Raw genomic sequence first — 51417 nt, forward strand, 5'->3', positions numbered from 1 at the left:
CGCGGCGCGTGTACGGGTGGCGTTTATCTCAGCCGGAAAGGCGCAGCGCATCCCGAAGTCGCTGCGGCTCGCTATGGAAGGGCATAGATAAATCTGTCGCCTCATTCACGCTTTTGCCTTCCAGCGCCCCAATGAAATCAAGTCATTGAGCTTCTGTTGCGACATAGTCAAAACCAGTGTTCCCTACCTGCCGGCGCCGCCCAAAGGCAGCCATCGCTATCAGATGAGCGTCACGGCCCTTGGCTCAGGGAATGCAAATCTCGGAACAGCTACGTTCACTAGAAAATTCCCCGAGTAGTTCGAGCCCAAGATAGTGCAACAATCCTTGTGGGGTGCGGATCATCCAGTCCGACGGTCCACCAGCTCTATAGCTTGCTGACCACCGGGCGCAAACGCCGTGGTCGAGCCGATCCATTCCAACGCGATGCCGGTGGTCCTAACGGCTGCGGAGGAGCGTGTGGACGCGCCGTGGGATGAAGCCAAAGTTTACTCGCCCAGATGGCAGCACACGGCCCCAATCCGGTCCGTCAAGCCAGAACGTCGGGAAAAGACTTTCCGAAGAAGGGTAACTTGTTTCCAAAAACAAGAACGGAGTGCGGACGAAAGCCGAACCGGAGTGGTCGAGCTGATCCATCCCGAGGCGATGCAGGTGATTGTATAAGCGAGGAACGCGGCGTCTGGAGGCGCGGACTTGGGACGATGCGAAGATGCTAGCGTCCGCTCGCGGAGCGACAAGGAAGACGTCAACCGACCATAGGGGTTTAGTGAGCAACTGCAAAAACGATTGTCACTGTCGCCGAGAGCACCAGCGGTAATCTAAACTCATTCGCACAGCCTGATTTCAGCACCTTAGGAGATTGCCGTGCCGAAGAACGACACAGCCGTGTTCGACGCAATGCGTCCTGATCCGGGGCCGACTGGGCACGCGCGCGGCGATAAGACGCGACGGCCTAGATCTCGATGCTCGCTCGCTCGCTTACTGTCCCCACGAGTGGATCAATGCCGCCGGCTATGTTGACCTCGAGTTGGTGCGCAAATTCCTGCTGATGTTCGCGCTCCGACGTCATGGCGAACCAAAGCCGACGCGCAAGCGTTCCGCCTGTCACCGAAACGGCGATCCGGCGGCTCCTAAGCCGAGCAGCCAAACGGCGACGCCCGAACCCGCCGCTGCTTCAAGAGGGGGATCGATATGCGAGTAAAGGCATCCGCCAAGGACGGATCGCTGCGCGTCCAGGCGACGGCCGGCATGCACGTCGTAACGCTCGGGATCAACATGGATGAGAAGGATATCGAAGTGTTTCTGGACATGCGCCAAAACCCAACCCATTATAGCGACCCAGAACGCAGGCAACCTTCGATGCACGGTAAAAATGGTAAAACATGTCATGGCCTGAGCCTGATCAATTCCAACCATTACTACCTGTGCTTGCAAAAGAAATATGACGTCGGAAATTTTTTGGCTGTAGACACGACAGTGACCCGGCCCGGGCAGCGGCGGCTGAGGAAAAGCGACTCTCGTGAACGGGGCGTGCTGCCGAGGTTTGGTTACGGAGACGGAGATCCGTCCGTTGCCAGGACAGAGAGCCAATCACCATTGAATGCGCTGGGCCGGACTCTCTGCGGGGCTCGCAAATCGCCACGTTCTCCTTGATGTCAGTTCTGTCGGGCCGAGCGCACCGAGCGGCCTCTTCGATGGACTGATCTGGCCGAAGGCCGGCTAAGAAGCCTCGACCGCCTATGGCGCAACAGCGGCGTCACAACTTTCATCCCCTGCCGCCTGCGCCGTCATTCCTCGCCAAACAAGAAAGGTCCTCCTTTGCTGTCGAGCCCCTGCGGGGTGCGGCGTCGATCGCTCCGGCCTGTCGATCACCACCGAGGCCGCAAGGTGCGGCTCGGAAAACAGAGATCAAGGAGAACTACCATGGCGACCATCGGCACCTTCAAGAAGACCGGCAACAACGAGCTCAACGGCGAAAACGTCACCCTCTCGCTTCAAGCCAGGAATGTCCGGATCGTCCCCGAAACCAGCCGCTCGGGCGACAACGCTCCCAGCCACCGGATCTATGTCGGCCGAGATCGAGATCGGCGCCGCCTGGTCCAAGCGCTCCAACGAGGGCCGCGATTATCTGGGTCTCAAGCTCGACGATCCGAGCTTCACCGCTCCGATCTTTGCCAACCTCTTCGCCGACGAGGAAGGAAGGGCTTCAGCCTGATCTGGTCCCGCCCCAGCCGTCGCAATGGCGACTGACCCGATCCACAATGCCTCGCCCGGCTGGTCCGGGCGGGGCATTACCTTGCTCAGGAGCCGGCCGCGATGCGTCGCATGGTGTCGCCGCAATTTGAGCAGACGGGGATCTCGCTTTGAGGAAGGGAGTTGACGGCAGAGGGCGATTTCGTGCTCCTCATCCGGGCATTCCTGAACGCCCGGGTACTGGAGGACGGTCTGATTAGACCGGTGGAAGAGGGACCCCTCAGGGTGAGCCGCTCTCGCCCTTCCTCGGTAATTTCGTGCTCGACGATCTCGACAAGGAGTTGACTCGTCGTGGCCATCGGTTCTGCCGCTTTGCGGGCGACTGCAACATCTGTGTTCGCAGTCATCGCGCCGGCGAGCGGGTCATGGCCTCAATCACCCGGTTCTTGACCGACAAGCCGCAGCTAAAGGTCAACGAGGCCAAGAGCACGGTGGCACGACCGGAAGGGCGCAAGTTCCTCGGGTTCAGTATTTCGAACGCGACGGGAGCGAACGACGCATTGCGCCGAAATCGCTCGCTAAGTTCAAAGACCAAGTGCGGGACTTTGCGTTCTGCCATACTGCTGGCATGCTCACAAACCTGGAAGCCTGGATTCGCTGGAGACTGCGAATGTATCTCTGGCGACAATGGCAGAGCCGGCACAAGCGATTCATGGAGCTTCGCCGCTTCGGCATCGCGAAGTTCGCCGCATCGATTGCCGCCGGTTCGCCGGCGGGGCTCTGGCGAATGTCCGGGCGCCGGCGGTCCAGCACGCCCTGCGCAACCACTTCTTTGACGCTCGCGGTCTCTCCCGAATACTGGTTTCTGGGCCAGCTTAACTCAGTCGAACCGCCGCGGTACGGACCCGTGTATGCCAAGTGGTGCGGGAAGGGTGGCGTCGCGAGACGTCTCCCTATCCCGACCAATCAAAGCACAAATTACGGGCTAACCCGTCGGGGCTCTTGCGGCAGCATCGCACCACGACTATGCGAGCTTCGTAGGACGGACGCACTGCTTCCCTCAAGGAGCTTTAGTCGCGAGCCACCGAGGGCGCGTCGTCGTGCTTGAGGTGTCGCTTTCGGATATTGTAACTCACCAGCCAAATCACGCCGACCGCGATCGGCACGAAGACTGCGGTTAGGAAAGAGGGCGGTACTCCCAGTCCGGCATCGTGCGCGCCCTCGGCAAGATAGCTAAAAAGGCTGACCACGTAATATCCAATCGCCCCGACCGACAATCCTTCGACCGCGCACTGCAGCCGAAGTTGCTGCCTCGTGCGTTCGTTTATAGCCTGCAACAGGTCATGATTCTGTTGTTCGATTTCGACGTCGACACGGGTTCGCAACAGATCGGCGGCACGCGCGAGCTTGTCCGACAGAGTCGCCTGACGATCCTCCAAGGTCGCGCAGGTTCGCATCGCCGGCGTCATGCGGCGCGCCAGAAACGACGACCAGGTCGGATAGCCCGAGACATCATTGCCTTCAATGATGGACAGTCGCGATTGGACCAGCTCGTGATAGGCCCTGCTGGCGCCGAAGCGAAACAGGCTACCGGTCGCGCCTCTTTCGAAGGAGGCGGCCAACGCCGTCAGCTCGGCAAGCAGATGGTTGTTGAATTGCAGCCCCTCACCGTTTTGCATTTTTTCGAGCGCCTCAACAAGACGGCGGTCGATGCGATCAACAGACGGTGCCAGCTCAAGGGCCGCCGACAGGCCAAGCAGCGCCAACGGACGGTAGGTCTCGATTTCCAGGAGCCGTTGCACCAGCGCTCCGAGATCGTGCGACGTCAATCCGAGGTCGCAGACGAGGATTTTCGTGAAGCCTTTTTCGTCCACGCGGAAGTCTGAGGCGGCAACGCCTGCACCGCACTTTGTGGCAACCATGGCCAGGCTATTCTTGTCAAAAATCTGTTCGGCGCGCCTGGTCGGCGAGGCGCTCTGCTCCACTTCTAACCTGATCGCGACCAGCAATTGTCCCGTCTGCCGCAACGCGCGGATCAGCGATCGGACGGTATCATCAACTTTTTCGAATTGGTGAGCGGCAGGACCATTTGCGTTCGTCCAGATCCAGGTGAATGTTGTAAATTCCGAATGCTGCTCCCAGCGTAGCATAGCGGGCCCGATGACAATCTGATGATGTTTCGCCGATTGCTCAGGCGGCAGAAGATTGCGCTCCAGGCAGAAATCGATAAAACGGCAGCGATCGCTTGCGGCCGCCTCGCCTTGCGCAAGAAAAGCGAAGTGGATCACGCTGAATGGCGAAACAAGGCGCGTGAAAGGGCGCGCGTGCACTTCGCCGAGCACGGCGTCGCGTTGCGGATGTGGCTTGAAGGTTCGCAGATCCAGTTCATCGATCATGTATTGACGCCTCGCTTCAGAGTGAGCAAGCAACCGTCAGCCTTGACGCGGGAGGCATTGGCGGTGCTGAAAAATGGGTACGCGCGGCAAGGCGCCGATCAAGTCATCTCGACGATCGATACCGAGGCCGCCTTCAGCTCGGGAAAGAGGTCTTGCGGGAGCAGGATCAGGCCGAGCAGATTGAGGCGGAACAGCCTCATCCAGCTTTCGACTGACGCCGTCAACGACGTCTGCCGGGTACGGTCCGGTATCTATGGCGAAATGCCGGCATTGTGGATCAATGCGTGTAGCGGTGCGCCAGCAAGCCGTTCCGCGACCTCGGCAGTGGCGTGCGGCACCGTCCGACGAACGCCTAGATCGACGTGGACATGGTTGTCTGTCTCCGCATCCAACGGACATCGCCCGCCACCGAAGGGTTGCCACGTGCAAGTGAAGATACGCCGGCCCTCTTCTGAAAGCAGGTTTCCGGTGGCATGACCGATGCCGCGCGAGGCCGTGGCAAGCAGGAGCGTCTTCCGTTCTCCCAGCGGGGTGCAGACAGGCGACCTCCGGTGCGGCAACCGCATTGTCGATTGATAGATCGAGGCCCAAACACGACTCCCATCCTGTTGCCGCCGCCAAACTTCCTGGCGCGGAGAGCCGCTGCAGGATTTGGGCCAGCACTGTAGAAGGGGCACGCTCGCGTTTTTTTGGCGCAATGTGGCTTTCGAAGATAGTCGGAGGCGGGTCTCAGACATGACGCGTGTTTGTATTCTGACAGAATGCGCACGTGGCGCAGCCCACAGGAAATTGCCCGTTTCGGCAAGATGATCGCTCGCCCGGCCGCTGCCATTGTCTGAGCGGCCACGCTGTGGTCGGATTTGTCGATGCAGAGCCCGGAGAGTGACCGCGCCCGGACCCGCGGTGCAAGGCTTGGCGATGGGCTGATAACGTCACATCGAGTGAGGTTGGCTGGATCACGCACCCAGAGCGCTCGCCGTCCTCGTCTTTGAAGCGACACTCAGAGTAGTGCGAGCTATCGCTGAAAGTGGGTGACGGCGGGAATCGGGAAGGCGGCATATCGTGGGGGTGCTTGACGCCTCCACTTCTCCAAAGGAGCGATATGCCGTGTCCAAAGATAACATGGTCAAGCTGATTCAGCCAGCAAACGCCGACGATCAACTCACCGAAATCTTGCGCAATGGCGCGTGCGCTGTTGGCCCAGGCGGTCGAGGTCGAGGTCGCGGACTTTCTCGGCAAGCCTGCCGATTTGAAGACTGCGGACGGCCATCAGCTCGTCGTGCGCCACGGTCACCTGCCGGAACGCGAGGTGATAACTGGTATTGGTCCGGTCACCGTCCGCCAGCCGCGTGTAGGCGATCGTGAGGCGGCCGCCGCCGAACCCGACCACATCCGGTTCTCTCCGTCGATCCTGCCGCCCTACATGCGCCGCTCGAAATCGATCGAGACGCTGCTGCCGATCCTTTACCTGAAGGGGGATCTCCACCGGCGACTTCTCCGAGGCTCTGGCGGCGCTGCTCGGCAAGGATGCTGCCGGGTTGTCGGCATCCGCCATCGGCCGGCTGAAGGACGGTTGGCTCGACGAACACACCGCGTGGCAGAGGCGCGATCTGTCGGCGAAGCGCTACGTCCCCATCTGGGCCGAGAACGTCAGTCGGCCGCTGCTCAGACCAGTGGTCGAGGGGCGGGGCGGCCCGCCGCGCATGGTCATGACGCACTTGAGCACGGCGGTTTGTTCGCTCCGTGGCGGAGACACGGTGCGCTTTGCCGTTCTCCTGCTCGTCGGCCTGCTGGCGATTGGTGGTACTGAAAGCGGAGAATTGACGCGGTAAAGGTAGATGCGTTCGTCCATCGGCAACATCAAAGGACGCAGTCTCGCCCGTTGCTTCAACCAGGCGACGAAGCGAAGGCCGAATGAAGTGGACCCCATCCGTGGGGCCACGGGGACCAATCGCTTAGTTGGATTCTCGGCCGCTCCGATCTCCTGATATCACGCTGCGAACAGCACTGTCTGCCGCTGTTGTTGCGCCTGTGATGGGGGCGCTGAACCAGATCGTCTGTGCGCTACGGTTTTTCTACGGCGTCACGCTCGGCGAGGCGAAGTCGCGGGACTGCGGATCGAAGACATCGACAGCGCCCGCGGCATCATCCAGGTGCGCCAACGGCAAGGGTGCGAAGGATCGCAACGTGATGCTGCCGCCCCAGCTGCTCGGCATCCTGCGCACCTACTGGCGGCTCGTCCGGCCGCGGCTTTATCTGTTCCCTGATCGTGACGAAGATCATCCGATCGATCAGACCGTGTTGCACGCCGCCTTGGGCGGCGGAAGGCTGCGGGCCTGACGATGGCTGCCCGGCCGGAAGTTCTAACAACCGGTATGAATGGCAGGATTTCGCGTAATACGACTGCTTGCCGAACAACCCGCACTGTGCGGCAATGCCAACCGTGGCCTGCGAAGCGGAGATCAAGGCGCTTGCCGATGGGACGACGTCGGTGCTCGGGCAGGCGACGGCAATCCTCGATCAGGCATCTAGGATGGCACCATGGACGTCTACCACGCTGGCCGAGGGCATGCCCATGGCACTTTCGTACGAGGTGGCAATCGGCCATGAGTGACGCGCATGGTCTCACGCGAGACGCCGTCCTTGCGGGAACGCCTTCGAACGAATCGCCCGCGCTTAATCGGCCACGCTCGCGATCATTTTCCGATCGCTGACGGACAATCCCGTCACTGGGAGCGGCCACCTTCGGCTTGATCGAAACGGCAGGAATCGCTCTGCCGGCGACATGATCCGAATGCTCGTTGTGGCCCGGGCCAGCGCGACGTACTAATCCTTCATCGTCATCGAATCCTCTGCGATGATGATCGCGCGTTCGAACTCTGGGTCCTTCACCGGCAGCTTGCTGCCGATGCTTCGGTTGCCGAGGCGACGTCCCGCATGCCACATCCGATTGTGAACTTCGCACATTGAGATACTCAGCGTGGCAAGTTGACCTATAGCCTTTAATTGAAGGCCAGATGCGCATCGCATAGAACATTTCACGACGATACAAGTAGATGCCGGGCCTCTCATGGAGAGCTTGCAGGAGGGCGAGAATGCTCGCTTGCGAACCGCTGGAGATCACGGCGTCGGTGAGTGGGAAAAGCGAACTGAACTTGGCCTGTCCCAGGCGACGACCCTGCTGGCGCGCTCCGAGCGCTTTCAGGAGCTCCGGCCTTTCGAGGCCGGTCAGGCATTGTGACGCGAAGTCCACGACTACTTTGCTCGTGCCAACCCGGTCGTGCGATCGATCGTCTTGGCGGCGGCATAGAGGGTCTCGCAACTGATTGCATCGCGGCTGCCAAAACCCTGCTTGGCGAGTTTTTGCGCCAGTGCCGAACGCCAATTCTCGCTTGTGCTGCCGCCAGCCCGGAATAGGCCAGGCTGAAGTGATAGAGGCGATCATCGAGCGACACGCCCAGATGCTGTGGATTGCGCCGACGCCGGGCTCGATGGATGAGCTGCGCCGGGCGGGGACCCACGGGCTCGACAGCGCGGCCGGACCCAAGCTGATCGAGCAGAAAGACGGCGCATCACAAGGATCAAACGCTGCTAATCGTCACGGTTGCAATGCTAAAGTCTCGTCGAGGTGACTGGGGGGCAACATGGTTAAGGCATTTCGCAATACGGTCATGGCACTTACGTTTGTAGGAGTCGCCGGCTGCAACATGTTTTGGGATTTCATGAATGACTATCTCGTCTGCGGCCTTGCACTGGCGGCTTCAGTCACAGCCGGCCTTTGCGTTGAGCGCGTCTTCATCGAGCGGTCCCGTCGCGAGATGATCCGCCTCCACGGCGCGGACTGGCATTCGGCGGAGAACCGACGCCTCGACTCATAAACGTCACCCGTCGCGCGCTCGTCATTTTCATCATCCGATTGTTCGCATTCGACCCGAGGGACCTGCCCCGATGATCAAACCGGCCCATCCATTCCGGCTCGCTCGCATCGAGCGCCTGCGAGAGCTGCTTGAAGGAGACTACGGAATGGCAGTTGATCCGAATGCGGGCGTGGGCACACGAAGCTGGTGAGACCCTATCCGCGGCTGGTCGATTGCCAGGTTTGGTACTCGGTCGTGATCCAGGAGGGTGCGAGCTGGGTCCTTCGTTGCGAGCCATGCGAGCGCTACGGCGCGCAACCGGCCGATACGCCCGAGTAGCATCACGATCTGGAAGGGCGACGACCATAAGCTGACCCCCGGGGGGATGCCGAAAGCGAACGCGCCGGTTCCATTGGTCGTTACCGCTTTTACGATGTTGCCGATAGGGATATCGTCGTAGTCGGTCACCATCGCCGCCACCGAGGTAGTCAAGACGGGCAATCCGAACCAAGTATGGCGTAGTCGCGCCGTCCCATCACCGTCTTTCGGTCGCAACCGTCGAGAGCCTTCCGCACCTGTGTGGCCGGCAGATAGGTCGGCAGAGTTGCGAGCTTCCATCGCCGCATCGATGGAACGCAATCCGCCAACGGGCGCGCGTTCAGCCCCCGATGATGGAGGTAACGGAGAAAGGCGCGCAACCAGCACATCGCCTTGCCTGTTCCCGGGCTCCAATCCTGGGCGTGGCGCTCAATGTAGCGGATCACGTCCGCTTGGTTGATCTTGCACAGGGCGGTGGCGCCGCCGGAGCACACCTCGTGCAAAAACCTGCGAATAACCGGGAGATGGCGGACGATCGACTCGGGGCCAAGCCGCGCTCTGATCGCAGGTAGGCATCGAACTCCTTGAAGATCCGTTCGTGCGGGGTGAGAGGCGGTAGCACCAACGGCGCGATCGCGCCTTCCTCGCGCAGCACCGACAACCATCGCTTGAGCTTGAGCGCTGCCCGGTCACCGGGTTGGATAGACTGCCTCCCGCCTCGATGTCGGAGGTACCGCTCAACGACCTGCTCATCGAGATCGACCAGCTTGTAGCGACGGCCCGCGATCCAACTCAGGAGCCCGCCCACTACGTTGAAGCAACGCCACGCGCCGTGCCGAACGAGCCTCTCTTCGACGAGACGAGCGGCGTAGCACTCGACGAGTTGTCCATGCGGCCCGCTTCTGAGACGCCGGTACAGCCGGCTTCTGCCCAAGTACTCTTCAACTTCGATCTTCCTGTTCTCCGCTGTTGAAAGCGGAGGCACAGAACGAACTATGCCGAACCGACCAAACGCCGGTCAGCCAGAAATCTCGGGAAAACGACCCGACTCGGCATAGTTCGGCGGGCGGCATAATCTGCCAAGATGAACGACGTCGACCCTCAGGCCTGGCTCGCCGATGTACTCGCTCGCATCGCCACCCACTCCGCCCACAGGCTCGATGAGCTGCTGCCCTGGAACTGGAAGACTGCGCAACAGCAAGGCCTTGCGGCGCAGGCGGCTTGATGGGCCACGTCAACAAAGTCAGCCGCGTGTTCACTCTCAGCCATGTCGCTGAGATGCTCGGTGAAGACGAGGAATGGCTATTCGAGGTCGCCGAAGAAATGGACACCGAGGATGGCCAACTATGGGTCGTCGGCGTCGGTGAAGACGGGGTGAGGGCGTTCACCGATGACGGGATCGAGAACCTCAAAGAGCTGATCGCAATCCACAAGGACACCCCAGCATCATCGAAAAATGCCGCCAAGCGCTCGCTGCGATGATGAAGCCGAAGACCGAAGAGTCCGACGAGATCTAACCGCTAACCGGATAGATCAGCGCGCTTGCGGCCTACAGTGCATGGTTACGGATCAGCAGAACGCGGGCGACGATGATCCGCAGCAGCTCGAGCGGCTGAATGACGTCTAGAATGGGATGGGCTCCCGCCGTCCCAGAGTTGCTTGGGGACCGGTGTGCCGCGCCGGTCCCCATTGTTATGGGGGAGGGCTGAGAGGGAGAGCCGGGCCGGGAAGGGTTTGAGCCGTCGGGTCTTAAGGAGAGCGCCTGATGGTTCGACCCGTTCCTGCTCTCCGAAAGAAATCCTGCCATGACCGAATCTCTCGCCGGCGGCGCTGCCGCCGCAGCGCCCTCGATGCGCGCCGCTGCAAGTCTCACCTCCGCCGCCATCAAGGCCGCGCGACGGCTCGCGATTGATCTCGAGCGCGGCCGTCGCATCGATACCGCCGTCCTGCGTAGCGCCATGGAAGCTGCCTTCGGCGCTTCCGACGCCTCTGGCGTCTGGAATGGAAGACCGCCTATGATGTCTGCGAGGCGCCGACCGTTCTGTTCCTTCGCAAGTTCGGCTCCGTGTCAAGGCCGGCTCGACGGCCGGCATGCTGCCGATGCTCGCGAGAATCGCGCGCTGTCTGCCGACCCACACGCGCCGATCCGAGGACAGCCAAGCCCTTCAACAGTTCTCGACGCCGATCCCGCTTGGGCTTGCCGCGTGCACCGCGGCCGGCGTCACGCCGTCCGACCGGGTTTTGGAGCCCTCCGCAGGGACCGGCTTGCTCGCCATCTTTGCCGAGCTCGCCGGCGAAATGCGTTCTCGATAGTTCGGCAGCAAAGAACCTGACGGTGCTTTCCAACCGTACGGAAAAACTCGTTCATGCTGCTGCATTAGACTCGCAAGCGAAGTCCCTGCTGGGCCGAGAAAGGCGCAGCGCTTGCGGATTGTTCTGAAAGGTGTTGTACATTCCTTCCACCCCTGTCCTTATGCTTCATCAACGCTCTGGGTCGATCGAATGTAGTCGGACCACAGCGCGGCGTAAGATGAGCAGTTTCCCAACAATTGATTGTGAGAACCAGCACCCTCCAAGCGTCCTTCCTGCAACACCAGAATGCTATCAGCTGACCGCGTTAGAGCCATGTTATGCGAAATGAGGATAAGCAGTCGGTCTCGAGACCACTCGATCAGGGTCTTCTCCAATGAAGCAACCGCCTCCGGATCCAAGAAAGTACTTGGTTCATCCATAATTACAATCGACGGGTCTTTGATAAAAGCACGCGCTAGCGCAATCCGCTGACGCTGTCCGCCCGAGAGATCCTCTCCTTGGGTCTCTAATACCGTACTTAAACCAAGTGGGAGTGCGTCTACAAACTCAAGCGCTCCGGCTCTCCTGAGGGCCGCTCTTAACTCATCGTCTCCTCGCTTACCCGAAACATCGACATTTTGTCGCACTGTACCTCGAAACAAGAACGTATCTTGGGTCACGATTCCAATTGTGGATCGCCAGTGTCGGGGCCGAAACGACCGCAGATCGGCGCCGCCAACTAGAATGCGTCCATCGTAGTTTCGTTCAAGACCCAGTAAGATATGCATAAGCGTCGACTTTCCCGAACCATTTTTCCCGACGATCGCGACTGTTCCTCGATCTGGAAACTTGCATGAAATATCGCTGATCGCGGCTGGCCGCGTTGATGTGTATGTCAGCGTCACGCCAATTAACTCGATCTCAGAAAGCTTGTGGGGGCGTTCCACGGGAAGTATCTCAGGGTTCTCCTTCTGTTCAGCCCAAAGATCCCGCAACTGCCGAACGGTCAGATTCGCTTCTTGGAATCGTTGAACAATGCGTGTTGCGGCCATGATTGGGCTCATGACCCGGCCGGCAAGCATTTGTAACGCCATTAGTTGTCCCACTGACAATGCTTCATTCGCAATGCGCCAGCAGCCAAAACCAAGAATTGCGAGCGTGAGGATCGTTCCACGCAGCTCAGCACCCATTGCAGCCCGCTGATAATAAAGTGACAGATATTCATTTCCTCTAAGTAGGTCCTCTATTGCATCCCTCCAGCGGTGATACTGAATGCTTTCAAGACCATGAGCCTTAACGGCCGAAAACGCGGTGACCGTCTCAGACAGTATGTCATAACAGCGACTGCCATTCCGAAAGTCTGCTTCAACCCCCGCCTTGGCGTGCTTTGACCGCCGTCTCAAAAATGCGGCATTAACAACAGCGAAGACCAACACTACCAATGCAATAACTGGATCGTAGTACAGCATAACGACCAACGAAAGTGCAGCCGCCCCCAAACCAAAGACAAATCCTGGAACGCCCTGCACAACAAAGTATCTCAGTGCATCAAGCTGTTGAAGGCGGTACTGCAGATGTCCCGGCGCACAATCACGCCCATCAGATCGTCGGCGAATCATCTGACAAAACGCCGATCGAGATAGTCGCCGATCGACGAACGTGCACAGTTTTGCAACCAGACTGTCACGTTTAGCGGCGCACACAGTTTCTCCAAAAAATCCGAGCCCGGCAACTATAAGTAACCAAGCAAGGTCGATTGTTGTTCGCGAATTAGCCCCATCTATCGCCTTCTGCGTGGCTATCGGAGGAACGAGAGCGATCAAATATTCCGCAATCATCAGCAGAAGAACGTAAAGGAGCGCACGCTTGCGAACAGCAACGATGCTCCATAGGCGCCACCATCCAAACGAGCGAACCTTATTCATGGTGCATGTATGCGCCTGCGCCCTTGGGTCGTCTGCTATGAACTCTGGTAGTAGACCCAAAGCCAATCTATCAGTGATTATTTGCGAGAGGGTCTGACGCGCAGTTCTGCGCAGATAGGCCTGCACGGTCGGTGCAATATGCAGCACATTCGAAGCGCTAGCGACCACCAGAACGTCTGAGAACCGCCGTAATTCGGCCGAAAGCCAATGGCGGGCGCAAGACTCTCCCGCATAAGTCGCCGCCATGTTCACGACCTGCAAACGCACGACCACAACCACTGCGGCCTTCGCGGCGCAGGGAGGCGTGCGCGCGTAGTCGTCGGCTAAAACGCAATCAGCTCTACCGAAGCCCCGCGCTTGATGGTCAGGCTTTTTGTTGTCTGGATCTCAATGCAATGGAGGAGAATGTGAGTAACGATCCCGTCGTCGCGATTGTCGGCGTCACCGGTGCGGTGGGCGCCGAATTCATCGCCACCATGGACAAGCGCGGCTTTCGCGTCGGCAAGCTCAAGGCGCTGGCCAGCGCCCGCTCGGCCGGCAAGACGGCAAGGATGTGGTCATCGAGGAACTGATCGAACGTAAGCGTAGCTCTGCGGCCCTTTTGATTGGTGCTTGGCGCCTATTTTGAGCACGTGACGCGGCGCCGCGGCTTCCAAATTTCGGACAAAGCGTTGACGGCGGCCTCGAGCGCCTTGCTGTCGATGACGTTGGGATCGAAGTGTTCGGGCCGCCAGAGGCGCATGTGTTCGTGCTCCGGATGGGTGGGGTCGCGGATGGCATCGAGGTATTCGGCATAGCCGGGCGCACCGCCGACGTCCTCCGGAGGACAACGACCGGCGGCCTCGAGCAAGAAGGGCAGACCCTCTGTCGTCGTGTTGTCGAACCATTTTTCGAGCTTGATCACATGATCCCAGCTGTCGCCGAAGTCGTAGAGATAATGGATCGTCTTGGCGCCGGTCTCGTGAACGATATCGCTGAGCCGCGCCTTGCGGGCATCGATGGGCTGGGGACCAAAATCACCATCGGGATCGGGGATACCCCAACGTCCTTCGCCAGCCAGGAACTCGAAGAGGTGGCTATTCGTCCAGCCAAACGCCGCCTGAAGCGTCAGATGCAGCCGATCAAGGCGCAGCGTGAGCGGCACGACGAGGCATCGCGTCACCTCCGGTTTCACGTCCTTGAGGGTCACCTTGATCCGGACGGCGGTCGTGTTGAGGCTCATGCCGCCAGCCTCGGGTCGTGTGCATGCATCGTGTAGGTCGACGACCACGGAAGCAGTTCGTCCAGTCGCGCCGCAGGCCAGCCATTGACGAGCTTAGAGAGCACGTCGGAGAGCCAGTGCTCGGCGCTGACGCTGTTGAGCTTACAGGTCTCGATCAACGAAGCTAGTACTGCCCAACTCTCGGCACCCTCGTCGCAACCGGCAAAAAGGGAGTTCTTGGCGTTGAGCTTGATCGGCCGCATCGCACGCTCGACCGCATTCGTATCCATCTCGATGCGCCCGTCATCAAGGTAGAGCGTCAGGCCGTCCCAATGACGCAGCGCATAACGCAACGCCTTCGCCGTGTCGCTCTTCTGCGCAAGGTGATCAAGTTTTGCCTCAAACCACTGCTTCAAGGCTGCAGCCAGAGGCCGGGCATGCGCTTGTCGGCCCGCGCGACGCTCGGCATCAGATCGGCCGCGGAGTGCTTTCTCGACCGCATAGAGTTGGGCGATGCGCTCGAGGGCCTCGCGGGCAACCGGAGCCGGCGCCGGCGAAGCCTCGCGTTCGATCTTCACAAACTGGCGCCGTAGATGCGACCAGCAGAAGGCGAGCGTGCCCGACAGCGCGTCCGCACGCGTCTCTCGGGTCATGGTCTTGTAAGCCTCATAGCCATCGCAGTGGATGATGCCACGATAGCCCTCAAGCAGCCTCAAGCCATGAACGGCGCCGCGGCCCGGTGCATAGGCATAGATCACCCCAGGCGGATCAGGACCGGCCCAGGGCCTGTCATCGCGGGAGAGCGCCCAGAAGTAGCCGGTTTTGGTCCTGCCGCGCCCCGGATCCAGCACCGGCGCCGGAGTCTCATCCACACAAAGCTTCGGGGACACGAGCAGCAGCTCGCGCAGACGATGCCACAACGGCTTCAGTTCCTGGGCGGCATAGCCGACCCAGAAGGCGAGCGTGGAACGATCGATGGCAATTCCGTGGGTCGCCAGCATCTGCGCCTGACGATAGAGCGGCAAATGCCAATGATACTTGGCGTCAATTACATGCGCGACGAGCCGCTCGGTGGGCAGTCCACCCTTGATCAATCGCTCGGGCGCGGCGTGCTGGAGGACCACGCCATGACAGGCGCGGCAGGCCAGCTTGGGCCGGCGGGTTACGATCACCCGGTACTGCACCGGAACGACGTCGAGCCTTTGGCTCTCATCGCTGCCAATCTCAACGAGATCGCCTTTGCAGGACGGGCAGCAGGTTGCAGTCGGCATCAGCGTTTCGACGATGCGTGGCAAATGCTCCGGCAGCTTGCCACGATTGGCCCCGCGCTCGGCAGCTCTCTTCTCGCGTGTTTTGGGATTGGCGCGGTCCTCGGCTGCTTCGAGAGCCGCAACGGCCTGATCGATATCCTCCAGAACAAGCTGGAGCTGATCAGCGTCGAGCTTTTCCGACGATCGACCGAACTGCGCATCTTTTGCAAGCTTGAGCAACCGCTCGAGTCTGGCGCAGCGCTCCAGCAGAGCCGCGGCAAAGGCACGCAACTCGGCTGGGTCGCTCGGCAGTTGATCAGGCAAATCACTCATTGGCCCGAGTCTGCCATGCTTCGCGCCTCGATGCAGCGAAGATTTTATCTCCTACGCAAGCGCTTTCGGCTGCGGGATTCGAGGCGCATGCATGCGTGTCCAATCCATGCCGGCCAGAAGCGCTGACAACTGCGCGGCGTTCATTCGCATGACGCCGTCAACAACCGGCGGCCACTTGAAGGCGCTGCCCTCAAGCCGCTTCCAATACAGCACAAGGCCACTGCCATCCCAGACGACGATCTTCACCCGATCAGCGCGCTTTGCACGGAAGACCACCGCCACGCCCTTCATCGGATCGTGGCCCAGCGTCTCCTTCGCCAACAGCGCCAAGCCATCCGCGCCCTTCCTAAAGTCTACAGGTCGGGTTGCAACGTAAATCATGAGGCCAGCGGGAGCCGTCAGCATGAACGTGTCCGGCGCAACGCCACAAACACATCACTCAGCACGGCAAGCCCAGGCGTTCCCCGCACCTCCACCCGGGCCCCAAGGAACTCAACCGTAACAATGGCAGCTTCTGACGATCCGGACGGCGCGGCAGCCGCCGATGGCGACGTTTCCGACACCAAAGGCACGAATGTTACTGTATCCGCCGAAGCCGGCAGCACCAGTTGGCCTGAACGCGCCCGGCGCCGCCAGTCATGCACCTGCTGGGGCCGGCAGCCATGGCGACGCGCGATATCTGTTACAATCGCGCCTGGCTCGAAGCTTTCCGCAACTATCTGGGCCTTCAAATCATCCGGCCACTGCTTTCGGCCAACTCCAGCATACACTTCGATACGCGGAGACAGCGGTCGTCTTATGTCGTCCGAATGGTCGTCCATTGTGAGCACCCTTGCAGAAGATGATTCTTCTAGCGGTGCTCCCAACATCGCGCACAGACAATCTAAAGGGCCTCAGCACCACGCTTACGATCGAACACGCCTTCGACGGCGTTGACATCGCCCTGTTCTCCGCCGGCGGCGGCATGTCGAAGAAGTACGCGCCAATCGCGGTCAAGGCCGGCGCGGTCGTGGTCGACAACTCCTCCGCCTTCCGGATGGACCCGAACGTGCCGCTGGTGATTCCCGAAATCAACGCGAACCGCATCCGCGATCACAAGGGCATTATCGCCCGAACTGCACCGCGATCACCGCGCTGGTGCCGCTTCGCACGCGGGATTTCCGGCATCTGGCGCGCTGGAACGTATCGGAAGCCGTGTCTCGTCTACCCATCGGAAATAGGTTTCCGTACGGCAGCGCGTGGCGACCGAGTTTTCCGCATATTTTTGCGCCACCAGGCGTTTAGCTTAGGGGGGGCTACTACAAGATTCGGTAGATGGCCAAAGCCAACTTGAGGCCCTAGGGTCCGGCCGTCTTCCCCGCCGATCATCATCGACGAACAGAAATGAACGCAAGCGCACGTGAAGCCGCTGCCCGCGGCGCCTGCCGGTCACCTTCCGCCCTTCCATCGCTTAGAGAGTGAAGTGCCACCATGTCCGAACAACCCTTGCCGACGCTGCCGATGTGGCGCGTCGATCACATCGAGCCCTCGCCCGAGATGTTGGCGCTACGCGCCAACGGTCCGATCCACCGCGTGCGCTTCCCATCCGGGCACGAAGGCTGGTGGGTGACAGGCTACGACGAGGCCAAGGCGGTGCTGTCCGACGCGGCGTTCCGGCCCGCGGGAATGCCGCCAGCGGCATTCACCCCGGATTCGGTGATTCTCGGTTCGCCGGGGTGGCTGGTCTCGCACGAGGGGGGCGAGCATGCCCGGTTACGCACGATCGTGGCGCCGGCCTTCAGCGACCGCAGGGTGAAGCTGCTCGCGCAGCAGGTCGAGGCGATCGCCGCGCAGTTGTTCGAGACGCTGGCGGCTCAGCCCCAGGCCGCCGACCTGCGGCGCCACCTCTCCTTTCCGCTTCCGGCCATGGTCATCAGCGCGCTGATGGGCGTGCTCTACGAGGATCACGCCTTTTTCGCCGGGCTGTCCGACGAGGTGATGACGCACCAGCATGAAAGCGGCCCGCGCAGCGCGTCGCGCCTGGCCTGGGAAGAACTGCGCGCCTACATTCGCGGCGAGATGCGGGACAAGCGCCAGGATCCGGGCGACAACCTGCTGACGGATCTGCTCGCGGCGGTCGACCAGGGCAAGGCAACCGAGGAACAGGCGATCGGCCTGGCGGCGGGCATGCTGGTGGCGGGGCACGAGAGCACCGTCGCGCAGATCGAATTCGGCCTGCTGGCCATGTTCCGCCATCCGCAACAGCGCGAACGCCTGGTCGGCGATCCATCCTTGGTGGACAAGGCGGTGGAGGAAATTCTGCGGATGTACCCGCCGGGCGCGGGCTGGGACGGCATCATGCGCTATCCGAGGACCGACGTGACCATCGCGGGCGTGCATATTCCCGCGGAGAGCAAGGTGCTGGTCGGCCTGCCGGCGACGTCGTTCGATCCGCGCCATTTCAAAGACGCGGAAATCTTCGACATCGGACGCGATGAAAAGCCGCACCTGGCGTTCTCCTACGGGCCGCACTACTGCATCGGCTTGGCGCTGGCCAGGCTGGAACTCAAGGTGGTGTTCGGTTCGATCTTCCAGCGCTTTCCCGCGCTGCGCCTGGCCGTGGCGCCCGAAGAACTGAAGTTGCGCAAGGAGATCATCACTGGCGGGTTCGAGGAGTTCCCGGTGCTCTGGTGATGCGCGGACGCCGCCGGGAATCGCGATCTTCTCCGCATTTGCTGGCGCCTGGCGCGCGCCGGTCAGATCAGCCAGCCAATAGGTAGCCAAGATGGACGTGCAAGAAACCACGGCAGGCCGGGACGCCTTCGCCGAACTGGCGTCGCCAGCGTGTGTCCACGACCCGTATCCGTTCATGCGGTGGTTGCGCGAGCACGATCCGGTGCATCGCGCGGCCTCGGGCCTCTTTCTGTTGAGCCGCCACGTCGACATCTACTGGGCGCTCAAGGCCACGGGCGATGCGTTTCGGGGACCTGCGCCGGGCGAACTGGCGCGCTATTTCCCGCGTGCGGCGACCAGCCTGTCGCTCAATCTGATGGCGTCCACGATAGCGATGAAGGACCCACCGACGCATACGCGTCTGCGCCGGCTGATCTCTCGCGATTTCACCATCCGCCAGATCGACAACCTGCGGCCGAGCATCGCGCGCATCGTCGCAGCGCGCCTGGACGGCATGGCGCCCGCGCTGGAGCGCGGGGAGGCGGTGGACCTCCATCGGGAATTCGCGCTGGCCTTGCCCATGCTGGTCTTCGCCGAACTGTTCGGCCTGCCCCAGGACGACATGTTCGGGCTCGCCGCCGGCATCGGCGCCATTGTGGAAGGCCTGAGCCCGCACGCCAGCGATCCCCAGCTCGCCGCGGCGGACGCGGGCAGCGCCAGGGTGCAGGCCTACTTCGGCGACCTCATACAGCGCAAGCGCACCGATCCCCGCCACGACATCGTCTCGATGCTGGTCGGCGCACACGACGACGATGCCGACACGCTGTCGGATGCGGAGTTGATCGGCATGCTGTGGGGCATGCTGCTGGGCGGCTTCACCACCACTGCTGCGACCATCGACCATGCGGTCCTGGCGATGCTGGCGTATCCCGAACAGCGGCACTGGCTGCAGGGAGACGCTGCGGGGGTGAAGGCATTCGTCGAAGAAGTCCTGCGCTGCGACGCGCCCGTCCTGTTCAGCGCCACTCCGCGTATCACCCAGCGCGACATCGAACTGGGCGGCGTGGTGATCCCGAAGAACGCGGACGTGCGCGTGTTGATCGCGGCCGGCAATCGCGACCCGGACGCCTTCGCCGATCCCGACCGCTTCGATCCCGCGCGGTTCTACGGCACCAATCCTGGCATGTCGACCGACGGGAAGATCATGCTGAGCTTCGGCCACGGCATCCACTTCTGCCCCGGTGCGCAACTGGCCCGGATCCAGTTGGCCGAGAGCCTGCCGCGGATCCAGGGGCGCTTCCCCACGCTGGCATTGGCCGAGCAGCCGAGCCGGGAGCCCTCCGCGTTCCTTAGGACGTTCCGCACGCTGCCGGTGCGGCTGCATGCGTAAGGGGGGGCCTGAGATGCGCGTCGTGGTCGACCAGGATCTGTGCGGAACCACCGGGCAGTGCGTGCTGACGCTGCCGGGCACCTTTCGCCAGCGCGAACCGGACGGCGTGGCCGAAGTGTGCGTGGCGACGGTCCCGCAGGCGCTGCACGCCGCCGTGCGACTCGCGGCCAGCCAGTGCCCTGTCGCCGCCATTCGGGTCATCGAAAGCGACGCTGGCGATGACGAGCGCGCCAGCGCCGACGCTGCGCCTTCTGCGGCGGAGGACGAGCGGCATGCCGCGAAAGACCAACTCAAACACGAGGACACGATGGGACGGTTTGAAGGCAAGGTGGCCGTGGTGACCGGCGCCGGCGCCGGCGTCGGCAAGGCATGCGCCCTCGCCATCGCGCGCGAGGGCGGCAGAGTGGTGGTGGCCGACATTGATCGCTCGGCGGCCATCGCCTGTACCGCGCAGATCGCGGCCGAAGCGGGCCACGCGCTGGCCCTGGCCATGGACATCGCCGATGCGCAGGCGGTGGCAGCGCTGTTTGAGACGGCGGAGCGGCACTTCGGTGGGGTCGACCTGCTGGTGAACAACGCGAGCGCCATGCATCTGACCCCGCGCGACCGCGCGACCACGCGATCCTCGACCTGGACCTGGCGGTCTGGGATCAGACCATGGCGACCAATCTGCGCGGCACGCTGCTCTGCTGTCGGCAGGCCATCCCACGGATGATCGCCCGCGGCGGTGGCGCGATCGTCAACATGTCGTCGTGCCAGGGGCTCAGCGGTGATACCGCGCAGACGTCCTACGCCGCGTCGAAGGCGGCGATGAACATGCTGTCGGCCTCGCTCGCCACCCAGTACGGTCATGCGCAGATCCGCTGCAACGCGGTTGCGCCGGGTCTCATCATGACCGAGCGTCTCCTGGCTAAGCTGGACGAGTGCATGCAACTTCATCTGCGCCGGCACCAGCTCCTGCCGCGCGTCGGCCGCCCCGAGGACGTGGCCGCGCTGGTGGCGTTTCTGCTCTCCGACGATGCTGCGTTCATCACCGGCCAGGTCGTGTGCATCGACGGCGGCATGATGGCGCATGTGCCGACGTACGCCGACGGTGGCAACAGCCGCGCCGCGCGGCCTGCCGGCGACACCGCCGAAGCGGCCGCGGCGCCGCGCTGCTGATGATCATGCTGCTCAACCCGCTGAACCGTCGGCACCGGCTGCGGTGCGACATCCCGGTCGTGCCCGGCGCTTTCCCCTTGGTCGGGCATCTTCCCGCCATCGTCCGCGACCTGCCGCGCCTGCTGCGGCGCGCGGAACGGACGCTGGGCAGCCACTTCTGGCTGGATTTCGGCCCTGCCGGACACCTGATGACCTGCGTGGATCCGGACGCGTTCGCACTGCTCCGGCACAAGGACGTGTCCTCGGCGCTGATCGAAGACATCGCGCCCGAATTGTTTGGCGGAACGTTGGTCACCCAGGACGGCGGCGCGCACCGGCAGGCGCGCGATGCGATCAAGGCGGCGTTCCTGCCCAAGGGGCTGACCCAGGCCGGCATCGGCGACCTGTTCGCGCCCGTCATCCGGGCGCGGGTGCAGGCGTGGCGCGACCGCGGCGAGGTAACCATCCTGCGCGAAACCGGCGACCTGATGCTCAAGCTCATCTTCAGCCTCATGGGAATCCCCGCGCAGGACCTGCCGGGATGGCATCGCAGGTACCGGCAACTGCTGCAGTTGATCGTCGCGCCCCCGGTCGACCTGCCCGGACTGCCCTTGCGGCGCGGCCGCGCCGCCCGCGACTGGATCGACGCGCAGTTGCGCCAGTTCGTCCGCGACGCGCGCGCGCATGCCGCGCGCACCGGGTTGATCAACAATATGGTGAGCGCCTTCGATCGCAGCGACGATGCGCTCTCCGACGACGTCCTGGTCGCCAATATCCGCTTGCTGCTACTTGGCGGTCACGACACCACCGCCTCGACGATGGCCTGGATGGTGATCGAGCTGGCGCGGCAGCCTGTGCTGTGGGACGCCTTGGTCGAGGAGGCGCAACGCGTGGGCGCGGTGCCGACCCGGCACGCGGACCTGGCGCAGTGTCCGGTCGCCGAGGCGCTGTTCCGCGAGACGCTGCGCGTGCATCCGGCGACCACGGTCCTGCCGCGTCGCGCGCTGCAGGAATTGCAACTCGGCCAACGGCGCATTCCCGCGGGCACCCATCTGTGCATCCCGCTGCTGCATTTCTCGACCTCAGCGCTGCTGCACGAGGCGCCTGATCAGTTCCGGCTGGCGCGGTGGCTGCAACGCACGGAGCCAATCCGGCCGGTGGACATGCTGCAGTTCGGTACCGGCCCACACGTCTGCATCGGCTACCACCTGGTATGGCTGGAACTGGTGCAATTCTGCATCGCCTTGGCGCTGACCATGCACAAGGCCGGGGTGCGGCCGCGGTTGCTGAGCGGTGTCGAAAAAGGCCGGCGCTATTACCCGACCGCACATCCGTCCATGACAATCCGCATCGGATTCTCATGAGCTGGCATCGCATGCCCCGTGTGGCGAGGCAGCGGCGCCGGCGACTTGCGGCATTGCTGCACTCGGCGCGCGCGCTCGATGCGACGCCGGCAACACCTGCTCGCCGGTCGCCGCGGCCGTCTCCTGTCAGGTACAAGGACATGAACAGGATGCAGACCCGTTCCACGCTACACGACGACCGAACTGGCGTTCCCGCGCTCGGCGGATTGGGCGCGCAGGCGCGCGGCGCATCCGGCAGGCTGCTGCCGGAGATCTGGATGCAGGACGGCGCAAAGCGGGTCGAACAGGCACTGGCGCGTCTTCTCTGCGCCGAAGACGACGGTGAGACCGAGCTGATGGCGGCGATGCGCTACGCCACCTTGCATGGCGGGAAGCGCACCCGCGCCTTGCTCTGTCTGGCTGCCGGCGCACTGGCCGACACGCCGGCGCACATGCTCGACGACGTCGGCGCCGCCATCGAGATGATGCACGCCTGTACCCTGGTCCACGACGACCTGCCCGCGATGGACGACGACGTGCTTCGCCGCGGCCTTCCGACCGTGCACGTCAAGTTCGGCGAAGCGACTGCGATCCTGGTCGGCGATGCGCTGCAGGCGCACGCCTTCCTGACCCTGGCGAGCCTGGATGCGCAGGGCGACAGCCGTATCGCGCTCGTGCGCGAACTGGCGCAGGCGGTGTCTGCCGAGGGTGCCGCAGGCGGGCAGGCCATGGATCTGTCGCTGGTTGGAAAGCACGTCGAGCTGGACAGGATCGTGGCGATGCACCGGATGAAGAGCGGAGCGCTAGTGCGCGCGTCCGTTCGCATGGGCGCGCTGTGCACCATCGCGGAGGATACCACGCACGCTGCGCTGTACTGTGCGCTCGATCGCTACAGCGCCTGTTTCGGCCTGGCGTTGCAGGTGGTCGACGACATTCTCGACGCGACAGCGGATACCGCGACGCTGGGCAAGACCCCCGGCAAGGACGCGGCGGCGCAGAAGCCGACCTGCGCGTCGATCATGGGGCTGCAGGCAGCGCGCCAGTTCGCGCTGGATCTGTTGCGCGACGCCGGGGAGGCCATCGCCCCGCTGGGGCCGCGTGCGGAACGGTTGGCGCAGATGCTGCAGCGGGCCAACGCGTATCTGTTCAAGCACGCACCATGCGCATGAGCGCGCCCGTCCCCATGGAGTCGCCCCTCTGCCGCGCTGCGATCGGCCGGCGGCAGCGGTGCATGCTGCACTGTGTCCGAGTCCGCGGCGCACGCGGCGCGCTGCGCGCAAGCCTATGCGGCGGACCGGCGCCAGCATCGGGGCGCGTCGCCGCGCCGGAGCAGGGCGGCGGTCCGGCGCTGCCCATGCGCCGGGCCGCGATGGGCCTGCGGCGACGTGCGCGGCGTCTGCCCGATCCTGGTTCTCGTCAGCCGTCTGCAGAAGGAACATCCCGCGTGAACGCGCTGTCCGAACAGATACTTTCCGAATTGCGCCACCTGCTGAGCGAGATGAGCGACGGCGGCAGCGTCGGCCCGTCCGTCTACGACACGGCGCGAGCTCTGCAGTTCCACGGCAACGTCACCGGTCGGCAGGACGCATACGCGTGGCTCATCGCGCAGCAGCAGGCCGATGGCGGATGGGGAAGCGCGGACTTCCCGCTGTTCCGCCATGCGCCCACGTGGGCGGCGTTGCTAGCATTGCAGCGTGCCGATCCTCTTCCCGGCGCTGCCGACGCAGTCCAGGCTGCAACCCGGTTCCTCGAGCGCCAGCCCGATCCCTACGCCCATGCGGTGCCGGAAGACGCGCCGATCGGCGCGGAGCTGATCCTGCCGCAGTTTTGCGGCGAGGCCGCATCCTTGCTGGGCGGCGTGGCGTTTCCGCGCCACCCGGCGCTGTTGCCGTTGCGGCAAGCGTGTCTGGTCAAGCTGGGGGCGGTGGCGACGTTGCCGAGCGGCCATCCGTTGCTGCACTCCTGGGAAGCCTGGGGGACGTCGCCGACCACCGCATGCCCGGATGACGACGGCAGCATCGGCATCAGTCCGGCGGCCACCGCCGCGTGGCGTGCGCACGCCCTGACACAGGGGAGCACGCCGCAGGTCGGGCGCGCCGATGCGTATCTGCAGGCGGCATCGCGGGCGACGCGTAGCGGCATCGAAGGTGTCGTTCCCAACGTCTGGCCGATCAATGTGTTCGAGCCATGCTGGTCGCTGTACACCCTGCATCTGGCCGGGCTGTTCGCGCATCCCGCGCTCGCCGAGGCGGTGCGCGTGATCGTCGCGCAGCTCGACGCCCGCCTGGGCGTGCGCGGTCTGGGCCCGGCCTTGCACTTCGCGGCCGATGCGGACGACACCGCCGTTGCGTTGTGCGTCCTGCGCCTTGCAGGCCGCGACCCGGCGGTCGATGCGTTGCGCCATTTCGAAATCGGGGAGCTGTTCGTCACCTTCCCCGGCGAGCGCAATGCCTCGGTGTCGACCAACATCCATGCCCTGCATGCGTTGCGACTGTTGGGAAAGCCCGCCGCCGGCACCAGCGCCTACGTCGAGGCCAATCGCAACCCGCACGGTCTATGGGACAACGAAAAATGGCACGTTTCGTGGCTGTATCCCACCGCGCATGCGGTCGCTGCGCTGACGCAAGGCAAGCCCCAGTGGCGCGACGAGCGCGCGCTGGCGGCGCTGCTGCAGGCGCAGCGCGACGACGGCGGCTGGGGCGCCGGTCGCGCGTCCACATTCGAGGAAACCGCCTATGCGCTGTTCGCGTTGCACGTGATGGACGGGAGCGAAGAGCCGACAGGGTGCCGGCGCATCGCGCAGGCGGTGGCGCGTGCGCTGGAGTGGATGCTCGCCCGCCATGCGGCGCATGCATTGCCGCAGACGCCGCTGTGGATCGGCAAGGAACTGTATTGCCCCACCCGGGTCGTGCGCGTGGCCGAACTCGCCGGGTTGTGGCTGGCGCTTCGTTGGGGGCGGCGCGTCCTGGCCGAGGGAGCAGGAGCGGCGCCATGATCCAGACCGAACGCGCGCTGCAGCAGGTGCTGAAGTGGGGGCGTTCCCTGACCGGGTTCGCCGACGAGCATGCCGTGGAAGCGGTCAGGGGCGGCCAGTACATCCTGCAGCGCATCCACCCGAGCCTGCGCGACACCAGCGCCCGCACCGGCCGCGATCCGCAGGACGAAACGCTGATCGTGGCGTTCTATCGCGAACTGGCGCTGCTGTTCTGGCTCGACGATTGCAACGACCTTGGCCTGATCGCGCCGGAGCAGCTCGCCGCGGTGGAGCAGGCGCTGGGGCAGGGCGTGCCGTGCGCGCTCCCCGGATTCGAGGGCTGCGCTGTGCTGCGCGCTTCGCTGGCCGCGCTCGCCTACGATCGTCGCGACTATGCTCAGCTTCTCGACGATACCCGGTGCTACTGCGCGGCGCTGCGCGCCGGACACGCGCAGGCGGCAGGGGCGGAACGCTGGTCCTACGCCGAGTACCTGCACAACGGCATCGATTCGATCGCCTACGCGAACGTGTTCTGTTGCCTGTCGTTGCTGTGGGGGCTGGACATGGCGAACTTGCGCGCGCGTCCGGCGTTTCGCCAGGTCCTGCGGCTCATCTCCGCGATAGGGCGCCTGCAGAACGATCTGCATGGACGCGACAAGGACAGGTCGGCCGGCGAGGCCGACAACGCGGCGATCCTGCTGCTGCAGCGCTATCCGGCAATGCCTGTGGTGGAGTTCCTCAACGACGAGCTGGCTGGCCATACGCGCATGCTGCACCGGGTGATGGCGGAAGAACGCTTTCCCGCGCCGTGGGGACCGTTGATCGAGGCCATGGCGGCCATCCGCGCGCAGTACTACCAGACCTCGACCAGGCGCTACCGCACCGACGCTGCGGGGGGAGACCAGCGTGCGCCGGCCTGAACGCGCGCGCGAGGCGGCGGCGTGCGCGCGCTGGCGTCGGTCCGATCCGACGCAACGCCGTCGCCCGATCCGACGGATGGAGCGAGCATGAGCGACACCGCCCTGAGCCGGCGCAAGGACGACCATCTGGACATCGTGCTGGATCGGCGAACGGCGCCGGCCTGCGCGCCTCACTGCTGGGCAAGACGCGCGCCGCTGCTGATCAGCTCCATGACGGCGGCATGCCACGCGCCGAGGCCATCAACCGGCATCTGAGCGAGGCAGCGCAAGCCTTGGGGATCGCCATGTGCGTGGGTTCGCAGCGCGTGAGCCTGCCATCCCGCAACTCCCAGGGGCTGACGCGCGCGCTGCGCCGCCTGGCCCCAGACATTCCCTTGCTGGCCAATATCGGCGCCGCGCAACTGCGCGAGGCCGACGGCCTGGACCTGGCGCGCCGGGTGGTGGATGCGCTGGAGGCCGATGGACTCATCGTCCATCTCAATCCGCTGCAGGAAGCGGTACAGCCGGAGGGCGACCGCGACTGGCGCGGCGTCCTGGCGCAGATCGCTCGCGCCGCGCGCAGCGTGGGCGTGCCGATCGTGGCCAAGGAAGTGGGGTCGGGCCTCTCCGCTAAGCTGAGCTCCGGCGACAAGATGACATCCGCCATCCTGCTTTCATGCGCTTGGCAGAACGACTACTGCTTTCCCGGACAACGCCGTCTTGCCGAAGATCTAGGGCTTGAGGAGCGAAGTGTCCGTCGAAACCTCAAGGCCCTAGAAGCAAATGGGCTGCTCACGATCCAGAGACGAGGCCTCGGCAAAACGAACATCTATGAACTGAATCTCACGGTGACTTCCGATGTCCGGTCCAGACCGGACAAAAATGTCCGGTCCAGAAAGCTACGATAGGTCCGCTCTGGCGCAGATAAAAGTCCGCTCCTCTATTAATGAGACCCAATGAATGAGACCCATATTAAGAATACGCAGTAGGGGAATGCATTTTTAAAATGAAGGGGAAGCTCCAAGGGGCGGCGCGCATAGCTCTATGCTAGGTTTGATCGAGTCTCCCAAACTCCAAATTCGGGGAAAGCGCGCATGACGCCGGAACAGTTCCAAGCACTATACCCTCACGTAATCGGTTGGATTCATCAAACACTACAAGCACATTCGAACGAAGTAAGGATCGTAAGTTCGCTTGGATTCCCGAGACTGTCGCAATACTTCAGCGGAAATCTCTTATCGTCGACCAAGGTTGCCGTCGTCGAACGGGTTCCGATGCCGCCACTATCATCTTTAGGATTCAGCCAGTTCGCCGAATTCGAAAACGGCGATTACGACGGTATTACGTACCTGGACACATTCTTCGTAAAGCGTCGCTCTGCGTCGAGTGAGCGGCTTCACTTTCATGAATTAGTCCATGTTGTACAGTGGCGATTGCTTGGTCCTGAAAGGTTTCTCGCGACGTACGCCGATGGATTGGAGAAACATGGGTATCGCCAAAGTCCGCTAGAGGCCATGGCTCACACCGCCGAGGACGTATTTTGTCAGTCCAACGAGAACTTTAATGCCGAGAAGCTAGTTGCGGACGAGCTGGATCGAATGTCAGGGGGCGTTTAGCGAAACGCGTGCACGATCGGGGACACCGCCGCAATGGCACCGTCAATCTCTTCGTCTGCCTCGATGTGAACAGGCCCTGGCGCAAGGTCAAGGTCACCGAGCGGCCGAAGACTACGCCCAATGCATGCGCGAACTCGTCGATGTCCATTATCCCGATGCCGCGTGCATCCGCGTCGTGCAGGACATCCTGTCGACCCACTCGGCCGGCGCCCTCTATGAGGATTTCCCGCCCGCCGAGGCCAAACGCATTCTGCGCCGCTTCGAGTTCCACTACACCCCCAAACACGCCAGCTGGCTCAACATGGTGGAGATCGAGATCGGCGTCCTGCGCGGCCAATGCCTGGACCGCCGTATCGATGATTCCGGCCGCCTCATCAGCGAAATTGCCGCTTGGGAGCAGCAACGCAACGGCGCCGGTGCACGCATCAAATGGATGTTCACAACCGAAAAAGCCCGCGCCAAAATGAGCCGCGCCTATCCCATCACGCCCAAAGAGTCATAATCACTGTGCCGAGGTACTAGCCGCGCATCCGTTTACAGCGATGGATAAGCGCGGGAACCGATGCTATTTAAGTCAGTAGCGCCAATGGTTGGGCTACCGCGACCGCCCGTTCTCAGGTTTTCGCTTTGACCAGCCGCCGATGTTGAGGCAGCAGGGAAAGACTGTGCTAAACGGCGACCACCCGCTCGTCCTCCCGGTGACATGCCTACCAGCAGACTCGCGAAATCTCAAGCAGAACGTCTACATGGCTTGAGCAACTGCTGATCGTCATTTCCGCAGAACGCATTGCGGGAGATCAGAATAACGAACTTGGAAAAGCGCAAGCAAAAAAAGACCCCGGCTTTTTTCTGCCGGGGATCTCACTTCAGAGAAAGTTGGATCAGAAGTCCATGCCGCCCATGCCGCCGCCCGGAGGCATCGGGGGCGCGCCGGTGTTCTTCTTCGGCAACTCGGCGACCATTGCCTCGGTAGTAATCAGCAGCGCCGCCACGGAGGCAGCGTTCTGGATCGCGGTGCGCACGACCTTGGTCGGGTCGATAATGCCCTTGGTGACCAGGTTGACGTACTCGCCGGTCTGGGAGTCGAAGCCGTAGGCGTAGGTCTTGTTCTCCAGGATCTTGCCGACGATCACCGAGCCGTCTTCACCGGCGTTGATCGCGATCTGGCGAGCGGGAGCCGACAGCGCCTTGCGCACGATCTCGACGCCGGTCTTCTGGTCGTCGTTCTTGGTGCGCAGGCCCTTGAGCTGCTCGGAGGCACGGAGCAGGGCGACGCCGCCGCCCGGGACGATGCCTTCTTCCACAGCCGCGCGGGTCGCATGCATCGCGTCATCAACGCGATCCTTGCGCTCCTTCACCTCGACCTCGGTCGCGCCGCCGACGCGGATCACCGCGACGCCGCCCGCGAGCTTGGCAAGACGCTCCTGGAGCTTCTCACGGTCGTAGTCCGAGGTGGTCTCCTCGATCTGCGCCTTGATCTGGGCCACGCGCGCCTCGATGTCGGCCTTTTTGCCGGCGCCGTTGACGATCGTGGTGTTCTCCTTGTCGATCATCACCTTCTTGGCGCGACCGAGCATGTTGAGCGTGACGTTCTCGAGCTTGATGCCGAGATCTTCCGAGATCGCCTGGCCACCGGTCAGGATCGCGATGTCCTGCAGCATAGCCTTGCGGCGATCGCCGAAGCCCGGAGCCTTGACGGCGGCGACCTTCAGGCCGCCACGGAGGCGGTTCACGACCAGGGTCGCGAGCGCTTCACCTTCGACGTCCTCGGCGACGATCACCAGCGGCTTGCCGGTCTGCACCACGGCCTCGAGCAGCGGCAGCAGCTCGTTCAGCGAGGAGAGCTTCTTCTCGTTGATGAGGATGTAGGCGTCGTCCATCTCAACGCGCATCTTGTCGGCGTTGGTGACGAAGTAGGGCGAGATGTAGCCGCGGTCGAACTGCATGCCCTCGACGACGTCGAGCTCGGTCTCGAGCGACTTGGCTTCTTCAACCGTGATGACGCCCTCGTTGCCGACCTTCTTCATGGCGTCGGAGAGGAACTTGCCGATTTCGGCATCGCCGTTGGCGGAGATGGTGCCGACCTGGGCGATCTCGTCGTTCGAGGTGACCTTCTTGGAGTTCTTGACGAGGTCGGCGACCACGGCTTCCACGGCCAGGTCGATACCACGCTTCAGGTCCATCGGGTTCATGCCGGCGGCAACCGACTTGGCGCCTTCACGAACGATCGCAGCCGCGAGAACGGTCGCGGTGGTGGTGCCGTCGCCGGCGGCGTCGGCCGACTTGGAGGCGACTTCGCGCACCATTTGCGCGCCCATGTTCTCGAACTTGTCTTCGAGCTCGATCTCCTTGGCGACGGTGACGCCGTCCTTGGTGATGCGGGGAGCGCCGAACGACTTGTCGAGCACGACGTTGCGGCCCTTCGGACCGAGCGTCACCTTGACCGCGTTGTTGAGAATTTCGACGCCGCGCAGTATGCGGTCGCGGGCGTCTACGCCGAACTTGACTTCTTTGGCTGACATGTGGGTTTTCCTGAATATTTTACTTGGTCTCACCCTTGGCGACGCCCAGCAGGCGCTCCTCAGGATGAGCGGTTCGAGCGATGGTTTAAGCGGCCTTCTTCTTGGCGGACGCGTCGGTGAGAACGCCCAGGATGTCGCTCTCCTTCATGATCAACAGCTCCTGGCCGTCGATCTTGACCTCGGTGCCTGACCACTTGCCGAACAGGATGCGGTCGCCGACTAGCACGTCGATCGGGATCAGCTTGCCGCTCTCGTCGCGGCCACCGGGGCCGACGGCGATGACTTCACCTTGGGAAGGCTTTTCCTTGGCAGTGTCCGGAATGATAATGCCGCCAGCGGTCTTTTCTTCTGCGTCGATGCGCTTGACCACGACGCGGTCGTGAAGCGGACGGAATTCCATGCAGATCTCCTAAGCATTTACACTACTTGCTGATTTGACGGTTGCTAGCAATCGTTGCCTGCGAGTGCCAACGCGGGCGCAGCTGAAATAGGACTGAATTCTGGGGGAACAAGGGTTTGTAGCCCAGAAAATCGGCTGGTCGCGCGGGATCTCTGTGGGGCTTACCCAGATCACCTCTTCGAGTTTGCCGCCGAGCACCCGACCTTCTTCTGGGTGAGTTTGTACGTCTCTCGACCTAATGTCGCCGACCAGTTCAATTCCTCTGCCGCGTTGACCTTAAATTCGAGATGAGACGATCGATTCCATGAAACCTGCGATGCTGGAGCAGGCTGAATGGGTGGAACGGACGGGCAGTTGGCGGATTCCTCGTTTGCGGTCGGCAAAACGAGGAGCTGTATCATGGCTGGATGGCGGCGAGCGGTCGAGTTGGCGATGACCGACGAAGAGATCGCAACATTGGCGGCTCTTTCGCGGTCGAGAACTGAACTCGCGAGCCGGGTGTCGCGGGCGCAGATGCTGCTGGCGTATCGCGAGAACCCTTCGTTTTGCGCAGTGGGCCAAAGACTTGGAGTCCATCATCAGACGGTGCAGCGCTGTGTCGAGCGAGCGCTGGCCGATGGCCCGCTGGCCGCCCTTGACGATCGCCCGCGCCCCGGCAAGGAACCAACCATCACGCCTGAGGCCAAAGCCTGGTTGGTGTCGTTGGCGTGTGACAAAGCGAAGGACCACGGCTATCCACATGAGTTGTGGACGACGCGGCTGTTGGCGCGCCATGCGCGCGAACACGGGCCGGCGGCAGGGCATGCATGCTTGACCAATTTGGTCCAGGGAACGGTGTGCAAGATCCTCGGCAAGGAGGAAATCAAGCCGCACAAGGTGCGCTACTATCTTGAAAATCGCGATGCTGAGTTCGAACGGAAGATGGCCGAGGTCCTGTGCGTCTATCATGAAGTCGCAGTCCTGAAAAAAGCCCCTGCCAAGTCGAAGAGACGGGGAAAGCCGGTGGCGATCGTGTCGTGCGACGAAAAGCTGGGAATCCAGGCCATCGCAACGACGGCGCCGGATTTGCCGCCCGAACCCGGCATCCACGCCGGCTTTGCGCGCGACCACGAGTACAAGCGGCACGGCACGCTCAGCCTGTTGGCCGGGTTTGATCTGCTCACCGGCAAGGTCCACGCTCTCGTCAGAGACCGTCACCGCAGCCGCGAATTCATAGAACTCCTCAGACTTCTCGATGCCGCTTATCCGAGGAGCACCACGATCAAGTTGATCCTCGACAATCATTCCGCGCACATCTCGAGAGAAACCAGAGCCTGGCTCGCCACCCGACCAAGCGGGCGTTTCGAGTTCACCTTCACGCCCAAGCACGGCTCGTGGCTCAACCTCATCGAGGGCTTCTTCTCCAAGTTCGCTCGTTCGGTCCTGCGCCACATCCGGGTCGCCCCAAAACATGAGCTCAAGGAGCGCATCATGGCCGGTATCGACGATGTCAATCGCCACCCCGTCATCCACACATGGTCTTATAAGCTCGCCGAGGCCGCCTGATATGATTCGAACCAAGAAAACGCTGGTCTAGTTATATGAAATAGCTATCGATTTCCGGCGTGAAGGGCGGCGGGCAACCCTTCACACCCGTCACGCTCACGCGGGAATGACGTAATCGTCAGACGGACGTGATGGCTCATCCCCGTGGCGCCGTGACACATTGGGAACGTTTTTGAGCCTAACGCTGAGGTAGCGCATGCCGGTGCGGTGCTTCTCCTTGGAGAAGCCCTTTTGCGACATGACCAGTGCGAAGTTTTTCTCTCCCCACGCACGAACTGCATTGTCTTTGGCCCAAGCAGCAAACCCATCATACATCCTTCGCGGCGTTTCAGAGCCTATCATCCACGATGCGCAACTCTGTTACTTCTTGAATGATCCATTCGGCTGCTGGGCTTGGACGCGCCTGACGCTTGCCAGTTTCGGGGTCTTTGATGAACCGCTGTCGATTCCAAACGATCCGGCCGATATCGTTGTTCAAGATCCCGTTGCAACGCTTGGTGTTGCCACTGATGGTACTGAAGCCCCAATCGCCGCCGCCGGGCGCCGCGATGCCGTCCCTATTTAGCTCAACAGAGATCCGCTTCGCCGACTTGCCAACGACATAGTCGCGAAAGATACGGCGAACCACCTCAGCTTCCTCAGAATTAATCATGCGATACGCCACGTATTGGCTGACCGCTTTCATTGAATTGCTTCACAACACCATAGCCACAGGAGTTGCCACCACCAGATTTGCCAAGCGCAACGCGTCCGGCGCTGGCCTCGGCGCGTTTTGTCGGCGAGGTCCTTGAGGAAGACGGCGTTCATCGTGCCCTGGAGGCCGACATGCAGGTGCGTAACCTCACCCTCGGATAGAGTGACATCTTTACGTTGGCATAGGCCATGCGCTTGAACACGCCAGCGATGTCTTCCTGAGAGAGACGATCCATCGCCTCCGCCAGCACCACTTGAAACCGCCCGCGCAAGGCGTCGGTAATAAGCGCTTGGACGCCGGCACGCAGAAGCGACGCACCGGAAATCGCGTGGTCGGAATATTGCTCAACGACTCGCCAACCCTGATTCTCGGCATAGGCACGGCAGACGCGAAATTGGTCCGCGATCGACGCGTCGCGCTGGTTATCACTGGAGTAGCGGGCGTAAAGCGCAACCTTCATGAGATGGTCTCCGGTAGAGTCAGGAGCGCTTCGACTCCTTGTTGGCTTGATCGTACCAGCGCCGTGCCGCATGGCGAGCCAGCAGACGCACGAATTCGACGAGACGTGGATCGGGCGCGTTGCCGCTCTGCGGCGCAAGCGTCAACTCCGGTTCGTTGCACCTGGCGATGTCTTTGCGCTTTTGAACGCCAAAGTCTTGCATCGTAATGCCATTGACCGTCGGTCGCACCGGGATAATCCCCAGCATCATCAGCTTTACGATAGGCAACAATAATAAAAACTCGATGCCAGGCCCCGGATACAGCGGGCGTGTTCGATCGGACGGCTTCTGGTCCTCACGTGCCGAATCGCATTTTCGCGTCTTGCGAAAACTTGCGAGCTTCGGCTTGATTGGAAACTAACTGCGTCATCAGATCATGCCAAATTTGGGACATAGGCAGTGCGGCAACTCGGTCGGATTTATTACTCATTTAGATAGTTGTCGCACGTTGATCATGCGTGCTGTTGCTTGGACTGTGATTTCGAAGTGGTCCGTCTGCATGATATCTACGATGTTGCGCGGTCTATGCGCTACGACGTTGATACCGGTGCGACGCCGTAGGCTGTCGTAAAGCAGCCCCGCGCCACCTGACGCGCGAATATCCTCGCCAAGCTTCTGCGAAGCATCATAACGTTCGCTCGCATACACGTCGGGGCGTGCTAGTTGCTGCCCTGTGATGTCGAGATAATCCCCGAGCAGCGTGGCGGTGTATGCCCTGTAGGTCCGGCTCATCGTGGCCACGTTGCGAGCAGCCGCTTCGCGACGCAGGTGATGACCGACCTCGGCAGCCGCCGTGCGAATATCATCGGCCGCATACCAGGCGCCAAGCTCCGGTCCGTTGAACCTCAGTCCGCCGGGAGCGACGTGGAGAAAGGCTGCCATGACGATGCTGGAGTTGGGTTCACCATATACCCATTCGCTCGGCGGTAGCCGATCGATACGTTCGGCCACCAGACGGTCGTTCGTCCAACCGACGAGCTCCATCACCGCTGAAAGATCGGCCGCCGTCGCGACCGTATCGAACAGCCCGATGGGAGGAAATTGTGAGGGGATTAGGCGATGGGCGGGCTGCGGCGAGGGTGCGAAAACATCCGTCACCGGAAGACGATCTCCTTGTCGTCGTAAGGCGTGAAGGCCTCGTCTATCGTGTTCGGCTGCATGTAGAGGCCGCCACGTGCGCCGTCGAGGAAACGACGCACCGAGAGCAACCCATCTTGAGAGCCATTGGTGATGAGGTCGAGCGGCGGATGTCCACCGAAGACGACCTCGTTATGTGGACTCCGCAGCCAGTCAACGCCGAGCCGCTCCTGGGGAAAGAGGATCCCCAGCGCTTGGTGGATACCGAATACCGCTGAAATGCGCGTGAGAACGTCCACATCAAGGGTGAAAGCGCCGTGCTCCCGCGCCTGCTTGCACCAGTTATGGTAAGTAGACCGGGACGGATACCCCAGGACCAGGAGGCGCTGATCTTCCGTCAATCCCCACAGATCCGCGATAGCGAGGAAGGTCCGTAAAGCTGGGGCGCTGAGCCGCCTTCGGTTGGCCGGAGCAAATCGTGTCTTATCAAGACGCTGAGGGCCTTTTACCGCCTCGAGTGGGTTCGGCTTACGTTTATTTAACATAGGCTGTTCCTCTGTCAAAATTGGATATAGTCCAAATCCGGACAATTGCAAGCCGTTTGGGTTCCAGCTTGGCCATGATTGGTCCATGGTCAGCCTGAGCCTGCCGTAAAACGCCGCCGTTCTCGACCAACAAGTTGGCAATTCGCTCGAAAACTACTTTTAATTGAGTCGAGTACGAGTGGCTCATCGAGAACAACAACGATGGAGATGAAATCTTCATTTTCGGCTTCAGCCGCGGCGCATTTACAGCGAGAGCGCTAGCTGGATTGATTGCCATCGATGGCATCCTGAAAGCAGGCTCACCTATCGGCGTCTCCGAACTGTTTGACCGCTACAAGAAGGGAAACGAGGAAAGCATCTGGAAGCTGAAGGAGATCGAGGCGTCGGGAGACGCCAGCAAGCTGACTGATCAGGAAAAGTGGCTGCTTAAATATTCCAAGGCAGCAACCCGGCCTGCTGCGCAGAATCAACACACCAGCGGGAAGTCGTTCTCCATGATTCGTGCAGGGAAAATGCATTCTCGAAAACCTAACGAAGATAAGCTGCGCTCCAACGAATGAAAAGGCACGCCCTGCAGCAGGGCTGTGATGCAGGATGCGCTCAGCGTCTGCCGGGTCGGCGTAGATCCTTGATGTGAGTTGTGGGGCTGCGGGAGGGCGGACCGTCGCTGCCCTTGTCAAAAGGCTATTCTGGTTGCGGAAGCAGAAGCGCTGGCGCCACTGCTCCTGTCCGGCACCACCGGGTACTCAAGTCGAATTCTGGCGCCTGTCGCGCCAAGCCGTTGGAGGAAGAAGATTGACAGACTTTTTTGAGATTGATTTTTTAGATGTTGAAGCGAAGAGCAGCGGTGATGCCATTTGCATCCGCTATGAGTTGAACGGTCAGACGTTCATTCACGTGGTCGACGGAGGTTATCAGTCGACTGGCGAGAAGGTCATCAATTTCCTGAACAAGTACTATGGGAGTCCGAAACGGATCGACCATGTTGTTGCGACCCACAATGACGGCGACCACGCCGGAGGTCTCCAGCGAGTCCTGGAAGACTGTGAGATCGGCGTGCTCTGGATGCTGCGACCTTGGGTCTTTGCCGCTGAGCTTCTTCCTCGATTCAAGCGCTTCACAACAGCCGATGGACTGGAGAAGGCGCTAAGGGAAGCTTACTCGAATCTAGCCGCTCTCGAAGAGATCGCCTTACGAAAGAATATCCCTATCTATGCGCCGTTTCAGGGTAGCACGATTGGCGCTTTCCGGGTGATGGCTCCGACACGTTCGCGCTTTCTGGATCTGATTGTCTCCTCGGATAAGACCCCCCAGGAGAAAGGGCTGCTCGAAATGGCACGCGACGCGGTTGTTCGTGTGGCCAAAGAGGCGGCCGCGCTTGCCAAAGCCGCTTGGGGCGACGAATATTTTCCGGCGGGCGAGACGAGCAACGAAAATGAGATGAGCGTCGTTCAGTATGCCTATCTCAATGGATGCAAAATCCTGCTCACCGCCGATACCGGACGCACCGGGCTCAAAGAAGTCATCGATTATGCGCCGTTGGCCGGACTGACCTTGCCTGGCATCGATCGATTTCAGGTTCCTCACCACGGTGGACGCCACAACGTTTCGACCGACTTGCTGGATCAACTATTGGGTGAAAAGAAGGCGGCACAGGGCGGGAAGACGACCTTCACCGCCGTGATAAGCGCGGCCGAGGCCGATGAGGATCATCCCCGCAAATCCGTTGTCCGCGCTATGCACCATCGTGGTGCACATGTCATCTCAACCGAAGGATCCAACAAGCGGACCTCCAAGAATGCTCCGCAGCGCGATGACTACAGCGCCGCAGATTGTCTGCCGTATCCGGACGAACAGGAAGACTGAGACCTTGTTGCGTTCACCTGAGAGAGCGGCGGAGCCAGTCCGGTCGCGCTGGTGTTCGTTTCTGTCGAAGACAGCGAGCACGTTTCTCGCTTGTTCTGCGCCGTTTCCAGAACAAGTCGACCCAAATGAGCACAAACGATGATTAAAAAAGAGTCGAAGGAGAAATTGAAGGAGCAAAACACTTCCCCATTGATGACGATCCTCGTTGTCAATTTCGCAATCTTCGCCCTTGCGCTCAAGACGGACCAGTTCCTAGCGGCCGAATACGAGGAACTGCTCAAGCATTGGCAGGCGCTCATACCTGCTGGACTGGGAGCCGTGCTTATCAGCGTGATCAACGGTGTGCTCGATGTTCAAACCAAGGCCAGACTGGTGTTTTGGCGTTGGCACGATCCTTTGCCCGGATGTCGGGCGTTCTCTTACTATCTTCATCGCGATCCGCGGATCGACGTTACGACGCTGAAGACGAAAGTCGGACCGTTTCCAGCAACTCCGACCGAGCAGAATGCTCTTTGGTACAGGCTTTACAAGTCGGTAGAGGAGGATCCGCGCGTCCTACACGTTCATCGCCTTTTTCTGCTGACGCGCGATTATGCCGGCATCGCTTTCATGCTTCTGATCGTCTTTGGCGGAACCGGTGTTGTTGCGATGCAGACTTACAAGACAGCGCTACTCTATCTGACAGCTCTCCTGGCCCAGTTTGTAGCGAGCGGAATGGCTGCAAGGAATTATGGCATTCGTTTTGTAGATACCGTGCTTGCTCTAAAAGCGGCAAGCTGAATCTCAGAAGTGATTGCACAGACAACGTCCCCCGACCTCCGAAAGCGCTTCTTGAAGCGATTGGTCGACGAGGTTGCCCGAGCCGCAATGCGTGCTTCATCATATAGAGCCGCGTCTGCCGTCGGCAACGGATTGGTATCCAGCGCGTCCGCGTAACTTCCCCATGAATATGCCTGCAGGTCCACAAGAGAGTCGTCCCACATGCTGTGGAATGTTGATGGCCTGCTGTGTGCCGTCCCATTGGAGCCCTTGGCGTGAAGCACGACACACAATTTGTTGCCGCCTTCATCGCCGCTCCGTTCGCTCGCATGCAGCGGCTGCTTCAGATCTCCGGCAAGATGGACAACGAGCTTTTAGCGCCCGCAACCTGTTGTCTTTGGAGCTCGACTTGTCTTTCAGGGCTGCGATGGCTGCCGGGAGGCCTTTAACGATGCAGGAGCCTTGTCTGCCCACGTGCTTGCAATAGATTCCGGCGTCATAAGTCGAACGCTCGACATCGATATCAACGAAATGCCACCGACGTGTTCTTTCCTTCTGCTGTGAATTTGTAGTCATGTCGAGATCGCGGCCAGAGAGCTGTCCCCGATCAGCACCTTGAGGGCTTGTGCGGCAGGACTCAGGTGCCGCTGCGCCAGTTCCGCGATAACGGGGTTGCCTCCAGGCTGGCGCCGAGGAGCTGCTGGCCACCAAGGCGGCGGTACAGATCGGAACGTCAGCCTGAGCAGCATCAGGAGCCATTCCCAAGATCCTGGATTGGATGACGTTGCTTACAGCAGACAGCATGACGCTAGGGCACGTTGACTAGTGGCATGGGCGCGGTCGGGCGCGGGATGAAAGCATTTTGGTGCTGGCCACGAGCCGCCAACATGATCACGAAAGCCGTGAGAACGATCAGGAGTCCACGCATATCGATAGATCACTCGCAGAGCTGTAACGCAACTATGAAAGGGTTCATATCCGGTGTGCCGGATCAACAAGATAATGAATCTGTTGTACCATGCGATGAGACGAACGCGGTTAGATTGCAAAGCGCCAAAGTCATAGCGTTTGCTCTTGGGGCAAGACGGCAAAACCAGGTGCTTTATGCCGAAAACGTGCGTCCGGCCTCGTTAGCGGCAGAAATACCGCGGCGGATTTCAATCGTAGGATCAATCGCTGGATGCCTTCGTTCTTGGCCTTCCGTTGGCTTGCGTCACTTGTCACGAGTTCACCGAAAGGGCCGCGGATCATGAGCGTGTAGACGTCCAAGAGTTCTCCTCGCCACCTGCGCTGGAGACTGACCCACGAGCTGTTAGTAAACGCCGGGATCGGTCGCACCCTCGGTATTGATGAGGAAGACCCGTGCGTCGGGTCCAAGACCAATCTGGCCGCGCAAGGTCGAATCGGCAGCAACTTTCAGCAATCCTGCCAAACCAACCCCGCCGCTTTCGCCTGCAACGACAGCTGGGTTACCGTCCCCGGGACTGGCCAAACGCTTCATCGCGCCGACGGCGTTCTGGTCATCGACAATCATAAAAGCGTCGGCTGCGCGCGAAAGGATGCGCCAAGCGACGAGCGAAGGTTCGTAGCATTCGAGCATCGCCATCACTGTCGACTGCCCATTGGTCTGAGCCCCCGCAAATTCGTCCAAAAATGGGTAGAGTCCGTCACCTGGGAAGGGATGGACCATGAAGCCAAGCCGGTTCACGGAAGAGCAGATCAACGAGATTTTGCGAGAGCAGGAGGCGGGTGCGGCGACTGCTGTGTCTGCCGCAAACACGGGATCTCCAGTGCGACGTTCTACAAATGGAAGGCCAAGTACGGTGGCCTGGAGGTGTCGACGCCAAGCGGCTCAAGGCGCTGGAGGACGAGAACGCCAAGCTCAAGAAGCTCTTGGCCGATGCGATATTCGATAGCGCCATGCTCAAGGACGTTGCGTCAAAAAATGGTGACGCCCGCCGCGAGGCGAGAGGCCATCGCTCTTCTGCGGACCACCTTCGAGGTGAGCGAACGGCGGGCGTGCACAGTTCTCGTGGCAGACCGCACATCGGTGCGCTATCGCAGCCGGCGAGCTGATGACGCGGTCGTGCGTGCCCGCCTGCGCGAACTGGCGGCGATCCGCCGCCGGTTCGGCTACCGTCGTCTGCTGGTGCTGATGCGCCACGAGGGGCTGGTCATGAACCACAAGAGGTTCCGACGTCTCTATCGCGAGGAACGGCTGCAAGTCCCCCGGCGTGGTGGGCGCAAACGGGCACTCGGCACCAAGGCGCCGCTGGCCATCCTGCAAGGGGCCAACCAGCGCTGGAGCCTTGACTTCCTGTCGGATGCGTTCGCCGACGGTCGACGTTTCCGCATCCTGGCCGTAGTCGACGACTTCACCCGCGAGTGCCTGGCGCTCGTCGCCGACACGTCGCTGTCGGGCCTGCGGGTCGTACGCGAGTTCGACGTCATCATCGCTTGGCGAGGGCGGCCAGCGATGTGTGTATCGGACAACGGCCCGAACTGACTGGCATGACCGTGCTGCGCTTCAGCCAGGAAAGGCAGATCGAGTGGCACTACATCGCGCCCGGCAAGCCGACCTAAGACGCCTTCATCGAGAGTTTCAACGCCCGCCTGCGCGACGAACTTCGCAATGAGACGCTATTCACCTCGCGCGCGCAGGCTCGAGCCGTGCTGGCAAGCTGGAAAGACGACTACAACAACTCCCGGCCGCACAGTGCGCTGGGTAACCTCACACCGACCGAATTCCCTAACCGCAGCGATCCTGGGCCGCAACGGGGGGACGCTGCGCTATGCAGAGGGCTCCGCGCCCCGCCCCGTTGCTCCACCGGGCCCGATGGGCTCAAATGTCACCGGGACGCTCCCCATTGCTGGATGAAGCGAGGGGCTCAGACCATTAGCTCACGATCCCAAGGGAAACTACCATACGCGCGTGAATACATCTGCGCCCTTCAACTTGCTAGGCTTACCGTTCTTATCAACGTAGAACAGCATCCATGACGCAGGCATTTGAGAGCCGTTGGTTTTTCCGACCCAGCGAGTAAAGGAATTGCATTGGGCAAAAGTAACAACAAAATACAAGCCAGTTGGACCAATAGCTCCGGATGCAGGATATGGAATGCCCTGGCAGGCAAATCCTTGAGCATGATTTGTGAAGGTCCCTTGTATTGCCCCGTTATTGGCGGACCAGATAAACAGTTCCGAACCCCGTTCGTTCTTCCAGTATGAAGGAGCAGAGAGCCCCTGCGCCATGACCTCGCCGGAACAAAAGAAAAATTGAGCGATAAGCAAAAGTCCCAGAAATCTCTTCATATTGAAACCCCAAAGAGGTCGCTTAAACGTTGCAACGTGGATCGTGTGCTCGTCTGATACAGCGGCTTAGGCAGTTTTTCTGTTTCCAAACATCCTTCGACCAAACCGTACGTCAGCTCGATCGCCCCCGTCGTTCCATTCACTTGCAGCAGACTTTTGGTGAAGCTCGAGGCGAGTCGCTTCATTCTTACCTTACGTTCGGCGCCGGGATGCGGCCTATATGCGCCAAATCGCGCCGGATCGCGGCGAAGTCGGCTATTGTCGCGCGCCCGTGCCGCCTGTCATCCCAGCAGATGCTCGGCTATTTTGAAGTGCGGCGCGTCCAAAGTTGCATGGAGTGGGGCACCCCGTTCTAGGAGCACCGAGTCCGCTCATCGCGAATTGGCGCACAGCGGGCACCTACGTCGCTGTGCCAAAGACGGCCAATAGACGCCGACTCAATTCTTTCGGAGGTACGACGTTGTGCCCGCACCGGCAATTGCAGCAATCGCGGCGACACACACTCGATACGTCGCCGACTTGAATTGAGGTTCGCAAGAGCTGCGTTAGGTTTCCAAGACCGTAAAACTAGGAAATGAGCAGTTTTCAGTTTAAGATCGCTGTCATCTGGGCTGGACCGCATTCATTCACGATTCGCATTTTGAACCCGGAGGGCCGCCGGCGTTATTGTCGGCAGCCTTTTTCAGGGATAAGCGATGAGGATCGGGCTGGGCCGACATGCCATCGGGCATCGGCCTCCATACACACAGCTTGGTTTGCGGTGAGTTGGCTGGCCAAAACGGCGGTGCCGCACGGGGGCGTTAATGCATGATTGGAAGAGCCAGCTCAACGCGCTCGTCGCTGAAAGGATGGCCTTTGCCAAATCGCTGAAGGTGGACATCGAGCGGCCCAGGCCTGAGCCGAAAAAAATCGTCGAGCCGGGTGGCCTCAGCTTGCCCGACTATGGCGGCAGCGAGCGCGATGAGATCAGGAAGCGGATCGAGAGATTCAAAGCACATCAAGAGCGCTTCGTGCGCGAGCGCGAGGAATATGCCGAGTTGCTGCTGCGCCGAATTAGGCACGATCACGAAATCGAGGGAGAGCTCAAGCTCGCTGAATCTTCCTGAGCCCTGCCAGGTCCGCTCACGTCGCTCATCTTAAGCGATGCGCGCTCGGGGGCACAACCTGAGCGCCGGGATCTTCCGTAAGTGCGTCAACTTGCGGCCTTCCCGAATCGACTTATTGCGGAAAAATGCGTTCGTTTCTAGAAATTGCAGGAATGCTGCTCCAAACTCGGAGCGCGTGACGCTTGGATTTCTTTTCCAAGGCGATCGGGCAGACAGTCTACGAAGCGTTTGCCATTGACCAAGACCAGAACAGCAAACCTACATTCTCCATCCCCAAGACTTATCGGAGGGTAGAGGTCTCATGCGCAACTTTCTCTTTATCGGTGTGCTTGCACTTCCCTCCTCGCCGGCTTTGGATCGCCTTCGACCGCCGCTCCGCGGGCACGCTCGTACATCCCTCCGGCTCGGCAGGACGTTTTTTGCCTGCAGGGACGTACGTGGGGATATCTGGGCAATTGCCAGTTCTCGACCTACGATCAGTGCATGGCCACTGCATCCGGCACCTACGCCTATTGCGGTATGAATCCGATCTACGCGTTCCAGCTACAAGGAGGGCAATTGCGCTGATGCGTGATCGTCAAGCGTGATCGAGACATCAGTCTTTGCACCCGCTGTGCTGGTTACAGACGAGGAGTTGACGCCGTTTTGGCCCGCAGCATGATCGCCGAGAAGGACGCCGCACTACCCCCAAGGCTGCACCCACGGCACGCGGCCGGCCTCGAGCTCGGCGACGATCTTTGTTGATGATTCGTCATAAAGGCTTGCCCGGTATTCGCGCGCCCGAAGACAGCGTCCGGACATCGCGGGTCTCCGCACGCTCCCGCTCCAGAATCACAAGCACAAGCATTTGAATAGGTCTGCCTCCCGCCTTCGGCGAAACGATCGAGATGTCGGACTTGATCATGTCTTCAGAACGGGAGCCTCTTCAGTCGCCGCTGACACGCGGTGGCAGAAAGTCCGGCCGGTTCGCCGGTGGCAGCGCCAGCGCGCGCTCCGCCGGTCCTATTTGTCGTACATGGGCCCGTTTATGAATGTTCTTGCGGCACAGCATCGCGTCGATCGGCTTGCCGCCCCAATGACGAGACAGCCGGACTGCGCTGCACGTGCAGCTATGCTTTCAGTTCTTAGAGTGGGGCGCTTTGTTGGTCGCACAATCGCGGCCGCTTTTACGGCGGTTGCGTTTTGTCGCGATCACCTGGCGGGTGTGCCCACACTGTGCCCCGACTTTTTTCGGGCACACGGAAAGGGAGTGCAAGCCATAAGTAACTGAGATCAAAGGGCTAATGGTGGGCGCACAAGGGATCGAACCTTGGACCTCTCCCGTGTGAAGGGAACGCTCTCCCGCTGAGCTATGCGCCCGGGACCATCATGCGGACGGCCGGACCTTGTCGGCCGGCCGGCGCATCGGAGCCCGCGATTTAGAAGTGCGGGCTAGAAGTGTCAAGTTTTCAGGCGGCTTGCGGCCTGAAAACCTTTCGCCGTGTCGCAATTGGGCGGCGCGGCCGGATTTCGGGCCGCTTACGCGCCCTGCTGGCGGGCGCGGGAGGCGTGGGCCTGCAGCGCGCGGATGCGCTCGGCGAGCGTTCCGCCGCCTTCGGGGAGGGCGGCGGCCGCGCCATTGGTCGCGACGCCGTTGGCCGGGCGGGCGGCCTGCTTCGGCGGCTGGCCGGCCTCGGCCGCCAGCAGCGCCTCGATCGGCGAGTTCGGGCCCTCGAGCTGCATCGCGAGTTTCGCCACCTCGGCGGCGATGTCGTTGATGCGCTCGCGCAGCAGAGCATTCTCCATGCGCTCGGTCGCCCAGGAGCTCTCCGCCTGTTGCTGGATCGCATTGAGGTCGCGCTGAAGCTTGGCGCGCTCGTCGCGTGCGGTGGCGAGCTGCTGTTCCAGCGCGGCCTTTTCCGCGCGCATCGACTCGAACGCAGCCGACGACTTGCCGCCGCTCAAGCCAGCGATCTCGGCGCGCAATTCCTTGATGGTGCGCTCGGAGCCCTCATTGATCTGGCGGAGCTGGTTGTTCTCGTAGTCGCGCTCGGCCAGCAGCTTGCCTTGCGTGGCGAGGCGGCCCTCGAGGTCGGCGACGCGGGTGGACAGCATCTCGGCTTCCTTCACCTGCACGATGAGCTGGCGATCGAGCTCGGTGACGCGCTGGCTCAGATTCTCGACGCGGCCGCGCGCATCGCCGAGATCGCGCGAGGCGGTCTCCGACTCGACGCGCTCCTGCGCCAGCCGCGCCTGGGTGGCGGTGAATTCTTTCTCGGCATCGCCGACGCGGTTCTTCAATTCCTCGATCTGGGCGCGCACCGCGACCAGCTCGACCTGGCGGCTCTCCGCCATCATCGAGCGGTCGGTGAGCTCCGAGTTGATCTTGGCGAGCTCGCCCTGCTTGTTGCTCAGTGCAATCTCGGCCTCGCGCAAGGATGCGGTCTTGGCGTTGAATTCCTCCTCGGTGGCGCGGAGCTGCTCCTTGACCGCCTTCTCGCGCGCCTCCAGCGCGAAGATCGTGGCGTTCTTCTCGCCGAGCTCGATCTTCATGCGGTTGATGGCGTCGCTCTTCTTGCCGAGCTCGGCGAGCTGGCTCGTGGTCTTGCTCTTGAGCTGATCGACGCTCATCTCCAGCCGGCGCGCCGACATCGCGAACTCGGCGCGGAGCTGGTCCTTGTCGGCCTGGATCTCGGCCATCGACAGCGGGGTCGCCGCCTCGAGCCGGCGCGTGGTCAGGCGCACCGCGCGGTTATGCACCAGCGGCACGATCGCAAGCCCGCACAGCATCGACAGCAGGAAACCGATCGCCAGGTACATGATCGGTTCGACCATGGGGCACAACTCCCGGAAGCAAGGAAAAATTTACCAAAGAAACAATGCATGGCGGGCCGGCAAAAAGCCAGCCCCGCCCTGTTGTTAACGTGAATCCGGACCTGGAAGGGAGGAGGGGACCTAGAATGGGTTCCAGGTCGCCCGCGGCGTGTATTTGAGGTAGCCGATATTGGCGCCCAGGCGCAGCCCGAGGCCGGAGCGGATCGGCACCAGCACGATGTTGTTGGACGTGAGCGCCGTCATGCCGAAGCCGCCGATGATGTAGGCTGAGCCGTCGATGCCGCCGAAGCGCTGGTAGATCGCGTTGGTGGCGGGCAGATTATAGACCAGCGTCATGGTACGCGCGCCGTCGCCGCCCCAGTCGAAGCCGAGCGACGGACCCTGCCAGTAGACGCGCAGGTCGCCGGCGTTCTTGGTGTAGAGCGTGCCTTCGCCATAGCGCAGGCCGGCGACGAACGCGCCGGAGCCTTCCTCGCCCAGGATGTAGCCGTTCGGCAGGCCCCATTGGCTGACCGCCTTCTCGATGATCGAGGCGAGACCGCGCGAGACGTTGCCGAAGAAGCGGTGGCCGGCGTTGACGAGCTCGTCCGGCCCATAGGTGTTGGGCGTCGGGGTCCGCTGCGGCGGCGGCAGGTCCGGCGGCGGCGCAGCCGTCTGCGCGGAGGCCGGCACGATCCAGCCAGCCAGCGCTACAAGCGCCACTGCGGCAAGGCGTGATGCGAAAGTCATAAAAGAACCCCTGGTATCGATTCCGGTCCGCTTCCCTTAACCTGACGCCAACAGGCACGGTTCTAGGTTGCGCCGGATGTCCCCTCGACTCGGATGTTATCCGCAGCAACTATGACGGCACAACGGCAGGAAGATAGCCCTTTGCGCCCCGGAATTGCCTTGATCGGCCGTCTGGTCTGCCTGCTGGCGGGCATTTGGTTCGTCTGCTCCGGGGTGCCGACGCAGGCTGCCACCACCGAGCGGATCGTCGTCAATCGTTTCTCGGGTGTCGCCATCGAGGGCTTCGATCCCGTGGCCTATTTCGTCGATGGCGGCCCCGAGCAGGGCACGGCGGAGTTCGAGGCCAACCTGTGGGGCGCGGTCTGGCGCTTCCGGAACGAGGGCAACCGGGCCTCCTTCCTGGCCCATCCCGACATCTACGGCCCGCAGTTCGGCGGCTACGACCCGGCCGACATCGCGCGCGGCGTGACCATCGCCGGCAATCCCCGCTTCTTCGTGATCTCGGCGCAGCGGCTCTATCTGTTCAGCCGCGAAGCCAACCGCGACGCCTTCGCCGCCGATCCGGAACGCTTCCTGTATGAAGTCGGCAAGCGCTGGCCGGCGCTGCAGGACAAGCTCAGTCAATAGGCATGACCGCTGCGGCATCGCCCCAGGCGACGAACGCGGGGATGATGAAGCGATTGTCGCCACGCTCGCCGAACCGGATCTCGCCGCCCTTGCCGTCGGTCACCTTGCCGCCGGCTGCCGTGACCACGGCGCAGCCCGCCCCGACGTCCCATTCCGAGGTCGGCCCGAAGCGCGGATAGATGTCGGCGCTGCCCTCGGCGATCCGGCCGAATTTGACCGCGGAGCCACACATCTTCCTGACGGCGTTGGGCCGGCTGTCGATGAAGGCTTCGCTTGTGGGGTCGCCGTGCGAGCGACTCACCGCCGCGACCCAGGGCTCGCCGAGCCCGGGCAGTTTGCGGGTCCGGATCGGCTCGGCAGCGCCGATGGTGGCGCCGTCAAACGTCACACGCTCGGCGCCGCGGCCGACGATGCCGCGCCAGAGCAGCCCGAGCGCGGGTGCGGCTACGATACCGAGCAGCGGCACGCCCTCGGTCACGAGGGCGAGGTTGACGGTGAACTCATCGCGCCCGGCGACGAACTCCTTGGTGCCGTCGAGCGGGTCGATCAGGAAGAAGCTGCCGCGAAACGGCGGCGAGGCGAGCTGGCACCGCTCCTCCGAGAGCGACGGTACATCGTTGGCAAGGCTGGTCAGCCCCTCCGCAATGATGCGGTCGGCGGCGAGGTCGGCCTCGGTCACCGGCGAGCCGTCCTGCTTGCCGTCGACCCGCATCGCCGCGCGGTTGACCGCGAGGATCGCCTCGCCGGCCTGAACCACCAGCACGGTCAGGGGCTCCATCAGCCGGAATGCGGCCTCACCGTCGATAATCCTCACCTGTATGCCTCATTCATTGGCAAATCTCGCATCGGCAAATCTCGCCTATCTTCACTTGATTCGCCCGCGTCCCTTATGGCCGCTTCGAGCCTATCGCAAGCTAGCTGCCACGGGCTGGCGAATGTTAGAACCCGCAGCATCCGTCAAGCATGCGTGATTCGCCGCGTCCGCGCCGTGCAATTCCAGGAACCCTTTATGTCCGACGCTCCGTCACCCGGTACCGCTTCTGCTCCCGATATGCTCGAACTCGCGGCCCTGCTGTGCTCGCGGGTCTGTCATGATCTCATCAGCCCGGTCGGCGCCATCGTCAATGGGCTCGAGGTGCTCGATGACGATCCCAAGCCCGAGGACCGCGAATTCGCGCTCGACCTGATCCGCAAGAGTGCGAAGACGGCCTCCGCCCGCCTGCAATTCTGCCGCCTCGCCTTCGGCGCGGCCGGCTCCTCCGGCGCGCAGATCGACCTCGGCGATGCCCAGACCATGGCGCGCGGTCACATCGAGGACGGCAAGTGCACGATCACGTGGAATCTGCCGCGGCTGCTGCTGCCGAAGAATCGCGTCAAGCTGCTGCTCAATATGCTCGTCGTGTCCCAGCACACGATCCCGCGCGGCGGCACACTGACGATCGATCCGATCGGCGAGGGCGAGACGATGAGCTTCCGCATCACCGCGACCGGACACAACGCGCGCCTGCCGCAGAACATCTCCGAGCTTCTGAGCGGAGCACGCGGGCCGGCTGCGGATGCGCACGCGATCCAGCCTTATTATACACGGCTATTGGCGCAGGCCTGCGGGCTCACCGTGACGCTCAGGCTAGAGGGCGAAGCCATCATCATTACCGCTTCGTAAACACGCCCTTCGCACTCAGACGTTAATCAAATCTTTACGAGGCGCTTCGGGTTGTCCGGAGCGCCTTATCTCTTTGTTGGTTCCGTTCTTTTGCACATACTCAACCAATATTAAACGCTTTGCGGTGAAGCTGGCCCCATTCTGAAATGGCGCATCACAATTCGTGCGTGTCCTCCCTGTATGAAGGCCTGTTTTCATGGATGATCTGTTACGGGAGTTTCTGACGGAGACCAGCGAGAGCCTGGACACCGTGGACAATCAGCTGGTGAAGTTCGAGCAGGAGCCGAACAACGCCAAGATCCTGGATAACATCTTCCGCCTGGTCCACACCATCAAGGGTACGTGCGGCTTCCTCGGACTGCCGCGGCTCGAAGCGCTGGCGCATGCCGGCGAGACGCTGATGAGCAAGTTCCGCGACGGCATGCCGGTGACGGGGCCGGCGGTGACGCTGATCCTGTCCTCGATCGACCGCATCAAGGAGATCCTCGCGGGCCTGGAGGCGACCGAAGCCGAGCCCGAAGGCACCGACCGCGACCTCATCGACAAGCTGGAAGCGATGGTCGAGCAGGGCATGGCGGCCATGGCGGCAATGGCTGCGGGGGCTGCTGCTCCTGCTCCCGTTGCTGACGCACCGCCGCTGGTGCCGGACGCCCCAATTGCCGCGGCGCCCGCTGCCGCCAAGGAGCTGACCACGGGCGCGCTGATCGACCAGACCCTGGAGCGTCCGCTGCGTCCGGGCGAGGTGTCGCTCGACGAGCTCGAGCGCGCCTTCCGCGAGACCGCGATCGAAGCGCCGGCGCCCGTTGTCGAGGTCAAGGCCGCGCCCGTCGCTGAGGCGCCCGCGCCTGTTGCCAGGGAAGCTGCCAAGGAAGCTGCGAAGCCGCCCAGGGAGAAGGCCGCGCCGAAGAAGTCGATGGCCGACGAGGGCGCCAGCGAAGGCGACCGCATCGCCAACCAGTCGATCCGCGTCAACGTGGATACGCTGGAGCATCTGATGACCATGGTCTCCGAGCTGGTGCTGACCCGCAACCAGCTGCTGGAGATCTCAAGGCGCAACGAGGACACCGAGTTCAAGGTGCCGTTGCAGCGCCTGTCCAACGTCACCGCCGAGCTGCAGGAAGGCGTCATGAAGACGCGCATGCAGCCGATCGGCAATGCCTGGCAGAAGCTGCCCCGCATCGTCCGCGATCTCTCGAGCGAGCTCGGCAAGCAGATCGAGCTGGAGATGCACGGCGCCGACACCGAGCTCGACCGCCAGGTGCTCGACCTGATCAAGGACCCGCTCACCCACATGGTGCGCAACTCCGCCGACCATGGCCTCGAGACCCCCGCCGAGCGCACCGCCAACGGCAAGGGTGAGCAGGGCACCATCCGGCTCTCCGCCTACCATGAAGGCGGCCACATCATCATCTGCATCGCCGACAACGGCCGCGGCCTCAACACCGAGAGGATCAAGGCCAAGGCCGTCTCCTCCGGTCTCGCCACCGAGGCCGAGCTGGAGAAGATGTCGGAAGCCCAGATCCACAAGTTCATCTTCGCCCCGGGCTTCTCGACCGCGGCCGCCATCACCTCGGTCTCCGGCCGCGGCGTCGGCATGGACGTGGTCCGCACCAATATCGACCAGATCGGCGGCACCATCGACATCAAGTCGGTCGCCGGCGAAGGCTCCTCCGTCACCATCAAGATCCCGCTGACGCTTGCGATCGTCTCCGCCCTGATCGTGGAAGCCGCCGGCGACCGCTTTGCGATCCCGCAGCTCGCGGTGGTCGAGCTGGTCCGGGCCCGCGCCAACTCGGAGCACCGCATCGAGCGCATCAAGGACACCGCGGTGCTGCGCCTGCGCAACAAGCTGTTGCCGCTGATCCACCTGAAGAAGCTCCTGAAGATCGACGACGGCGCGGCCTCCGATCCCGAGAACGGCTTCATCGTGGTCACGCAGGTCGGCAGCCAGACCTTCGGCATCGTCGTCGACGGCGTGTTCCACACCGAAGAGATCGTGGTCAAGCCGATGTCGACGAAGCTGCGTCACATCGACATGTTCTCGGGCAACACCATCCTGGGCGATGGCGCGGTCATCATGATCATCGACCCCAACGGCATTGCCAAAGCGCTCGGCGCCGCCGGCTCCTCGGCCCATGACATGGCCGACGACAATGGCGCGCACCACATCGGCAGCGGCGAGCAGACCACCTCGCTCTTGGTGTTCCGCGCCGGCTCGTCCCAGCCCAAGGCGGTCCCGCTCGGGCTCGTCACCCGCCTGGAGGAGCTCCCGGCCGACAAGATCGAGTTCAGTAACGGCCGCTACATGGTGCAGTACCGCGAGCAGCTGATGCCGCTGGTGGCCATGGACGGCGTCACCGTCGCCAGCCAGGGCGCCCAGCCGATCCTGGTGTTCGCCGACGACGGCCGCTCCATGGGCCTCGTCGTCGACGAGATCATCGACATCGTCGAGGAACGGCTCAACATCGAGGTCGGCGGCTCGTCTTCCGGCATCCTCGGCTCGGCCGTGATCAAGAGCCAGGCCACCGAGGTGATCGACGTCGGCCACTTCCTCCCGATGGCGTTCGCCGACTGGTTCACCCGCAAGGAGATGAAGCCGTCGATGCACTCGCAGTCGGTGCTGCTGGTCGACGACAGTGCGTTCTTCCGCAACATGCTGGCGCCGGTGCTGAAAGCGGCCGGCTACCGCGTCCGCACCGCGCCGACCGCGCAGGAGGGCCTGGCGGCGCTGCGTGCGCAGAGCTTCGACGTGGTCCTGACCGACATCGAGATGCCCGACATGAACGGGTTCGAGTTCGCCGAAGTGATCCGCTCCGACAGCAATCTCGGCGCGATGCCGATCATCGGCCTCTCCGCGCTGGTGTCGCCGGCAGCGATCGAGCGCGGCCGGCAGGCCGGCTTCCACGACTATGTCGCCAAGTTCGACCGTCCCGGCCTGATCGCGGCGCTGAAGGAACAGACCGCGGGCGCCGCCGGCGCCTCCGAGCTGAGCCGGGCGGCGGCGTAACGGCTTTAGGGATCAGGAGAGACCGATATGAGCAAGAAGATGCAGATCGGCGAAGGCGCCATGGTCGAGTACGTCACCGCGATGATCGGCGGCCAGCTGTTCGGCCTGCCGATCTCCCGCGTCCAGGACGTGTTCATGCCCGAGCGCGTCACCCGCGTTCCCTTGTCCTCGCGCGAGATCGCCGGCGTGCTGAACCTGCGCGGCCGCATCGTCACCGTGGTCGACATGCGCGCCCGCCTCGGCCTGCCCAAGCCCGAGGACGGCAAGGTGCCGATGGCGGTCGGCGTCGACCTGCGCGGCGAATCCTATGGCCTCTTGATCGACCAGATCGGCGAGGTGCTGCGGCTGTCCGAGGACGGCAAGGAAGACAACCCGGTCAACCTCGACCCCCGCATGGCCAAGCTCGCCGGCGGTGTCCACCGTCTCGACGGCCAGCTCATGGTCGTCCTCGACGTCGATCGCGTCCTCGAGCTC

Annotated in this window: 43 protein-coding genes, 1 tRNA gene and 15 pseudogenes; 35 read left to right on the top strand and 24 right to left on the bottom strand. The window is 62.2% G+C overall.

Translation table 11 applies throughout. The features are described from left to right. Positions 1-1189: 1189 nt before the first annotated feature. The 3 genes and pseudogenes from FXB38_RS43145 (at position 1190) to FXB38_RS33145 (ending at position 3027) form a co-directional block, all read left to right on the top strand. A complete protein-coding gene (locus FXB38_RS43145) occupies positions 1190-1651 on the top strand; it encodes a hypothetical protein (protein WP_187435310.1) in 462 nt (153 codons plus the stop codon). Between the two features lie 270 nt (positions 1652-1921). Beyond that, positions 1922-2248, top strand: a pseudogene (locus FXB38_RS33140) (DUF736 domain-containing protein). Positions 2249-2508: 260 nt separating this feature from the next. Continuing rightward, positions 2509-3027, top strand: a complete 519-nt coding sequence (locus FXB38_RS33145; protein ID WP_246230316.1) for a hypothetical protein — start codon at positions 2509-2511, stop codon at positions 3025-3027. A gap of 234 nt (positions 3028-3261) precedes the next feature. Here the strand turns inward: FXB38_RS33145 and FXB38_RS33150 are convergent, their stop codons facing one another. Further along, on the bottom strand, positions 3262-4587 hold the full coding sequence (locus FXB38_RS33150) for a DUF3422 family protein (RefSeq protein WP_148755174.1): 1326 nt from the start codon (positions 4585-4587) through the stop codon (positions 3262-3264). Positions 4588-5694: 1107 nt separating this feature from the next. Here FXB38_RS33150 and FXB38_RS33155 point away from each other — a divergent pair. The 4 genes and pseudogenes from FXB38_RS33155 to FXB38_RS33175 all read left to right on the top strand — a co-directional run. Further along, positions 5695-6239: pseudogene (locus FXB38_RS33155) on the top strand (transposase); the annotation flags it as partial. Positions 6240-6621: 382 nt separating this feature from the next. After that, positions 6622-6927: a site-specific integrase gene (locus FXB38_RS33165; RefSeq protein WP_430640202.1), complete on the top strand. Its 306-nt coding sequence runs from the start codon at positions 6622-6624 to the stop codon at positions 6925-6927. Between the two features lie 1088 nt (positions 6928-8015). Continuing rightward, positions 8016-8219 carry a hypothetical protein gene (locus tag FXB38_RS33170; protein ID WP_148755175.1) on the top strand — a complete coding sequence of 68 codons (204 nt, stop codon included), beginning with the start codon at positions 8016-8018 and terminating at the stop codon, positions 8217-8219. 12 nt (positions 8220-8231) lie between these two features. Continuing rightward, positions 8232-8465, top strand: a complete 234-nt coding sequence (locus tag FXB38_RS33175) for a hypothetical protein (RefSeq protein ID WP_148755176.1) — start codon at positions 8232-8234, stop codon at positions 8463-8465. 138 nt (positions 8466-8603) lie between these two features. Here the strand turns inward: FXB38_RS33175 and FXB38_RS33180 are convergent, their stop codons facing one another. Beyond that, positions 8604-8936 carry a hypothetical protein gene (locus FXB38_RS33180; RefSeq protein ID WP_148755177.1) on the bottom strand — a complete coding sequence of 111 codons (333 nt, stop codon included), beginning with the start codon at positions 8934-8936 and terminating at the stop codon, positions 8604-8606. Positions 8937-9837: 901 nt separating this feature from the next. Here FXB38_RS33180 and FXB38_RS33185 point away from each other — a divergent pair. From FXB38_RS33185 to FXB38_RS33195, 3 genes and pseudogenes are all read left to right on the top strand, one after another. Next, positions 9838-9987, top strand: a pseudogene (locus FXB38_RS33185) (transposase domain-containing protein); the annotation flags it as partial. Beyond that, positions 9987-10244 (top strand): hypothetical protein, encoded by a 258-nt coding sequence (locus FXB38_RS33190; RefSeq protein WP_148755178.1) that lies wholly within the window; start codon positions 9987-9989, stop codon positions 10242-10244. The pseudogene FXB38_RS33185 and the gene FXB38_RS33190, both read left to right, overlap by 1 nt. 323 nt (positions 10245-10567) lie before the next feature. Then, a pseudogene (locus FXB38_RS33195) lies at positions 10568-11057 on the top strand (methylase); the annotation flags it as partial. 176 nt (positions 11058-11233) lie between these two features. Here the strand turns inward: FXB38_RS33195 and FXB38_RS33200 are convergent. Beyond that, positions 11234-13258, bottom strand: coding sequence for a peptidase domain-containing ABC transporter (locus FXB38_RS33200; protein WP_148755179.1), 2025 nt, complete (start codon positions 13256-13258; stop codon positions 11234-11236). A gap of 116 nt (positions 13259-13374) precedes the next feature. On the opposite strand from FXB38_RS33200, the pseudogene FXB38_RS33205 reads away from it, so the two are divergent. Then, positions 13375-13524, top strand: a pseudogene (locus FXB38_RS33205) (aspartate-semialdehyde dehydrogenase); the annotation flags it as partial. A gap of 74 nt (positions 13525-13598) precedes the next feature. Here the strand turns inward: FXB38_RS33205 and FXB38_RS33210 are convergent. From FXB38_RS33210 to tnpA, 4 genes are read right to left on the bottom strand one after another with little or no spacing between them, the layout of a single operon-like run. Beyond that, complete coding sequence (locus FXB38_RS33210) at positions 13599-14201, bottom strand: plasmid pRiA4b ORF-3 family protein (RefSeq protein ID WP_148755180.1); 603 nt, start codon at positions 14199-14201, stop codon at positions 13599-13601. Next, on the bottom strand, positions 14198-15763 hold the full coding sequence (gene tnpC / locus FXB38_RS33215) for an IS66 family transposase (RefSeq protein ID WP_148755181.1): 1566 nt from the start codon (positions 15761-15763) through the stop codon (positions 14198-14200). Before tnpC ends, FXB38_RS33210 begins: the two co-directional genes overlap by 4 nt. A gap of 51 nt (positions 15764-15814) precedes the next feature. Then, positions 15815-16168, bottom strand: a complete 354-nt coding sequence (tnpB, locus tag FXB38_RS33220) for an IS66 family insertion sequence element accessory protein TnpB (RefSeq protein ID WP_091898177.1) — start codon at positions 16166-16168, stop codon at positions 15815-15817. Continuing rightward, a complete protein-coding gene (gene tnpA / locus FXB38_RS33225; protein WP_148755182.1) occupies positions 16162-16584 on the bottom strand; it encodes an IS66-like element accessory protein TnpA in 423 nt (140 codons plus the stop codon). Before tnpA ends, tnpB begins: the two co-directional genes overlap by 7 nt. A 92-nt stretch (positions 16585-16676) precedes the next feature. Here tnpA and FXB38_RS33230 point away from each other — a divergent pair. The 13 genes and pseudogenes from FXB38_RS33230 to FXB38_RS33290 form a co-directional block, all read left to right on the top strand. Then, positions 16677-16909: pseudogene (locus FXB38_RS33230) on the top strand (aspartate-semialdehyde dehydrogenase); the annotation flags it as partial. Between the two features lie 324 nt (positions 16910-17233). Then, the gene (locus FXB38_RS33235) at positions 17234-18436 is read left to right on the top strand and encodes a cytochrome P450 (RefSeq protein WP_148755183.1); all 1203 of its coding nucleotides are present in this window, start codon (positions 17234-17236) and stop codon (positions 18434-18436) included. Positions 18437-18527: 91 nt separating this feature from the next. Continuing rightward, complete coding sequence (locus FXB38_RS33240) at positions 18528-19805, top strand: cytochrome P450 (RefSeq protein WP_148755184.1); 1278 nt, start codon at positions 18528-18530, stop codon at positions 19803-19805. Positions 19806-19818: 13 nt separating this feature from the next. Continuing rightward, a pseudogene (locus tag FXB38_RS44125) lies at positions 19819-20126 on the top strand (ferredoxin). Then, positions 20113-20966 (top strand): annotated as a pseudogene (locus FXB38_RS44910) (SDR family oxidoreductase). The pseudogenes FXB38_RS44125 and FXB38_RS44910 overlap by 14 nt, the downstream one beginning before the upstream one ends. Then, positions 20966-22309: a cytochrome P450 gene (locus tag FXB38_RS33255; RefSeq protein ID WP_148755185.1), complete on the top strand. Its 1344-nt coding sequence runs from the start codon at positions 20966-20968 to the stop codon at positions 22307-22309. Before FXB38_RS44910 ends, FXB38_RS33255 begins: the two are co-directional and overlap by 1 nt. 149 nt (positions 22310-22458) lie before the next feature. Next, positions 22459-23457 (top strand): polyprenyl synthetase family protein, encoded by a 999-nt coding sequence (locus tag FXB38_RS33260; RefSeq protein ID WP_148755186.1) that lies wholly within the window; start codon positions 22459-22461, stop codon positions 23455-23457. A gap of 275 nt (positions 23458-23732) precedes the next feature. Further along, positions 23733-25283 (top strand): hypothetical protein, encoded by a 1551-nt coding sequence (locus FXB38_RS33265; RefSeq protein WP_148755187.1) that lies wholly within the window; start codon positions 23733-23735, stop codon positions 25281-25283. After that, positions 25280-26182 (top strand): terpene synthase family protein, encoded by a 903-nt coding sequence (locus tag FXB38_RS33270; protein ID WP_148755188.1) that lies wholly within the window; start codon positions 25280-25282, stop codon positions 26180-26182. Before FXB38_RS33265 ends, FXB38_RS33270 begins: the two co-directional genes overlap by 4 nt. 87 nt (positions 26183-26269) lie before the next feature. After that, a pseudogene (locus FXB38_RS44130) lies at positions 26270-26802 on the top strand (beta/alpha barrel domain-containing protein); the annotation flags it as partial. Positions 26803-26814: 12 nt separating this feature from the next. Then, the gene (locus tag FXB38_RS44135) at positions 26815-27069 is read left to right on the top strand and encodes a helix-turn-helix domain-containing protein (RefSeq protein WP_148755210.1); all 255 of its coding nucleotides are present in this window, start codon (positions 26815-26817) and stop codon (positions 27067-27069) included. 186 nt (positions 27070-27255) lie between these two features. Further along, positions 27256-27777 (top strand): hypothetical protein, encoded by a 522-nt coding sequence (locus FXB38_RS33285; RefSeq protein WP_148755189.1) that lies wholly within the window; start codon positions 27256-27258, stop codon positions 27775-27777. 11 nt (positions 27778-27788) lie between these two features. Continuing rightward, a pseudogene (locus tag FXB38_RS33290) lies at positions 27789-28279 on the top strand (transposase); the annotation flags it as partial. Positions 28280-28658: 379 nt separating this feature from the next. Here FXB38_RS33290 and groL read toward each other — a convergent pair. Continuing rightward, complete coding sequence (gene groL / locus FXB38_RS33295; protein WP_148755190.1) at positions 28659-30299, bottom strand: chaperonin GroEL; 1641 nt, start codon at positions 30297-30299, stop codon at positions 28659-28661. An 85-nt stretch (positions 30300-30384) separates the two neighbouring features. Beyond that, positions 30385-30699, bottom strand: a complete 315-nt coding sequence (locus FXB38_RS33300; protein WP_148755191.1) for a co-chaperone GroES — start codon at positions 30697-30699, stop codon at positions 30385-30387. 399 nt (positions 30700-31098) lie between these two features. Here FXB38_RS33300 and FXB38_RS33305 point away from each other — a divergent pair, with 399 nt between their 5' ends. Continuing rightward, on the top strand, positions 31099-32244 hold the full coding sequence (locus tag FXB38_RS33305; RefSeq protein WP_148755192.1) for an IS630 family transposase: 1146 nt from the start codon (positions 31099-31101) through the stop codon (positions 32242-32244). 328 nt (positions 32245-32572) lie between these two features. Here the strand turns inward: FXB38_RS33305 and FXB38_RS44915 are convergent, their stop codons facing one another. From FXB38_RS44915 to FXB38_RS33330, 6 genes are all read right to left on the bottom strand, one after another. Further along, entirely contained in the window at positions 32573-32929 is a 357-nt protein-coding gene (locus FXB38_RS44915; protein WP_347340251.1) for a recombinase family protein, read from the bottom strand. Positions 32930-33047: 118 nt separating this feature from the next. Further along, complete coding sequence (locus tag FXB38_RS44920; protein WP_347340252.1) at positions 33048-33398, bottom strand: recombinase family protein; 351 nt, start codon at positions 33396-33398, stop codon at positions 33048-33050. Positions 33399-33417: 19 nt separating this feature from the next. Further along, positions 33418-33669, bottom strand: coding sequence for a hypothetical protein (locus FXB38_RS33315; RefSeq protein ID WP_210250975.1), 252 nt, complete (start codon positions 33667-33669; stop codon positions 33418-33420). Between the two features lie 195 nt (positions 33670-33864). Beyond that, on the bottom strand, positions 33865-34536 hold the full coding sequence (locus FXB38_RS33320) for an RES family NAD+ phosphorylase (RefSeq protein ID WP_148755193.1): 672 nt from the start codon (positions 34534-34536) through the stop codon (positions 33865-33867). Further along, positions 34533-35060: an MbcA/ParS/Xre antitoxin family protein gene (locus FXB38_RS33325; RefSeq protein WP_148755194.1), complete on the bottom strand. Its 528-nt coding sequence runs from the start codon at positions 35058-35060 to the stop codon at positions 34533-34535. The genes FXB38_RS33320 and FXB38_RS33325 overlap by 4 nt, the downstream gene beginning before the upstream one ends. After that, positions 35050-35337 carry a hypothetical protein gene (locus FXB38_RS33330; protein ID WP_148755195.1) on the bottom strand — a complete coding sequence of 96 codons (288 nt, stop codon included), beginning with the start codon at positions 35335-35337 and terminating at the stop codon, positions 35050-35052. The genes FXB38_RS33325 and FXB38_RS33330 overlap by 11 nt, the downstream gene beginning before the upstream one ends. Here FXB38_RS33330 and FXB38_RS33335 point away from each other — a divergent pair. The 3 genes from FXB38_RS33335 to FXB38_RS33345 all read left to right on the top strand — a co-directional run bounded on the left by FXB38_RS33335 (position 35279) and on the right by FXB38_RS33345 (position 37706). Then, positions 35279-35620, top strand: coding sequence for a phospholipase effector Tle1 domain-containing protein (locus FXB38_RS33335; protein WP_246230321.1), 342 nt, complete (start codon positions 35279-35281; stop codon positions 35618-35620). The two genes, FXB38_RS33330 and FXB38_RS33335, sit on opposite strands and share 59 nt — an antisense overlap. 235 nt (positions 35621-35855) lie before the next feature. Further along, positions 35856-36926, top strand: a complete 1071-nt coding sequence (locus tag FXB38_RS33340; RefSeq protein WP_148755197.1) for a ComEC/Rec2 family competence protein — start codon at positions 35856-35858, stop codon at positions 36924-36926. A 138-nt stretch (positions 36927-37064) separates the two neighbouring features. Continuing rightward, positions 37065-37706, top strand: coding sequence for a hypothetical protein (locus FXB38_RS33345; RefSeq protein WP_148755198.1), 642 nt, complete (start codon positions 37065-37067; stop codon positions 37704-37706). Here FXB38_RS33345 and FXB38_RS45125 read toward each other — a convergent pair. Together FXB38_RS45125 and FXB38_RS33360 are read right to left on the bottom strand one after the other, a co-directional pair. Continuing rightward, positions 37655-38047, bottom strand: a pseudogene (locus FXB38_RS45125) (S1/P1 nuclease); the annotation flags it as partial. The gene FXB38_RS33345 and the pseudogene FXB38_RS45125 sit on opposite strands and share 52 nt — an antisense overlap. A 950-nt stretch (positions 38048-38997) precedes the next feature. Beyond that, positions 38998-39309 (bottom strand): annotated as a pseudogene (locus FXB38_RS33360) (diaminopropionate ammonia-lyase); the annotation flags it as partial. Between the two features lie 64 nt (positions 39310-39373). Between FXB38_RS33360 and FXB38_RS33365 the strand changes: the two are divergent. Beyond that, positions 39374-40563, top strand: a pseudogene (locus tag FXB38_RS33365) (IS3 family transposase). 41 nt (positions 40564-40604) lie between these two features. Here the strand turns inward: FXB38_RS33365 and FXB38_RS33370 are convergent. Beyond that, complete coding sequence (locus tag FXB38_RS33370; protein ID WP_148755201.1) at positions 40605-40997, bottom strand: avidin/streptavidin family protein; 393 nt, start codon at positions 40995-40997, stop codon at positions 40605-40607. 803 nt (positions 40998-41800) lie between these two features. Here FXB38_RS33370 and FXB38_RS33375 point away from each other — a divergent pair. Further along, entirely contained in the window at positions 41801-42103 is a 303-nt protein-coding gene (locus FXB38_RS33375) for a hypothetical protein (protein ID WP_148755202.1), read from the top strand. A gap of 423 nt (positions 42104-42526) precedes the next feature. Beyond that, positions 42527-42670 carry a DUF3551 domain-containing protein gene (locus tag FXB38_RS33380; protein ID WP_430640203.1) on the top strand — a complete coding sequence of 48 codons (144 nt, stop codon included), beginning with the start codon at positions 42527-42529 and terminating at the stop codon, positions 42668-42670. Positions 42671-42787: 117 nt separating this feature from the next. On the opposite strand, the pseudogene FXB38_RS44140 reads toward FXB38_RS33380, so the two are convergent. The 5 genes and pseudogenes from FXB38_RS44140 to FXB38_RS33405 form a co-directional block, all read right to left on the bottom strand. Next, positions 42788-42904 (bottom strand): annotated as a pseudogene (locus tag FXB38_RS44140) (antirestriction protein ArdC); the annotation flags it as partial. Beyond that, positions 42903-43074, bottom strand: a pseudogene (locus FXB38_RS44145) (ArsR family transcriptional regulator); the annotation flags it as partial. The pseudogenes FXB38_RS44145 and FXB38_RS44140, both read right to left, overlap by 2 nt. A gap of 313 nt (positions 43075-43387) precedes the next feature. Beyond that, positions 43388-43462 (bottom strand) — tRNA-Val (locus FXB38_RS33395). 159 nt (positions 43463-43621) lie between these two features. After that, positions 43622-44917, bottom strand: a complete 1296-nt coding sequence (locus FXB38_RS33400; RefSeq protein WP_148755203.1) for a coiled-coil domain-containing protein — start codon at positions 44915-44917, stop codon at positions 43622-43624. 120 nt (positions 44918-45037) lie between these two features. Then, the gene (locus tag FXB38_RS33405) at positions 45038-45646 is read right to left on the bottom strand and encodes a DUF1134 domain-containing protein (RefSeq protein WP_148755204.1); all 609 of its coding nucleotides are present in this window, start codon (positions 45644-45646) and stop codon (positions 45038-45040) included. 141 nt (positions 45647-45787) lie between these two features. On the opposite strand from FXB38_RS33405, the gene FXB38_RS33410 reads away from it, so the two are divergent. Next, complete coding sequence (locus FXB38_RS33410; RefSeq protein WP_148755205.1) at positions 45788-46273, top strand: YHS domain-containing (seleno)protein; 486 nt, start codon at positions 45788-45790, stop codon at positions 46271-46273. Here the strand turns inward: FXB38_RS33410 and FXB38_RS33415 are convergent. Continuing rightward, positions 46263-47051 carry a 3'(2'),5'-bisphosphate nucleotidase CysQ family protein gene (locus FXB38_RS33415; RefSeq protein WP_187435315.1) on the bottom strand — a complete coding sequence of 263 codons (789 nt, stop codon included), beginning with the start codon at positions 47049-47051 and terminating at the stop codon, positions 46263-46265. The two genes, FXB38_RS33410 and FXB38_RS33415, sit on opposite strands and share 11 nt — an antisense overlap. 231 nt (positions 47052-47282) lie before the next feature. On the opposite strand from FXB38_RS33415, the gene chpT reads away from it, so the two are divergent. The 3 genes from chpT to FXB38_RS33430 form a co-directional block, all read left to right on the top strand. Then, positions 47283-47936 carry a histidine phosphotransferase ChpT gene (gene chpT / locus FXB38_RS33420; protein WP_148755207.1) on the top strand — a complete coding sequence of 218 codons (654 nt, stop codon included), beginning with the start codon at positions 47283-47285 and terminating at the stop codon, positions 47934-47936. Positions 47937-48132: 196 nt separating this feature from the next. After that, entirely contained in the window at positions 48133-50943 is a 2811-nt protein-coding gene (locus FXB38_RS33425; protein ID WP_148755208.1) for a hybrid sensor histidine kinase/response regulator, read from the top strand. Positions 50944-50970: 27 nt separating this feature from the next. Next, the coding region (locus FXB38_RS33430) for a chemotaxis protein CheW (RefSeq protein ID WP_148755209.1) at positions 50971-51417 on the top strand (447 nt) is incomplete at its 3' end.

This window comes from Bradyrhizobium cytisi (genome assembly GCF_008123515.1).
Lineage (GTDB): Bacteria > Pseudomonadota > Alphaproteobacteria > Rhizobiales > Xanthobacteraceae > Bradyrhizobium > Bradyrhizobium cytisi.

Bases quoted from the DNA above. Each gene is read 5' to 3' on its own strand.
- FXB38_RS33345 (WP_148755198.1), top strand. From the start codon at position 37,065: ATGATTAAAAAAGAGTCGAAGGAGAAATTGAAGGAGCAAAACACTTCC.
- FXB38_RS33175 (WP_148755176.1), top strand. From the start codon at position 8,232: ATGGTTAAGGCATTTCGCAATACGGTCATGGCACTTACGTTTGTAGGA.
- FXB38_RS33405 (WP_148755204.1), bottom strand. From the start codon at position 45,646: ATGACTTTCGCATCACGCCTTGCCGCAGTGGCGCTTGTAGCGCTGGCT.
- FXB38_RS43145 (WP_187435310.1), top strand. From the start codon at position 1,190: ATGCGAGTAAAGGCATCCGCCAAGGACGGATCGCTGCGCGTCCAGGCG.
- FXB38_RS33235 (WP_148755183.1), top strand. From the start codon at position 17,234: ATGTCCGAACAACCCTTGCCGACGCTGCCGATGTGGCGCGTCGATCAC.
- FXB38_RS33375 (WP_148755202.1), top strand. From the start codon at position 41,801: ATGCATGATTGGAAGAGCCAGCTCAACGCGCTCGTCGCTGAAAGGATG.
- FXB38_RS33210 (WP_148755180.1), bottom strand. From the start codon at position 14,201: ATGAGCCTCAACACGACCGCCGTCCGGATCAAGGTGACCCTCAAGGAC.
- FXB38_RS33370 (WP_148755201.1), bottom strand. From the start codon at position 40,997: ATGAAGAGATTTCTGGGACTTTTGCTTATCGCTCAATTTTTCTTTTGT.
- FXB38_RS33300 (WP_148755191.1), bottom strand. From the start codon at position 30,699: ATGGAATTCCGTCCGCTTCACGACCGCGTCGTGGTCAAGCGCATCGAC.
- FXB38_RS33415 (WP_187435315.1), bottom strand. From the start codon at position 47,051: ATGGAGCCCCTGACCGTGCTGGTGGTTCAGGCCGGCGAGGCGATCCTC.
- FXB38_RS33305 (WP_148755192.1), top strand. From the start codon at position 31,099: ATGGCTGGATGGCGGCGAGCGGTCGAGTTGGCGATGACCGACGAAGAG.
- FXB38_RS44915 (WP_347340251.1), bottom strand. From the start codon at position 32,929: ATGAAAGCGGTCAGCCAATACGTGGCGTATCGCATGATTAATTCTGAG.
- FXB38_RS33325 (WP_148755194.1), bottom strand. From the start codon at position 35,060: ATGTTAAATAAACGTAAGCCGAACCCACTCGAGGCGGTAAAAGGCCCT.
- FXB38_RS33260 (WP_148755186.1), top strand. From the start codon at position 22,459: ATGCAGACCCGTTCCACGCTACACGACGACCGAACTGGCGTTCCCGCG.
- FXB38_RS33190 (WP_148755178.1), top strand. From the start codon at position 9,987: ATGGGCCACGTCAACAAAGTCAGCCGCGTGTTCACTCTCAGCCATGTC.
- chpT (WP_148755207.1), top strand. From the start codon at position 47,283: ATGTCCGACGCTCCGTCACCCGGTACCGCTTCTGCTCCCGATATGCTC.
- tnpB (WP_091898177.1), bottom strand. From the start codon at position 16,168: ATGCTGACGGCTCCCGCTGGCCTCATGATTTACGTTGCAACCCGACCT.
- FXB38_RS33270 (WP_148755188.1), top strand. From the start codon at position 25,280: ATGATCCAGACCGAACGCGCGCTGCAGCAGGTGCTGAAGTGGGGGCGT.
- FXB38_RS44135 (WP_148755210.1), top strand. From the start codon at position 26,815: ATGACATCCGCCATCCTGCTTTCATGCGCTTGGCAGAACGACTACTGC.
- FXB38_RS33285 (WP_148755189.1), top strand. From the start codon at position 27,256: ATGACGCCGGAACAGTTCCAAGCACTATACCCTCACGTAATCGGTTGG.
- FXB38_RS33165 (WP_430640202.1), top strand. From the start codon at position 6,622: ATGGGGGCGCTGAACCAGATCGTCTGTGCGCTACGGTTTTTCTACGGC.
- FXB38_RS44920 (WP_347340252.1), bottom strand. From the start codon at position 33,398: ATGAAGGTTGCGCTTTACGCCCGCTACTCCAGTGATAACCAGCGCGAC.
- FXB38_RS33150 (WP_148755174.1), bottom strand. From the start codon at position 4,587: ATGATCGATGAACTGGATCTGCGAACCTTCAAGCCACATCCGCAACGC.
- groL (WP_148755190.1), bottom strand. From the start codon at position 30,299: ATGTCAGCCAAAGAAGTCAAGTTCGGCGTAGACGCCCGCGACCGCATA.
- FXB38_RS33255 (WP_148755185.1), top strand. From the start codon at position 20,966: ATGATCATGCTGCTCAACCCGCTGAACCGTCGGCACCGGCTGCGGTGC.
- FXB38_RS33400 (WP_148755203.1), bottom strand. From the start codon at position 44,917: ATGGTCGAACCGATCATGTACCTGGCGATCGGTTTCCTGCTGTCGATG.
- FXB38_RS33330 (WP_148755195.1), bottom strand. From the start codon at position 35,337: ATGGCAATCAATCCAGCTAGCGCTCTCGCTGTAAATGCGCCGCGGCTG.
- FXB38_RS33425 (WP_148755208.1), top strand. From the start codon at position 48,133: ATGGATGATCTGTTACGGGAGTTTCTGACGGAGACCAGCGAGAGCCTG.
- tnpC (WP_148755181.1), bottom strand. From the start codon at position 15,763: ATGAGTGATTTGCCTGATCAACTGCCGAGCGACCCAGCCGAGTTGCGT.
- tnpA (WP_148755182.1), bottom strand. From the start codon at position 16,584: ATGGACGACCATTCGGACGACATAAGACGACCGCTGTCTCCGCGTATC.
- FXB38_RS33240 (WP_148755184.1), top strand. From the start codon at position 18,528: ATGGACGTGCAAGAAACCACGGCAGGCCGGGACGCCTTCGCCGAACTG.